This window comes from Streptomyces sp. NPDC059248, from assembly GCF_042753905.1.
Taxonomy (GTDB): Bacteria; Actinomycetota; Actinomycetes; order Streptomycetales; family Streptomycetaceae; genus Streptomyces.
This window is the reverse complement of record NZ_JBHYZV010000008.1, coordinates 1-49,388: the sequence shown is the minus strand read 5'-3', so window position 1 is coordinate 49,388 and position 49,388 is coordinate 1. Positions and strand designations below refer to the sequence as shown.

At 73.6% G+C, this 49,388-nt stretch carries 41 protein-coding genes; 24 read left to right on the top strand and 17 right to left on the bottom strand.

Translation table 11 applies throughout. The features are described from left to right. From ACFXG1_RS05450 to ACFXG1_RS05435, 4 genes are all read left to right on the top strand, one after another. Positions 1 to 1,881: asparagine synthase-related protein (locus ACFXG1_RS05450; protein WP_384741202.1), on the top strand; the 1,881-nt coding region annotated here is incomplete at its 5' end. A gap of 49 nt (positions 1,882 to 1,930) precedes the next feature. Continuing rightward, positions 1,931 to 2,191, top strand: a complete 261-nt coding sequence (locus ACFXG1_RS05445; RefSeq protein ID WP_384714398.1) for a lasso peptide biosynthesis PqqD family chaperone — start codon at positions 1,931 to 1,933, stop codon at positions 2,189 to 2,191. 8 nt (positions 2,192 to 2,199) lie between these two features. Next, positions 2,200 to 2,628: a lasso peptide biosynthesis B2 protein gene (locus ACFXG1_RS05440; RefSeq protein ID WP_384741199.1), complete on the top strand. Its 429-nt coding sequence runs from the start codon at positions 2,200 to 2,202 to the stop codon at positions 2,626 to 2,628. Continuing rightward, the gene (locus ACFXG1_RS05435) at positions 2,625 to 2,777 is read left to right on the top strand and encodes a hypothetical protein (protein ID WP_384714405.1); all 153 of its coding nucleotides are present in this window, start codon (positions 2,625 to 2,627) and stop codon (positions 2,775 to 2,777) included. Before ACFXG1_RS05440 ends, ACFXG1_RS05435 begins: the two co-directional genes overlap by 4 nt. Before the next feature lie 38 nt (positions 2,778 to 2,815). Here the strand turns inward: ACFXG1_RS05435 and ACFXG1_RS05430 are convergent, their stop codons facing one another. Next, complete coding sequence (locus tag ACFXG1_RS05430) at positions 2,816 to 3,700, bottom strand: LysR family transcriptional regulator (protein ID WP_384714408.1); 885 nt, start codon at positions 3,698 to 3,700, stop codon at positions 2,816 to 2,818. Positions 3,701 to 3,806: 106 nt separating this feature from the next. Here ACFXG1_RS05430 and ACFXG1_RS05425 point away from each other — a divergent pair, with 106 nt between their 5' ends. The 11 genes from ACFXG1_RS05425 (at position 3,807) to ACFXG1_RS05375 (ending at position 17,849) form a co-directional block, all read left to right on the top strand. Continuing rightward, positions 3,807 to 4,550: an IclR family transcriptional regulator gene (locus ACFXG1_RS05425; RefSeq protein ID WP_384741195.1), complete on the top strand. Its 744-nt coding sequence runs from the start codon at positions 3,807 to 3,809 to the stop codon at positions 4,548 to 4,550. A gap of 188 nt (positions 4,551 to 4,738) precedes the next feature. Beyond that, the gene (locus tag ACFXG1_RS05420; protein ID WP_384719067.1) at positions 4,739 to 5,914 is read left to right on the top strand and encodes an acyl-CoA dehydrogenase family protein; all 1,176 of its coding nucleotides are present in this window, start codon (positions 4,739 to 4,741) and stop codon (positions 5,912 to 5,914) included. 2 nt (positions 5,915 to 5,916) lie between these two features. Next, positions 5,917 to 7,197 carry a CaiB/BaiF CoA transferase family protein gene (locus ACFXG1_RS05415; RefSeq protein ID WP_384719065.1) on the top strand — a complete coding sequence of 427 codons (1,281 nt, stop codon included), beginning with the start codon at positions 5,917 to 5,919 and terminating at the stop codon, positions 7,195 to 7,197. Between the two features lie 11 nt (positions 7,198 to 7,208). After that, positions 7,209 to 8,108 (top strand): SDR family oxidoreductase, encoded by a 900-nt coding sequence (locus tag ACFXG1_RS05410; protein ID WP_384719063.1) that lies wholly within the window; start codon positions 7,209 to 7,211, stop codon positions 8,106 to 8,108. 28 nt (positions 8,109 to 8,136) lie between these two features. Beyond that, positions 8,137 to 8,910 (top strand): citryl-CoA lyase, encoded by a 774-nt coding sequence (locus ACFXG1_RS05405; protein ID WP_384719061.1) that lies wholly within the window; start codon positions 8,137 to 8,139, stop codon positions 8,908 to 8,910. A 12-nt stretch (positions 8,911 to 8,922) separates the two neighbouring features. Continuing rightward, complete coding sequence (locus tag ACFXG1_RS05400; protein ID WP_384741190.1) at positions 8,923 to 10,149, top strand: MmgE/PrpD family protein; 1,227 nt, start codon at positions 8,923 to 8,925, stop codon at positions 10,147 to 10,149. 175 nt (positions 10,150 to 10,324) lie between these two features. Beyond that, on the top strand, positions 10,325 to 12,028 hold the full coding sequence (locus ACFXG1_RS05395) for a class I adenylate-forming enzyme family protein (protein WP_384741187.1): 1,704 nt from the start codon (positions 10,325 to 10,327) through the stop codon (positions 12,026 to 12,028). 82 nt (positions 12,029 to 12,110) lie between these two features. Next, positions 12,111 to 13,250: an acyl-CoA dehydrogenase family protein gene (locus tag ACFXG1_RS05390; protein WP_384715695.1), complete on the top strand. Its 1,140-nt coding sequence runs from the start codon at positions 12,111 to 12,113 to the stop codon at positions 13,248 to 13,250. 85 nt (positions 13,251 to 13,335) lie between these two features. Continuing rightward, positions 13,336 to 15,201: an alkyl/aryl-sulfatase gene (locus tag ACFXG1_RS05385; protein WP_384715698.1), complete on the top strand. Its 1,866-nt coding sequence runs from the start codon at positions 13,336 to 13,338 to the stop codon at positions 15,199 to 15,201. Between the two features lie 82 nt (positions 15,202 to 15,283). Further along, the gene (locus tag ACFXG1_RS05380) at positions 15,284 to 16,744 is read left to right on the top strand and encodes an aldehyde dehydrogenase (protein ID WP_384715701.1); all 1,461 of its coding nucleotides are present in this window, start codon (positions 15,284 to 15,286) and stop codon (positions 16,742 to 16,744) included. Positions 16,745 to 16,772: 28 nt separating this feature from the next. Then, positions 16,773 to 17,849: an alcohol dehydrogenase catalytic domain-containing protein gene (locus ACFXG1_RS05375; protein WP_384741182.1), complete on the top strand. Its 1,077-nt coding sequence runs from the start codon at positions 16,773 to 16,775 to the stop codon at positions 17,847 to 17,849. An 83-nt stretch (positions 17,850 to 17,932) separates the two neighbouring features. On the opposite strand, the gene ACFXG1_RS05370 is transcribed toward ACFXG1_RS05375, so the two are convergent. Beyond that, the gene (locus tag ACFXG1_RS05370; RefSeq protein WP_384741179.1) at positions 17,933 to 19,123 is read right to left on the bottom strand and encodes an acyl-CoA dehydrogenase family protein; all 1,191 of its coding nucleotides are present in this window, start codon (positions 19,121 to 19,123) and stop codon (positions 17,933 to 17,935) included. A gap of 234 nt (positions 19,124 to 19,357) precedes the next feature. Between ACFXG1_RS05370 and ACFXG1_RS05365 the strand changes: the two genes are divergently transcribed. Then, a complete protein-coding gene (locus tag ACFXG1_RS05365; RefSeq protein ID WP_384741176.1) occupies positions 19,358 to 20,410 on the top strand; it encodes an enoyl-CoA hydratase/isomerase family protein in 1,053 nt (350 codons plus the stop codon). Between the two features lie 14 nt (positions 20,411 to 20,424). Here ACFXG1_RS05365 and ACFXG1_RS05360 read toward each other — a convergent pair whose 3' ends face one another. The 5 genes from ACFXG1_RS05360 to ACFXG1_RS05340 form a co-directional block, all read right to left on the bottom strand. Continuing rightward, positions 20,425 to 21,054, bottom strand: a complete 630-nt coding sequence (locus ACFXG1_RS05360; protein ID WP_384722431.1) for a hypothetical protein — start codon at positions 21,052 to 21,054, stop codon at positions 20,425 to 20,427. An 85-nt stretch (positions 21,055 to 21,139) separates the two neighbouring features. Beyond that, on the bottom strand, positions 21,140 to 22,099 hold the full coding sequence (gene htpX / locus ACFXG1_RS05355; protein ID WP_384722433.1) for a zinc metalloprotease HtpX: 960 nt from the start codon (positions 22,097 to 22,099) through the stop codon (positions 21,140 to 21,142). Positions 22,100 to 22,200: 101 nt separating this feature from the next. Next, complete coding sequence (locus ACFXG1_RS05350; RefSeq protein WP_384741301.1) at positions 22,201 to 24,273, bottom strand: SpoIIE family protein phosphatase; 2,073 nt, start codon at positions 24,271 to 24,273, stop codon at positions 22,201 to 22,203. 317 nt (positions 24,274 to 24,590) lie between these two features. Next, positions 24,591 to 28,250 (bottom strand): phosphodiester glycosidase family protein, encoded by a 3,660-nt coding sequence (locus ACFXG1_RS05345; protein ID WP_384741171.1) that lies wholly within the window; start codon positions 28,248 to 28,250, stop codon positions 24,591 to 24,593. Between the two features lie 565 nt (positions 28,251 to 28,815). Then, the gene (locus tag ACFXG1_RS05340; protein WP_384741168.1) at positions 28,816 to 29,067 is read right to left on the bottom strand and encodes a DUF6158 family protein; all 252 of its coding nucleotides are present in this window, start codon (positions 29,065 to 29,067) and stop codon (positions 28,816 to 28,818) included. A gap of 602 nt (positions 29,068 to 29,669) precedes the next feature. Here ACFXG1_RS05340 and ACFXG1_RS05335 point away from each other — a divergent pair. Further along, a complete protein-coding gene (locus ACFXG1_RS05335; protein ID WP_384722000.1) occupies positions 29,670 to 30,488 on the top strand; it encodes a VOC family protein in 819 nt (272 codons plus the stop codon). 178 nt (positions 30,489 to 30,666) lie between these two features. Here ACFXG1_RS05335 and ACFXG1_RS05330 read toward each other — a convergent pair whose 3' ends face one another. After that, positions 30,667 to 31,869 (bottom strand): aromatic acid exporter family protein, encoded by a 1,203-nt coding sequence (locus ACFXG1_RS05330; protein ID WP_384741165.1) that lies wholly within the window; start codon positions 31,867 to 31,869, stop codon positions 30,667 to 30,669. Positions 31,870 to 32,132: 263 nt separating this feature from the next. Here ACFXG1_RS05330 and ACFXG1_RS05325 point away from each other — a divergent pair, with 263 nt between their 5' ends. Beyond that, the gene (locus ACFXG1_RS05325) at positions 32,133 to 33,185 is read left to right on the top strand and encodes a PHP domain-containing protein (protein ID WP_384741299.1); all 1,053 of its coding nucleotides are present in this window, start codon (positions 32,133 to 32,135) and stop codon (positions 33,183 to 33,185) included. 70 nt (positions 33,186 to 33,255) lie between these two features. Here ACFXG1_RS05325 and ACFXG1_RS05320 read toward each other — a convergent pair whose 3' ends face one another. Together ACFXG1_RS05320 and ACFXG1_RS05315 are read right to left on the bottom strand one after the other, a co-directional pair. Then, on the bottom strand, positions 33,256 to 33,888 hold the full coding sequence (locus tag ACFXG1_RS05320; RefSeq protein ID WP_384741162.1) for a class E sortase: 633 nt from the start codon (positions 33,886 to 33,888) through the stop codon (positions 33,256 to 33,258). Between the two features lie 156 nt (positions 33,889 to 34,044). Then, entirely contained in the window at positions 34,045 to 34,995 is a 951-nt protein-coding gene (locus ACFXG1_RS05315; protein WP_384719583.1) for a universal stress protein, read from the bottom strand. 479 nt (positions 34,996 to 35,474) lie between these two features. Here ACFXG1_RS05315 and ACFXG1_RS05310 point away from each other — a divergent pair, with 479 nt between their 5' ends. Further along, positions 35,475 to 36,143, top strand: coding sequence for a pentapeptide repeat-containing protein (locus tag ACFXG1_RS05310; RefSeq protein ID WP_384719585.1), 669 nt, complete (start codon positions 35,475 to 35,477; stop codon positions 36,141 to 36,143). Positions 36,144 to 36,169: 26 nt separating this feature from the next. Next, positions 36,170 to 36,331 (top strand): hypothetical protein, encoded by a 162-nt coding sequence (locus ACFXG1_RS05305; RefSeq protein WP_384741158.1) that lies wholly within the window; start codon positions 36,170 to 36,172, stop codon positions 36,329 to 36,331. Positions 36,332 to 36,359: 28 nt separating this feature from the next. On the opposite strand, the gene ACFXG1_RS05300 is transcribed toward ACFXG1_RS05305, so the two are convergent. The 5 genes from ACFXG1_RS05300 to ACFXG1_RS05280 form a co-directional block, all read right to left on the bottom strand. After that, the gene (locus ACFXG1_RS05300) at positions 36,360 to 37,598 is read right to left on the bottom strand and encodes an epoxide hydrolase family protein (protein WP_384719589.1); all 1,239 of its coding nucleotides are present in this window, start codon (positions 37,596 to 37,598) and stop codon (positions 36,360 to 36,362) included. A 62-nt stretch (positions 37,599 to 37,660) separates the two neighbouring features. Further along, positions 37,661 to 38,986 (bottom strand): NAD(P)/FAD-dependent oxidoreductase, encoded by a 1,326-nt coding sequence (locus ACFXG1_RS05295; RefSeq protein WP_384741155.1) that lies wholly within the window; start codon positions 38,984 to 38,986, stop codon positions 37,661 to 37,663. A gap of 10 nt (positions 38,987 to 38,996) precedes the next feature. After that, a complete protein-coding gene (locus ACFXG1_RS05290; protein ID WP_384722955.1) occupies positions 38,997 to 40,472 on the bottom strand; it encodes an NAD(P)/FAD-dependent oxidoreductase in 1,476 nt (491 codons plus the stop codon). Between the two features lie 125 nt (positions 40,473 to 40,597). Next, positions 40,598 to 42,031 (bottom strand): FGGY family carbohydrate kinase, encoded by a 1,434-nt coding sequence (locus ACFXG1_RS05285; RefSeq protein ID WP_384741152.1) that lies wholly within the window; start codon positions 42,029 to 42,031, stop codon positions 40,598 to 40,600. A 277-nt stretch (positions 42,032 to 42,308) separates the two neighbouring features. Next, positions 42,309 to 43,082: a DeoR/GlpR family DNA-binding transcription regulator gene (locus ACFXG1_RS05280; protein ID WP_384717104.1), complete on the bottom strand. Its 774-nt coding sequence runs from the start codon at positions 43,080 to 43,082 to the stop codon at positions 42,309 to 42,311. 334 nt (positions 43,083 to 43,416) lie between these two features. On the opposite strand from ACFXG1_RS05280, the gene ACFXG1_RS05275 reads away from it, so the two are divergent. Then, on the top strand, positions 43,417 to 44,685 hold the full coding sequence (locus tag ACFXG1_RS05275) for a hypothetical protein (RefSeq protein ID WP_384717107.1): 1,269 nt from the start codon (positions 43,417 to 43,419) through the stop codon (positions 44,683 to 44,685). Positions 44,686 to 44,805: 120 nt separating this feature from the next. On the opposite strand, the gene ACFXG1_RS05270 is transcribed toward ACFXG1_RS05275, so the two are convergent. Next, entirely contained in the window at positions 44,806 to 47,253 is a 2,448-nt protein-coding gene (locus ACFXG1_RS05270; RefSeq protein ID WP_384741148.1) for a DUF4132 domain-containing protein, read from the bottom strand. A 5-nt stretch (positions 47,254 to 47,258) separates the two neighbouring features. Continuing rightward, positions 47,259 to 47,603, bottom strand: coding sequence for a hypothetical protein (locus ACFXG1_RS05265; RefSeq protein ID WP_384717116.1), 345 nt, complete (start codon positions 47,601 to 47,603; stop codon positions 47,259 to 47,261). A gap of 171 nt (positions 47,604 to 47,774) precedes the next feature. Between ACFXG1_RS05265 and ACFXG1_RS05260 the strand changes: the two genes are divergently transcribed. The 3 genes from ACFXG1_RS05260 (at position 47,775) to ACFXG1_RS05250 (ending at position 49,262) form a co-directional block, all read left to right on the top strand. After that, the gene (locus ACFXG1_RS05260) at positions 47,775 to 48,671 is read left to right on the top strand and encodes an N-acetyltransferase (protein WP_384741296.1); all 897 of its coding nucleotides are present in this window, start codon (positions 47,775 to 47,777) and stop codon (positions 48,669 to 48,671) included. 172 nt (positions 48,672 to 48,843) lie between these two features. Then, a complete protein-coding gene (locus ACFXG1_RS05255; RefSeq protein ID WP_384741144.1) occupies positions 48,844 to 48,999 on the top strand; it encodes a hypothetical protein in 156 nt (51 codons plus the stop codon). 98 nt (positions 49,000 to 49,097) lie between these two features. Then, the gene (locus ACFXG1_RS05250) at positions 49,098 to 49,262 is read left to right on the top strand and encodes a hypothetical protein (RefSeq protein ID WP_384741141.1); all 165 of its coding nucleotides are present in this window, start codon (positions 49,098 to 49,100) and stop codon (positions 49,260 to 49,262) included. Positions 49,263 to 49,388: the final 126 nt, after the last annotated feature.

Below are 49,388 nucleotides of genomic sequence, written 5' to 3'. Positions count from 1 at the left end.
GTGGCCCCGTCCGGCCACCGGCGACCGGCCGGGGTACCCCGCGTCAGCCCGCCGACCACCGAGACAGTTGGGAACCCCATGGAGTTCGTCGTCCTGCCGGACCATCCCGCCGCCGACGAGGTGAGTGCCCGGCTCCCCGATGAGTACCGGAAGAACACGCTGTACCACCGGTCGGGCCGCCCCTGGGTGGTCGGGAACTGGTCGGCGGACGAGGCGCTGCACGCCCGCGCGGGTACGTCGGCGGTCGTCCTCCTCGGCCCCGCGCACACCACCGAGCCCCATCTGCGGGCCCGGCTGGAGAGGCTCCACGACGTCCGGCAGCTCGACGCGGTCGCGGAGAGTGTCGCGGGCTGTTTCCATCTGATCGCCTCCTTCGACGGCTCCGTCCGCGCCCAGGGCACCCTGTCCGGCGCGCGGCAGTTGGTCACCACCGAGGTCTCCGGTGTCTCGGTCGCCGCGAGCCGGGTGACCGTACTGGCCGCGCTGCGGGAGCTGACCCTCTCGGACGAACAGCTCGCCCAGCATCTGCTCGGCTTCACACCGCCGTGGCCGCTGACCGAGCGGAGCGTCTGGCGGGAGGTCGACACGGTGCCCTTCGCACACTGTCTGTCCCTGCGCCCCGACGGTACGGCCGCGACCCGGCGGTGGTGGAGCGCGCCGGAGCCCGAGGTCCCGGCGGCGGCCGCCGTCCCGGAGTTCCGCCGGGCTCTGGTGTCGGCGGTCGCCGCCCGCTCGGGTACGGCGCCCGCCCTGGGCTGCGATCTGTCCGGTGGGATGGACTCCACGAGTCTGTGCTTTCTCGCCGACCGGGAGCCGGGCCGGCTCGTGACCATCCGCCGTCAGCTGATGGACCCGGCGAACTGCGACGACGCCGTCGCGGACCGGACCGCGGCGGATCTGCCGGATGCCGAGCACATCGTGCTCGGCCGGGACACGGCACCTCTGTACTACGACGCGTCGGACCGTACGGATCTCGCGATCGACGAGCCGCCGCCGTTCGTCGCCATGACCCGGCATATGGAGGAAGTGGCCCGGGTCATGGCCTCGTACGGCGTCACCCGGCATCTCCAGGGACACGGCAGCGACGAGCTGGCGGCGACGGGCACAGCGGCGTATGTGAACGCGGTGCTGCGCCGACGGCCGCTCGGGTCGCTGGCGATGCTCCGGTCGATGCGGGCCAAGCGGCGCTGGTCCCTCGGTACGACCCTGCGGGTCGTGCGCCCCTTCCCGGCCTACGCCACCTGGCTCGGCCGCTCGGCGGACACTCTCCTCGCACCACCCGACCCCGAGGCGGAAGTGGGCTGGGAGGCCATGCCGCACATGCCCTTCTGGGTCCGCCGGGACGTCTCCGCGCTGGCCGGGGCGGCCATCCGCCGGTCGGCCGCCACCCGGCCCGTCCCGATGGCGCCCGAACCGGTCCAGCACGATATCCTCCGTTGTATCCACCTCAACGGCCATATCGTCCGGTTCGCGAATACGCTCGGGGAGCGGTTCGGGGTGAGCTTCGAGGCACCGTTCATCGACGACCGGGTGGTCACGGCGGCGCTGTCCGTACGGTTCGAGGACCGGTACGTCCCCGGGCGGCACAAGCCCGTCCTGGCCGCCGCGCTGCGCGGCACGGTGCCCGACTACGTCCTCGACCGCACCACCAAGAGCCACTTCACCATGGACGTCTACGAGGGCCGCCGCCGCAATCTCGGCGCGATCCGGGCCATGTTCGAGGACTCCCGGCTGGTCGCCCGGGGCCTGGTGGACGGCGCGGCCGTCCGCCGGGTGCTCACGGACGTCATGCCGGATCCCCTGCTGACCGGCCCGTTCGAGAAGACGATCGCCCTGGAGGCATGGCTCCGTTCCGTGCCCGAGCGGGTCGGACCGCGGTGACACCCCGGTCCGTCCCGGCACCCCAGCATTCCACGCTTCAGGAGGTCCGATGCCGGACATAGCCCTCTCCCCCTTCGTCACCATGGTCGAGTCCGAGGACGGCATGGTGTTCCTCCATCAGAAGACCGGACGGTACTGGCAGCTCAACGGCACCGGTTCGGAGATCGTCCGGCTGCTGCTGGGCGGTGAGACCGTGGAGTCCGCGGCCGAGCGGATCCGGGAGATGTACCCGGACGCGGCCGGCCGGGCGGCGACGGACGTCGACGCCCTGGTGCGCCGGCTCCGGGACGCGAAGCTGCTGGCCCGATGAGTGTCTCCATGGTGAACGAGCGGGCCGAATCGGTACCGCCGCTGTGGTTGCGCCCTCCGGCGCGGATCGCGGTCCTGCTGGCGCGGGGGATCGCGAAGCTCACCCCGGAGCGCCAGTTCGCGCTGCTGCGGGCGGTCCGCGGGGGAGCCCGCCCGAGCCGGGCCGACGAGGCCCGTCGGGCCCGTAACGCCGTGCTCCACGTCAGTGTGATGTGTACGGGACCGTGGTGCCTCCAGCGGTCGATCGCGACGGCCTTGTTGTGCCGGGTCACCGGAGTGTGGCCGGAGTGGGTCGTCGGGGTGCGTACGGAACCGTTCACGGCGCACGCCTGGGTCCAGGTCGACGGGGTGCCCGTGGACGAGGACACCGCCCAGCTGGCCTCCTTCCGGCGGCTTGTCGTCATCCCGCCCCGGTCGCGCAAGGGAGTGCCGGGATGACCGTCGCCCGCGACGGGCGGCAGATACCGGACCGCGAGGTGACCGTGGACGGTGTCCCGCCCGGACTGCCCGGCGGCGGGGTGCTGGAACTGCTGAGCCCGGTGGAGGCGGACGCGATGGACGCGGGTCGGTCGGCGATCCGCGTCTGAACGGCGGGCGGTCCCGGCTTCCGGGGCCGCCCGCGCGGTCACCGGGCGGGGTCCTGCTCCTCCGCGAGATCGACGAACGCCCGTGCCGTCGGGGAGAGTTCACCGGTCCGGTGGTAGAGATACGCCTGGCGCGGAACGCTGAAGCCGGCCGGCCGGATCACCGCGCCGAGCCGCTCGGCGATGCACGCGGTGGGTTCGGGCAGCACCGTCGCCCCGGCGCCCGCGAGCACGAAGGGGATGACGGCGTCGCGATGGGCCGTGTCCACGGCGACCGTGAGGGCCGGGAGCCCCAGCGCGGCCAGCTCGACGACGACCCAGGTACCGACCGCGGATTCGGCGGCGGCGCCCATGACCACGTTGTGCCGGGCCAGTTCGGCGAGTCCGACCGGGCCCTCCGGCAGCTCGGTGCCGGGCGGGAAGACGACCATCAGCGCGCTGAGTGCGACGGGCACCGCGCGGTGTTTGGGGTAGGGGGCCGGATGGTCGTGGAGCAGGAGCTCCGCCTCGGCGTGTCTGAGCGCCGCGAACCCCTCCTTCCCGTTGGCCGCGTCGCGTACCCGGACCCGTACGCCGGGATAGCGCGCGCGGAACTCCGTGACGATCCGGACCGCCGGGTCCACCGCGAGGGCGGGGACGACGGCCAGATCGAGCCGTCCGGTCGCCAGCATGCCCACCCCCTCGACCGCCGCCCGGACGCCGTCGAAGGACCGTAACGTCCGGCGGGCGGGACCGAGCAGGGCCCGCCCCGCGGGGGTGAGGGTCAGCTTCCGCCCCCGGACGACGAGCGGGGTCCGCAGCTCGCGCTCCAGCTCCTGGATCGCCTGGGAGACCGAGGGCTGACTCAGATGCAGCCGTCGCGCGGCCTCGGAGATGCTGCCCGCCTCGACGGCCGCGACGAAGTAGCTGAGATGACGCCGTTCCATAGGTACTGCCTATCACATCCAAAGGAATCCCAAGGCTTTACCGGTACCGATGAGCGGCATAGCGTGCCGGTCAACGGCCCACCGGGTCGTCGAGGGAAGGAATCCCATGCAGGGCATCCAGCGAGGTCTGCGCATTCTCGAAGCGGTCGCCGCGCACCAGCCCGTCGGGGTCGGCGAGATCTCCAGGATCTGCGAGCTGCCGAAATCCTCGGTCCAGCGCGTGCTCCTGGCCCTGGCCGAGTCGGGCTGGATCCGCGCGGCCGGCGACGAGCACACCCGCTGGACGCTGACCACCCGGATGCTCACCCTCGCCGGTACGGCCCCCGCGGGGCGCGGCATCCGTGACGCCGCGCTCGGGCCCATGCGCGAACTGGGCGAGCTGACCGGTGAGACGGTCACGCTCCAGGTCCCGGACGGCCCGTTCCGTATGGTGCTGATCGAGCGGATCGACTGCCGCCATCCCGTACGGACCGTCAACCGGCTGGGCGCCACGTCCCCGGTCACCGCGACCTCCACCGGACTCGCCGTCCTCGCCCTGCTGCCGGACGAGGAGGTGGAACGGGTCCTCGCCCGGCCGGTGCCGCGACTGACGGCGAACACACTGACCGAGCCCCGCCTCATCAGGGCGCGGCTCGAAGAGGCCCGCGCCAAGGGGTTCGCCGTGAACCGCGGGCAGAACCGGGACGGGGTCTGTGCCGTGGGCGCCGCCGTGACGGGGCCGGGCGGCGCCCCGGTCGGCGGGATCGGGCTGTCGCTGCCCGACAGCCGTTTCGACGTCCGCCGGGTGCCGTGGTGGGCCCGGCAGATACGGAGCACCGCCGCGGCCGTGTCCGCGGCGCTCGCCGCCTGAGCCCCGGGGCCGGGCGGAGGCGCCCAGCCCGCACCCGCACCCGCACCCGCACCCGCACCCGCACCCGCACCCGCACCCGCACCGATCGGACCGGACCGCACCCGCACCGGTCGGGCGAAGACTTCGACGACCGCCCCGAACCCCGTGCGCCGATCCCCGGCGTACGACATCACGAGGGAGCCGCAGCCATGAGCACGCGCACCGAAGCCCCGACCGAGGTCTTCCTCACCGAGGACCGGCTGGCGATCCGAGCCCTGGCGCGCGAGTTCGTGGCCAAGGAGGTGCTGCCGGTGGCCGCCGAGCTGGACCCGGTCGCCGGACAGATCCCGATGGAGCTGCGCCGGAAAATGGCCGACCTGGGCTTCTTCGGCATCCTCATCCCCGAGGAGTACGGCGGCCTGGGGCTCGGCGTCAGCGAGTACGCGCTCGTCGTGGAGGAGCTGGCGCGCGGCTGGATGAGCGTGGCGAGCCTGATCGCCCGCGGCCAGCAGTTCGCGCACGGTTTCAGCGCCGGGCAGCGGGCCGCGTATCTGCCGCGGATGGCGCGGGGCGAGTTCCTCAGCGCGTTCGCCCTGTCGGAGGCGGACGCCGGGTCGGACGTGGCGAATCTGCGCTGTCGCGCCGAGCCCGAGGCGGACGGCGGCTGGCGGATCACCGGGCAGAAGATGTGGTGCACCTTCGCCGACGGCTCCGACTACCTCCAGGTGTTCGCCAGGACCGAGCCGGTCGACCCGGCCCGGCGGTCGCGCGGCATCACCTGCTTCCTCATGCCGAAGGAGCGCGGCACCCTCCCCGATGGGGTGACCGGTACACCGGTCCGGAAGATCGGGTACCACGGCTGGCGGACGTGGGAGCTGTCCTTCGACCGCGCCCGGGTCGAGCCCGGCATGATCGTCGGCGCGGAGGGGCACGGCTTCGGGGTCGCCATGGGCGATCTCGTCATCGCCCGGATCCATACGGCAGCCCGCGCCATCGGCCTGGCACGCGGAGCGCTGGAGGACTCGATCGCCTATGCGAAGGAGCGGGTGCAGTTCGGTCGGCCGATCGCGGAGAAGCAGGCCATCCGGTTCAAGATCGCCGACATGGCGACGCGGATCGAGGCGTCGCGGGCGCTGCTGCACCGGATCTGCGCCGACTACGACGCCGGACGGCCGTCCAACCTCCAGGCGTCGATGGTGAAGCTGCACGCGACGGAGATGGCCGAGCGGGTCACCAGTGAAGGCGTCCAGATCCACGGCGGCGCCGGATACACCACCGACTTCGCGGTCGAACGGCACTGGCGGGACGCCCGCCTGACCAAGATCTTCGAGGGCACGTCGGAGATCCAGATGAAGATCATCTCCGACACGCTGCTGGGGCGCTGACCATGACCGCCGTCCCGCCTCCGGAGTCCGGTCCCCTGCACGGGCTGACGGTGCTCGACCTGAGCCGGATGCTCGCCGGGCCGTTCTGCACGATGGTCCTCGCCGACCTCGGGGCCACCGTCCTCAAGGTCGAGCCGCCGTTCGGCGACATGACCCGCGCCCAGGGCCCGTACGCCGAGGGCGACGCACTCAAGGCGTACGGCGGCTACTTCCAGTCCGTCAACCGCAACAAGCAGGGGCTGGTCGTCGATCTGACGAAGCCCGAGGGCGCCGAGGTGATCCGCCGGCTCGCCGCCACGGCCGATGTGCTGGTGGAGAACTACCGGCCGGGTGTGATGGAGCGGCACGGCGTCGGCTACGAGCGGCTCGCCGCGATCAATCCGCGCCTCGTCTACACGGCGGTACGCGGGTTCGGTGATCCCCGTACCGGTGTCAGCCCCATCCAGGACTGGCCGAGCTACGACATCGTGGCCCAGGCGATGGGCGGACTGCTCGGGATCACCGGACCGGCCGGCGGACCGCCCGTCAAGGCGGGTCCGGGCCTCGGCGACACCCTGCCCGCCCTGTTCGCCGCCGTCGGCACCCTCGCCGCCCTGCGGGAGCGGGAGATCACGGGGCGCGGCCGGTTCGTGGACGTCGGGATGTACGACGCGGTCGTCGCCGCCTGCGAGCGGATCGTCTACCAGTACTCGTACCAGGGCGTCGTGCCCGGACCCGAGGGCAACGCGCACCCGCTGCTCTGCCCCTTCGGGCTCTTCCCGGCCGTCGACGGATTCGTCGCGCTGGCCGCCGCGCCCGCCGACCACCACTGGGTGCTGCTGTGCGAGGTGATGGGACGCCCGGAGCTGGGCACGGACCCCCGGTACGCGCGCAACACCGACCGGGTGGCCCGCCAAGCCGAGGTCCTCGGCCTCGTCGGCGAGTGGACCGGGCGCCGTACCCGCGCCGAACTCGCCGCGCTCCTGGGCGGAAAGGTCCCCTTCGGCCCGGTCAACACCGCCGACTCGCTCTTCGACGATCCGCATCTGCGGGCGCGCTCCATGCTCCAGCAGGTCGAGCATCCCGGTCTGGACCGCCCGGTCACCGTCGCCGCATCGCCCATCCGCCTCGCGGGCGGGCCGGCGCCCGGCGTCCGGCGCGCGCCGCTGCTCGGCGAGCACACCGACGCCGTCCTGCGCGGGTGCGGCTACACCGACGAGGAGATCGCGGGGCTGCGCGCGGCCCGCGCGGTCGGCGGCGTGACCGGCACCGGTTCGACGACTTCGTCCCCACCCACACCCTGAAGGGATCCACCATGGGAAGCCTCACCGGTCGCGTGGCGATCGTCACCGGCGCGGGCCGCGGTCTCGGCCGCGAGCACGCGCTGCTCCTCGCCGCCGAGGGCGCCCGGGTCGTCGTCAACGATCCGGGCGTGGCCGGCGACGGCAGCGGCACGGACGAGGGTCCGGCCCAGCGGGTGGTCGCGGAGATCCGGGCGGCCGGCGGCGACGCGGTGGCCGACACCGGCCGGGCCGACGACTTCGCCGCCGCGGGGGCGCTGGTCGAGCGGGCCGTCACGGCCTTCGGCGAGCTGCACATCCTGGTCAACAACGCGGGCATCACCCGTGACGCGACCGTGGCGAGGATGACCGAACAGGAGTGGGACGCGGTGATCTCGGTCCATCTCAAGGGCCATTACGCCACCCTGCACCACGCCGCCGCCCACTGGCGTCGGCGGGCCAGGGCCGGGCGGCCGGTCAAGGCGTCCGTCGTCAACACCTCGTCCGGCTCGGGCCTGCGCGGCAACCCCGGGCAGCTGAACTACGCCGCGGCCAAGGCCGGTATCGCCGCGATGACCATCGTCGCCGCGCGCGAACTGGAGCGCTACGGCGTCCGGGTCAACGCGATCGCTCCCGTGGCCCGGACCCGGATGACGCTCGACACTCCCGGTCTGGCCGGGAAACTGGCCGCCCACGAGGGCGAGTTCGACACCTGGGACCCGGCGAACGTCTCGCCCCTCGTCGCCTGGCTGGCCGCCGAGGACTGCCGTGCCAACGGCCAGATGCTCATGATCCGCGGGGGCCGGATCGACGTCTACGAGGGCTGGACGGTCCGGGAGACCCATCGGCACGAGGGCCGCTGGACCCCGGCGGGGCTGGACGCCGCCCTCGGCGGCCTGCCCTCCGCCCCTCCCCCGCTGGTCCCCTCCGTCTGAACACGATCCCGTCATCCGAAAGGCAGCCGTGTACACCACCCGAATCGGCACCTCGACGCCGGACTCCATCAATATCTACGGATACGACCTGTGTTCGGAGGTCATCGGCCACGCCAATCTGGCCGATATCGTCTTCCTCGGCGCACAGGGCCGGCTGCCCACCGGCGACGAGTCGAGGATGCTCAACGCGCTCATGGTGGGCATCGCGGAGCACGGCTTCACGCCCAGCTCCCTGGCCGCCCGCCTGACCTGGCTCGGGGCCCCCGAGGCGACGCAGGCCGCCGTGGCGGCGGGGCTGCTCGGCGCCGGCAGCGTCTATCTGGGCGCCATGGAGCTGACCGCCCGCACACTCCAGGAAGCCCTGGCGGACGCCCCGGACGGCGAGAGCGCCGAGCGGACGGCGGCCGGGATCCTGGACCGCTTCGAGGAGTCGGACGAGAAGGTGCCCGGCTTCGGGCATCCGACCCACCGGCCGCGTGATCCGAGGACCGCCCGCTTCTTCGAACTCGCCGAGGAGTGCGGCTTCCTCGGGCCGCACAGCCTGCTGCTGCAAGCGGTCCACTCCGAGCTGGAGCGGCGCCGCGCCAAGCTGATCACCCTGAACGGCGCGGGCACCTTCGGCGCGGTCATATCGGATCTGGGCTTCGACTGGCGGCAGGTCCGTACCGTCGTGGTGGCGGCCCGCGCCGTGGGACTGGTCGGCCATATCGCCGAGGAGGCGGCGCGCGGCACCGCCGACAGCACCGCCCAGGCGCTCTTCCGGCACGTCGAGCACCACACCGACTACCGGCCGCGGCACTGAGAGGGCGGCACGGTGCGCACGACGACTGCCGAGAACCTGGCCCGATGGGCCTGGTCGTACGAGCCGGACGGAGACGATCTCGCGCTGGCGGAACGGTCCCTGCGGGACACGCTGGCCGTGACGCTCGCGGCCCGGGGGCACGAAGTGGCGGCGCTCGCCGCGCCGCTGCCCGACGCCGCCCGGTGGGCCGCGGTCGGCCATGTACTGGACTTCGACGACGTCCATGTGGAGTCGACGAGCCATGTCAGCGTCGTCACGCTCGCCGCGGCGCTGGCCGCGGGCGGCGACGCCCGCGCCTATCTCGCCGGAGCCGGAGTCATGACCAGGCTCGGTACGCTGCTCGGCTGGCCGCACTACGCGGCGGGCTGGCACGCCACCTGTACCCAGGGGGCACCGGCGGCGGCCGTCGCCGCGGGCGTCGCGCTGGGGCTGCCGCCCGACGGGCTGGCGACCGCGATGGCGCTCGCCCTCCCCGCCGCCGGTGGCGTCCAGGCCGCGTTCGGCACCCACGGCAAGGCCCTCCAGGTCGGCTTCGCCGCCGAAGCGGGGGTACGGGCGGCGCGGCTCGCCCGCGCCGGGGCGACCGCCGACCCGCGGGCCCTGGACGCGTGGCTGGGGCTGGTCGGCGGTACCGGCGCCGGTGTCTTTCCCGACGGGCGGCCGGCAGTGGCCGACGGGCTCGCCGTCAAGCTCCATCCCTGCTGCTACGCGATGCAGCGCCCGATCGCCGCCGTACGCGAGCTGCGGGCACGGCACGGCCGGATCGCCCCGGCGGACGTCGTCGGCGTCCTGGTCACCACGCCCGATGCGAGCATGCGGCCGTTGATCCACGACCGGCCGCGCACCGGTCTCGAGGCCAAGTTCAGCATGCCGTACGCCGTCGCGGCCGCCCTCCTCGACGACTTCCCCGACTTCACGTCCTTCACCGACGCCGCGGTCGGCAGGACCGAGGCGCGGCGTCTGATGGCCGCCACCGAGGTCGTGCGCACACCGGGTGGCGACGGCCTCCTCTCCGGTCTGGTGGACATCCGGCTGGAGCTGGCCGACGGCGGTGCGCTGCGGACGAGCCTCGCGCTGCCGCCGGGCTCGCCGTCGCGTCCGCCGGCCCCGGAGGACCTGGCGGGCAAGTTCGCGGCCTGCGGCGCCGATGTACCGGGGCTTCTCGACGGGGTCACCTGGTCCTCGGCGCCCGGGCTCCTCGCCTCCGCGCTCCGGAACCCGGACCCGTTAACCCGTTGACCCGTGCCGTGTGGCGCGACGCCGACCCGGTGGCCGCACCGTCCCGTACCGCCGCGTCCGGAACTCCCGCGACCGTGTCCGCGACCACCGCCGCCACCGCCGCGCCGTCGCCGTCCCCCCGACACCACCCCGTAGTCCTCGTCGCCCGTTCGTCCCGAAGCCGCCAGGAGCCCTCGTGTCCCGTATCTGGCCGAAGAACATGCCACCGTCCCTCGACATCCCGGCCGTGGGCACGGACGCCCTGCTCGCGGGCGCCGCCCGCGCCTACCCGGACCGGGTCGCCCTTCTCGACGGCGAGGAGTCCCTGACCTTCGCCGAGTTGCACACGGCGGCGCTCCGGGTGGCCGGCGGGCTGCGCGCGCGGGGCCTGCAACCGGGTGGCGTCGTCGCGCTGCACATGCCCAATACGTATTGGTACGTGGTGGTCTACTACGGCGCCCTGTGCGCCGGGCTCGCGGTCGCCCCGCTCAATCCCGCGCAGCCCGCCGGAGCGCTCCGCGCCCAGCTCGCCGACTGCGGCGCCGACGCGGTCTTCACCCACCCGGCCAACGGCGCCGTACTCGCCGAGGCCGACTCGGAGACGAATCGTTTCTGCTTCCATGTCCCCGGTACGGCCGCCGGGCCGGCTCCCGCGAACGCGGTCCTTCCCCCGGGCTCCGTCCCGCTGGCCGAGCTGCTGGCGTCGGCGCCGCTGGAGGGTTACACCGTCGATCCCGGGCTGGTCGCGCATCTCCAGCTGACCGGTGGCACCACCGGCCGTTCCAAGGCGGTACGGGTGCTGCACCGCAACCTCGTCGCCAATGTGCTCCAGACCTGCTGCTGGCGCTCCGCGTCCCTGCCGGGCCTGGACGAGTGGGGCGGTGTCCGGGTCACCCGGATCGACGACCCGGCGCCCCGGACGGTCGTGCCCGGCGAGGGTTGCAATATCGCCATCGCGCCGTTCTTCCACGGGCTCGGACTCGTCGGCCACAACGCCAACACCCTGCTCGGCGCCACCGCCGTCATCACCGGCGGCCGGTTCGACGCGGACCAGTTCATCCGCGATATCGAGCGCCACGGCGTCACCCATATGTCCGGGTCACCCGCCATGTACTACGGGATGCTGCGCAGCCCCGAACTGGCCCGGCGGGACCTGTCGTCCGTCCGCATGATCACCTCGGGCGCCGCGCCGATCGACACCACCGCCCTGCGCGGACTGCGCGCCGCCTTCCCCGGCGCCAGTGTCACCGAGGGGTACGGGCTGAGTGAGGCGACCATGGGTCTGACCATGTCGCCTCCCGGGGCGGAGGTCGAGACCCCGGTCGGCAGTGTGGGCGTCCCGATCAGCGACACCGAGGTCGAGGTCAGGGCGGAGGACGGTGTCACCGTACGGCGGCGGGGCGGGACCGGCGAGATCTGGGCGCGCGGTCCGCAGATCACCGACGGCTACCAGGACGATCCGGAGCTGACGGCGGGGCAGTTCGTCGACGGCTGGCTGCGCACCGGCGATATGGGCTACTTCGACGAGAACGGCTTTCTGTTCCTGGTGGGCCGGGCGAAGGACATGCTCATCTACAAGGGCTACAACGTCTATCCGCAGCCGCTGGAGGAGCTGTTGTGCTCGCACCCCGCGATCGCCCAGGCCTCCGTCGTCGGACGCCCGCATCCGGAGTCCGGTGAGATCCCGGTCGGCTTCGTGGTCCTGCGCCCGGCCTCCGCCGCGGCGGAGGCCGGGCGGGGCAGGGAGTTCCTCGACGAGGTGATGGCGCATGTCGCCGAGCGGGTCGCCCCGTACCAGAAGGTCCGTGAGCTGCATGTGGTGGACGCGCTGCCGCTGACGCCGACCGGAAAGATCCTGAAGACGCGGCTCAGGCAGCTTCTTCGCGACGATCCCCGCTGATCACCACTGATCGCCACTGATCACCACTGATCACCGGCTGAATCCCCCCCCCCGGTCCATCCGATACGAGACGAGGAAATTCGTGGACAGCGCCGCGTTCGATGAAGTACTGGAAGCGGTCCGCCGCTTCATACGCGAGGACGTCGTGCCGCGCGAGCGCGAGATCGAGCTCACCGACGAGGTCCCCGCCGAGATCCGGCGCAAAGCCGTCGACATGGGCCTCTTCGGCTACACGCTCCCCGAGGAGTACGGCGGTATGGGCGCCTCCGTGGAGGAGGACGCCCGGCTGTGCTTCGAGTTCGGCCGGACCAGTCTCGCGTTCCGTTCGATGTTCGGTACCAATATCGGGATCGCCGGTCAGGTCCTGGTGAACTACGGCTCCCCGGAACAGCGGGAGACCTGGCTGCCGCGACTGGCCGAAGGCGCGGTGGCCTCCTTCGCGCTGACCGAGGCCGAGGCCGGTTCCGACCCGTCCGGGATGACGACCCGCGCGGTGGACACCGGTGACGGCTGGTACGAGATCAGCGGTGCCAAGCGGTTCATCACCAACGCCGCGGTCGCCGATGTCCTCATGGTCTTCGCCCGCACCGGCGAGGGCGGGAGCGTTACCGACGACATCTCCTGCTTCCTGGTGGAGAAGGGCGCGCCCGGTCTGGTCGTCGGTCCCAAGGACGCCAAGACCGGCCAGGCCGGGGCCTGGACCTCCGAGGTCTTCTTCGACCGGGTCAGGGTCCCGCACACCGCACTCGTCGGCGGCGCGGCCGGCCGGGGCTTCAACGCCGCCATGCGGTCCCTCGCCAAGGGCCGGGTCCATGTGGCCGCGCTCTGTGTCGGCCAGGCCGACCGGGCGCTGGAGGAGTCGGTCGCGTACGCCCGTGACAACAAGCAGGGCGGGGCGCCCATCGGGCGCTTCCAGCTGGTGCAGGCGCTGCTCGCCGAGAGCCGGGCCGAGCTGGACGCCGCCCGCGCCCTGGTCCTCGACGTCGCTCGCCGGTACGACTCCGGCGAGGACACCAAGATCGGCCCGTCGACGGCGAAGCTGTTCGCCAGTGAGATGGCCGGCCGGGTAGCGGACCGTGCCGTACAGATCCACGGCGGTATGGGCTATATGCGCGAGACCACCGTCGAGCGGATCTCCCGCGACGTCCGGGTGATGCGCATCTACGAAGGCACGAGCGAGATCCAGAAGCTCATCATCGGCCGCGCTCTGCTCCGCGGCTGACACCGACGCCGCCCTCCCCACCCTCCTAGCTCTCCGAGCCTCCGGGACTCCGAGCCCTCCCAGCCCTCCGAAAGACAGGACAGCCATGACCACCGCACCGGAAACCGACTGGGACGACAGCACCGACCGGGACAACGCGACCCGCGGCCTGATCGACAGGCTGGAGCCCTGTGTCATCCGCGACGCCACGGGCCGGGTCGTCTGGGACAACGACCGCTGGGACTTCCTCACCGAGGAGGAGTGCCCGCGGACCGTGCACCCCGGTCTGTGGCGGCAGGCGGGCCACAACACCGCGCAGGGAGTCTTCGAGGTCGCGCCCGGCTTCTACCAGGTGCGCGGACTCGACGTCTCCAATATGACCATCGTCGAGGGCGATACCGGTGTGGTGGTCGTCGACCCGCTGGTCTCCAAGGAGTGCGCGGCCGCCGGTCTTGAGCTGTACCGCCGCAACCGCGGCGACCGCCCGGTCCGGGCCGTGGTCTACACGCACAGCCACGGCGACCACTTCGGCGGCGCGCTCGGGGTGACCACGGCCGAGGACGTCGCCGCCGGGCGGGTGGAGGTCGTGGCCCCCGAGGGGTTTATGGAGCACGCGGTCAGTGAGAACGTCTTCGCCGGTCCCGCGATGCGCCGCCGCGCCGTCTATATGTACGGCAAGTCGCTGAAGCCCGGCGGCGAGGGCATGGTCGGCTTCGGTATCGCCCAGGGGCTGTCCACCGGCACCATCGGCCTGCTCCCGCCGACCCGGACCATCACCCGCACCGGTGAGGAGGCGATCCTCGACGGGGTGCGGTTCGTCTTCCAGCTCGCGCCCGACGCCGAGGCGCCGTCGGAGATGAACTTCTACTTCCCGGACCACAAGGTCCTGCTCATCGCGGAGATGGTCAACCACACCCTGCACAACGTCCTCACGCTGCGTGGCGCGCTCGTCCGGGACGCCCGTGCCTGGGCCACGTACATCACCGAATGCATCGGGATCTTCGGCGACGCCGACGTGCTCATGGGCTCGCACAACTGGCCGACCTGGGGCCATGGCGAGGTGCGCCGCATCCTGACGGAGCAGCGCGACGCGTACGCGTATCTGCACGACCAGACGGTGCGGCTGATGAACCGGGGGATGACGGGACCGGAGATCGCCGAGGAGATCACCGCGTTCCCCGGCGAGCTGGGCGCCGCCTGGCACATCCGCGGCTACTACGGCTCCCTCAGCCATAACGTCAAGGCCGTCTACCAGCGCTATATGGGCTGGTTCGACGGCAACCCGGCGCATCTGTGGCAGCACCCGCCGGTAGAGCAGGCCAAACGGTACCTGGACTTCATGGGCGGCGCCGACACCGTCGTCGGCCGGGCCCGTACATCGTTCGACGAGGGTGATCTGCGCTGGGTCGCCGAAGTCCTGAACCATGTGCTCTTCGCCGAACCGGACCACGCGGAGGCGCGGGAACTCCAGGCGCGGACCTTCGAGAAACTGGGATACGCCCAGGAGAACGGCGTCTGGCGCAACTTCTATCTCACCGGCGCCCAGGAGCTGCGATCCGGCTCCGACGGGCCCGCGGGCAGCGAGCCGCACCATCAGAGCCCCGACATGCTCGCCGGTCTGACGACGGAGCAGATCTTCCAGTCCCTGGCCGTCCGGCTGGACGGACCGCGCGCGGCGGCCCACCGGCTGCTGCTGCGCTGGGAGTTCGAGGACATCGACGAGGTGTGGACGCTCCTGGTCGGCAACGGCGTCCTGACCCCGATACGGGGAGACGCGCCCGGCGGGGAGGCCCCGCAGCTCACCCTCCGGCTGGACCGGGCGCTGTTCGACCGGATCCTCGCCCGGCGGACGACGTTCACCGACGCGATCGCCTCCGGCGCGGTGGCCGTCCAGGGGGACGCCGGCGTGCTCACCACCTTCTACGGGCTACTGGAGGAACCCCCGCTGCACTTCCCCGTCGCCCTGCCGTGATCATGCATTCCATCCGCAGCATCCGCACTGTCTGCATCATCCACATCATTCGCACCATCGCAACGAAGCGAGGCTGAAGCCCATGACGGACATCGTCGAGTACCACCGGCTCTTCATCGGGGGTACCTGGGTCGAGCCCGCGGGCTCCGACACCATCGACGTCGTATCCCCGGTCACCGAACAGGTGGTGGGACGCGTGCCCCACGCCACGCCCGCCGATGTGGACAAGGCCGTCGCCGCCGCCCGTGCGGCGTTCGACGACGGCCCGTGGCCCCGGACGACGCTCGCCGAGCGGATCGAGGTCGTGACCCGGATCAAGGACGCGCTCGCGGCCCGCCACCAGGAGCTGGCCGAACTGGTCACCCTCCAGAACGGCTCCCCCATGCTCTTCTCCGTCCGGGGGCAGGCGCTCTCGGCGGTCGGCGCGTTCGGGGTGGCCCTCGCCGCCGCCGCGGGGTTCACCGAGGAGGACGAGCGTCAGGGCACCGGCGGACCGGTACTCGTCCGCCGGGAACCGGTCGGTGTGGTCGCCGCCGTCACTCCCTGGAACGTGCCGCAGCTGACCATCGCGGGAAAGCTGGCTCCGGCGCTGCTCGCCGGCTGCACGGTCATCATCAAGCCGTCCCCCGAGACACCGCTCGACGCCCTGTGGCTGGCCCAGCTGTGCGCGGACGCCGGACTCCCCGAAGGCGTGCTCAGTGTCCTGCCCGCCGGCCGTGAGACCGGCGCGCATCTGGTCTCCCACCCCGGTATCGACAAGATCGCCTTCACCGGCTCCGTCGAGGCGGGCAAGGCCATCATGGCCGCCGCGGCGGTGAATCTGACCCGGGTCTCCCTGGAGCTGGGCGGCAAGTCCGCCGCCGTCCTCCTCGACGACGCGGATCTCGCCGTCGCCGTCCCCGCGATCGTCGGCGGGACCTGCGCCGCCAACAGCGGCCAGGCGTGTGTGGCCCTGACCCGGGTCCTGGTGCCCGCCTCCCGCTACGACGAGGTCGCCGCCGCGCTGACCGCCGCGTTCGCCCGGCTGAAGGTCGGCGACCCCGCCGACCCCGCCACCGTGGTCGGCCCAATGGTGACGGAGAAGCAGCGGGAGCGGAATCTCGCGTACATCCGCATCGGACAGGAGGAGGGCGCCGAGCTCCTGACCGGCGGCGGGGTCCCCGAGGGCCTGACCACCGGCTGGTACGTCGAGCCGACTCTGTTCGGCGATGTCACCAACGATATGCGGATCGCCCGTGAGGAGATCTTCGGCCCCGTCGTCTGCCTCATCCGCTACGAGGACGAGGACGAGGCCGTGGCGATCGCCAACGACTCCGACTTCGGACTCTCCGGGGCCGTCTTCGGCGCCGACGGCGAACGCGCCACCGCGGTCGCCCGCCGGATACGGACCGGGACGATCACCGTCAACGGCTTCCGGCTCGACCTGGCCGCCCCCTTCGGCGGCTACAAGAACTCCGGTATCGGCCGGGAGTTCGGCCCCGAGGGCCTGGCCGCCTACTTCGAGTACAAGTCCGTCAACCTTCCCGCGCCGACGCGGGCCTGATCCCCGACCGAATCAAGGAGTTCCCACCATGCGCGCAGCGATACTGCACCAGACCGGCGACGAGACGCTGGACGTCACGGATGTCGAGTCCGTCTCGTTCGGACCCGGCCGGGTCCGGGTGAAGATGCACAAGGCCGGACTGTGCCACTCCGATCTGTCGGCCATGAACGGGGTACTGGCGCACCCCGCGCCCTTCGTCCCCGGCCACGAGGGTGCCGGGGAGGTGGTCGAGGTCGGCGAAGGCGTCACCCATGTCGCCCCCGGTGACCGGGTCATCGTCTGCTGGATGCCGCCGTGCGACACCTGCCGCTCCTGCCGGGCGGGCGACGGCCATCTGTGCCGCAGCGGCTACCGCAATATCGCCAACCCGAACTTCCGGAGCGGCGAGACCGTGCTGCCCGGCATGCTGGGCGCCGGTACGTTCGCCGAGGAGACGGTCATCGCGGCGTACGCGGCGATCCCGATCCCCGACGACGTTCCGTACGAGATCGCCGCCCTGGTCGGCTGCGGTATCACCACCGGTATCGGCGCGGCCCTCAACACCGCCCGGGTGGAGCCCGGTTCGTCGGTCGTCGTGATCGGCCTCGGCGGTGTGGGCGTCAGCATCCTGCAGGGCGCCAGGGTCGCCGGCGCCGCCCGGATCATCGCGGTGGACCCCACGGCGAACCGCCGGGAGCTGGCGCTGAGGTTCGGCGCCTCCGAGGCGATCGCGCCCGAGGAGTTGGCCGAGGCGACCGAGCGGGTGACCGGCGGTTTCGGCTTCGACTACGCCTTCGAGGCCGTCGGCAAGGCCGTTACCCTGCGCGCCGCGTACGACGCGACCCGCCTCGGCGGCACGGTCTGCCTCGTCGGCGCGGGCTCGCGTACCGATATGACCGACCTCAGCATGGCGGAGCTGGTCCTCAACGAGAAGAAGGTCCTGCCCTCCTTCTACGGCGGCGACGACATCCGCCGCACCTACGCGAAGATCTTCGACCTGTGGCGCGCGGGCCGTATCGACCTGGAGTCGATGATCACGCACCATGTGCCGCTGACGGACGTCAACGAGGCGATCCGCCAGATGCACACCGGTGAGGCCCTGCGCACCGTCATCGACATCGTCTGACCCGGGCCGCGCACCCGCCCGTCCCCCCGCCCCCAGGATCGCCGGGCGGGCGGACGGGCGCGGACCGTTCACGGCCACGGCGGTCAGCGGCGGACGCGGGGCATGCCCAGGCCGATCCACGAGATGATCTCGCGCTGGATCTCGTTGTTCCCGCCGCCGAAGGTGAAGACGACGGCGGAGCGGTAGCCGCGCTCCAGTTCGCCGTGGAGGACGGCGCCGGCGGAGCCCTCCTTCAGCGGTCCGGCGGCGGCGACGATCTCCATCAGCCAGGCGTAGGCGTCGCGGCGGGCCTCGGAGCCGTAGACCTTGACCGCCGACGCGTCCTGAGGGGTGAGGCCGCCGTCCTCGACGGCGGCCACCATCCGCCAGTTGAGGAGCCGCATCGCGTCCAGCCGGGCATGGGTACGGGCCAGCCGGCCGCGGACCCAGCCCAGGTCGGCGACCCGGCGGCCGTCGGCGAGCTTGGTGGTGGCGGCCCAGCGCCGTACGTCGTGGAGGGCGCGGACGGCCATCGTGCCGTGGGCGGCGAGGGTGACGCGTTCATGGTTGAGCTGATTGGTGATCAGCCGCCAGCCCCCGTTCTCGGGGCCCACGCGACGGGCGGCCGGAACGCGTACGTCGTCGTAGAAACTGGCGGTGGTGTCGTGGGACGCCATGGTGGTGATGCGGGTACAGGAGTAGCCGGGGTCCGTGGTGGGGACCAGGAGCAGGCTGATGCCCCGGTGCGGCGGCGCCCCGGGGTCGGTGCGGACGGCGAGCCACACCCAGTCGGCGGTGTCGCCGTTGGTGGTCCAGATCTTCCGCCCGTTGACGACGTACGTCCCGGTCTCCTCGTCGCCCTCGCGGACGGCCCGGGTCTTCAGGGCGGCCAGATCGGTCCCGGCGTCCGGCTCGCTGTAGCCGATGGCGAAGTCGATCTCGCCGGAGAGGATCCGGGGGAGGAAGTGGGCCTTCTGTTCGTCGGTGCCGTACCGCATCAGGGTCGGTCCGACGGTGTTGAGGGCCATCAGCGGCAGGGGGACGCCCGCCTGCGCGGCCTCGTCGAAGAAGACGAACCGCTCTCCGGCGGTCAGTCCCCGGCCGCCGTACTCGGCGGGCCAGCCGACCCCGAGCCAGCCGTCCCTGCCGAGTCTGCGGATCGTCTCGCGATAAAAGCGCTTCTGTTCGGCCGGGTCGGTGTGGCGGGCCCGCGCCGCGGGCGGTGTCAGGGTGCCGAAGTAGGCGCGCAGTTCGGTGCGCAACCGCTGCTGCTCGGGCGTGTGGTCCAGATGCACGGCCCCTCCTCCAGTGGCTCTCGCGGTCGGCGGATCGGTACCGGCGCGGCGCACACCGTAGAACGTGTTGCAGTAATGCGGAAGGGGCGGGACGCCCGGGGCCGCACGGGCGGGTATTGACGTAACGGCGGGTCGGGGGGTGAGGATGGCGGACAAGATCCGTTCGCGAGGGCCCGGGGGCCTGAGGGAGAGTTCGCGGGCGCCCGTGGGAATTCGAGGAGAGGAGACCGCCGGATGGCCGACGACGACACCGGCTCCGCCGCCGTGCTGACCCGGGTGGCGGGCCGCGCCGGGTACATCACCCTGAACCGGCCCGGGGCGCTCAACGCGCTGACCCGTCCGATGGTCCGGGAGTTCGCCGCCGCGCTCGACCGCTTCGATGCCGATCCGTCGGTGGCGGTCGTGGTGCTCACGGGCGCCGGTGAGCGGGGGCTGTGCGCGGGCGGCGACATCCGGGCGATCCGGACGGACGCGCTCGCGGGCGGACGGGAGTCCTTCGCCTTCTGGCGCGACGAGTACCGGCTCAACGCCCGGATCGCCCGCTTCCGCAAGCCGTTCGCGGCGGTGATGGACGGCATCGTGATGGGCGGCGGGGTGGGAGTGTCCGCACATGGTTCCGTGCGGATCGTCACCGAGCGGTCGAGGGTGGCGATGCCGGAGACGGGCATCGGCTTCGTCCCGGACGTCGGCGGTACGTATCTGCTGGCCCGGGCGCCCGGCGGGACGGGGACGCATCTCGCGCTCACCGGCCTCCCGGTCGGCGCGGCCGACGCCCTGCTGTGCGGCCTCGCCGACCACTTCGTACCGTCGGACCGGTTGTCCGCGCTCATGGCGGCGCTGGCCGGGGGCGACGTCGCGGAGACCGTGGCCCGGTTCGCCGCCGACGCCCCGGCGGGCGGCCTCGCGGACCACCGGGCGTGGATCGACTCCTGCTACGCCGCCGACACGGTGGAGGAGATCGTCGACCGGCTGCTGGCGCACGGCGACCCGGCCGCGAAGGAGGCGGCGGAGACGATCCTCACCCGGTCGCCGACCTCGTTGAAGGTGACGCTGGCCGCGCTGCGGCGGGCCCGGCCGCTCGGCGCCCTGGAACCGGTGCTGGAGCAGGAGTACCGGGTGTCGTGCGCCGTGTTCTCCACGCCCGATCTGGTGGAGGGGATCCGGGCGCAGGTCGTCGACAAGGACCGTGCTCCGCGCTGGTCGCCCGCGCGGCTGGCGGAGGTCACGGCCGCGGATGTCGAGCGGTTCTTCACCGAGGCGCCGGACGGCGGTCTCGGCCTGGTGTGAGCGTCCGGGGCGCGTCAGCCGGTGAGACCGGGCGCGCCCCACACCGGGAACCAGCGGTTCAGTTCGGGTTCGGTCCGCAGATCGTCCGCGAGCAGCGCCCGTACCTCGATCTCCAGGGCGTTGTCGCGGCGCTCCCCCGCGCCCGGCAGGGGGGCGAAGGGGTAGAAGGTGCCGCGTTTGTAGAGGTAGACGAGGGCGAGGGCGCGTCCGCCGGCGAGGGCGCGTCCGCCGGCGGGGTCGGGTCCGGGATCGGGGCCCGGGTCGTGGAAGGCGACGAGGGAGCAGAGGAGATGCGGTCCGAAACCGGCCTCTTCGAGAAGGGTGTTGACCGCGTGGAGATCGTTCACGAGGGAGACGGTGTCGTCGGCGGGGCGGCGCAGCAGGAGCCACGTATAGCCGTATGTGTCACGGCTGTAGGTGACGGCTCCGGTGTCCGTCCCGGCGTCGATCAGATCTCGTACGTCTTCCTGGACGCGGCGGAACGCGCCGCCCTCGACCCCGGCGAAGCAGACCGAGCCGGTGCCGGTGGGGACCAGTCCGGTGGCGGCCGTCAGGGTGATCGCGGCGGACGGGACGGCGAAGAGCTGGTCGAGGTCGGGCGGTACGGGCCTGCTGCGGCCGAGGATGGCGTCGAGGAGTCCCACGGGGGTACCTCCGTCGGATCGGGTGGGGGCGCCGGCCGTCCGGAGGGGGCGGGCACGGGCCCTCCGGAGGGGGCGGGTGCGAGTGTCACGGGCGGGCCAGCCGGGCGCTGATCGCGGCGAGCTGCTCCAGCCGCTGTTCGAGCGTCGGGTGCGAGGAGAGCAGCCGTCCCAGGCTCTCCCGGGAGGAGAAGGCGGGGGCGAACCAGAAGGCGTTGTAGGGCTCCGCCTTGCGGAGGTCCTCGGTGGGGATCCGGGCCATCTCGCCGGTGACCTTGGTGAGGGCGGAGGCGAGTGCGGAGGGGCGGCCGGTGAGCAGGGCGGCGGCCCGGTCGGCGGACAGCTCCCGGTAGCGGGAGAGCAGCCGGGTCAGCAGAAAGCTGATCGCGTACACGGCCGCGCTGACCAGCGGGATCAGCGCCATCACCACGGCCGCGTTGCTGTTGCTCTGACCGGAGCGGCCCAGTCCGCCGTAGAGCCCGATCCGGGTCATCAGACCGGCGAGTACGCCCAGGAACGAGGCGATCGTCATCACGGCGACGTCCCGGTGGGCGACGTGCGACAGCTCGTGCGCGAGGACGCCCTCCAGTTCCTCGGGCTCCAGCCGCCTCAGAAGACCGGTGGTGACGCAGACCAGGGCCGTCTTCTCGTTGCGTCCGGTGGCGAAGGCGTTGGGTACGTCGCTCCTGGCGATCGCGACCCGTGGTTTCGGCATGTCCGCGAGGGCGCAGACCCGGTCGACGGCGCCGTGCAGGACGGGCTGCTCCTCCGGGGTGACCTCCCGGGCGCCCATGCCGTAGGCCGTGATCCGGTCGCTGAACCAGAACTGGGCGACGAACAGGGCACCGGCGACCACGAGGATCACCGGCCACGCGCCGCGCAGCAGGGTGAGCAGGACGCCCACGAAGACCACGTACAACAGTCCGATCAGGAACATCGTGGTCACCATGCGGGTGGTGAGTCCCTGGTCCGGCGCGTAACGGGATCGCGGTGCGCGGGAGCGTGATGTGCCGGACCGTGATGTGCGGGACCGTGGTGTTCTGGCCATGATCGCCTCCGGGCGGCGGGTGCCGCCGCTGGTCTCCTGGTCTCCTCTTCTTCCCCTTCTTCCTCGATTGTGCTCCTTTCGCCGCCCCGGCGGGCGGGCGGTCACTCCTGCGGGCAGAGCAGCAGCAGGGCGGTGTCGTCGCCCCGCTGGTCGCGGCCCACCATCTCCATCAGCGTGTCGGCGACCTCCTCCGGCGGGGCTTCCCCGGCGGAGGAGAGCCGCCGGGCCAGCTCCGCGAGCCCTTCGTCGAGGTCGGCGCCGGGACGTTCGACGAGGCCGTCGGTGTAGAGGACGAGGAGGGACCCGGGGGCGAGCGGTACCTCGGTGACGGGGTAGACCGCCCGCGCGTCGACGCCGAGCAGCGGGCCGCCGGGCACCTCCAGGGCCCGGACCCGGCCGTCGGGCTCCCGCAGCAGCGGCGGCGGGTGCCCCGCCCGGGCCAGCAGGGCGCGGCGGCCGGGGAGGTCGAGATGGAGGTAGGCACAGCTGGCCAGCAGTTCGGCGTCGAGGTCGATGAGGAGCCGGTTGGTGCTCTCCAGGATCCCGCCAGGCGGCCGGCCGACCGCCGTAAAGGCCCGGACGGCGGTCCTGACCTGGCCCATCAGTCCGGCGGCGGTGGCGTTGTGACCCTGGACGTCGCCGATCACGGCGGCGGCGGCGCGGGGGGCGACCGGCCCGCCGAGGGGGATGAGGTCGTAGAAGTCGCCGCCGATGTCCATGCCGTGGGTCCCGGGCAGATAGCGGGCGGCGGTCCGCAGGCCGTCGAGTACGGGAAGGGAGTGCGGCATCAGGGCGGACTGGAGTCCCTGGGCGAGCCGGTGTTTGACGTCGTACAGTCTGGCGCGCTCCAGCGCCTGGGCGACGAGTCCGCCGAGGCTGGTGAGGACGGCGCGCTCGTGCTGCGAGAACCGGTGCTCGCGGGCGTAGCCGAGGACGCAGGTGCCGATGGGCCGCCCGGAGGCGATCAGCGGCAGATACGCCCAGGCGGCCATGCCGTCCGGGGTGGCGAAGCGCGCCGGGTAGACCCGTTCCAGCTCGGCCCGGGACTCGAAGAACGACGGGACGCCGGTGGCGAGGATCTGGGAGCTGGGGATCTGCGCGGTGAGCGGGGTGCCGTCCCAGCGCTCCACGACGGAGGGGTCGGGGTAGCCGCGCTGTCCGAGGACGCGCAGCCGGTTGTTCTCGGCCGCGAGCATGACCAGCGCGTCGCTGCCGAGGGTCGGCATGATCTCGTCGGCGACGGTCTCGACGACGTCGTCGACGCCGACGGCCTTGGTGAGGGCCCCGGCGAGGCTGAGGATATGGGAGATGGAGACCAGGCTGCCGCGCCGTTCCGGGGGTCTCTCGGGCGCCCGGGCCGTGTCATCGGCGGCGGGGACCTCGGCGGAGCCGATCGGGGCGATCTGGACGCTGACGCCGCGGCGGCCCGGGTGGAGCCGGAACTGCAGCCACTCCTTGGGCGGCTTGAGCACGGTGAACGAGGTGGGCTGCTGGCTGAGCATCGCCGCCCGGTAGCGGTCCTCGTACACCGGGTCGCCGAGCCAGGGCAGGGCGTTCCACAGGCGGTGTCCGGTCAGCCGGGCGACGGGGGCGCCGAGCAGGCGCGCGGTGGCGGGGTTCGCGTAGACGACCCGGCCCTCGACGTCGAGGGAGCAGAGCCCTTCGGGGATCCGGGCGGCCATCCGTACGGCTTCGGCCCCGGTGCCCCGGTCCGCGGGAGAGGCCGGGGCGGCCAGGTGGGGCTCCGCCCCCGCGGCGACGACGGCGCCGGTGGCGACCGCCTGCCGCAGCCGCCGGGCGAGCCCTTCACCGGCGGTGACGAGGGCGGTACGTTCCCGGGCGGAGAGGGTCGCGGGATGGGAGCCGGGCCAGGTGAGGTAGACGGCCCCGTAGGTGGTGTCCCCGTCGGCGACGGGCAGGGCGGCCAGACAGTAGGAGTACGGCAGGACGACGGCGATCCGCGGATAGCGGCGGGCCATCTCCTCCTCCCCGGAGACCCAGACCACGACGCCCTCGCGGACGGCGTCGGCGAGGGGCATCTGCGCGGTGAGCGGGACGCGCTCCCAGGGTGCGGAGAACGACCGGGGCAGTCCGGCCTTGACCGCCATCTCCAGGACCGTGCCGTCGGAGGAGAGGAGGTGGACGGCGCCGGAGTGGGCGCGGACGCTCTCCATCAGATCGGCGAGCGCGCGGGAGAGCAGGGCTTCAACGGTGCCGTCGGCTCCGACACCCTCCACCGCCACGTCGGCACCGTCCCTGTCCCCGTCTCCGGTTCCGCCTGCGGCGACGGTCCTCGGCGTGCGCGGACCGCCCACGCCGCACCACCTCCTCCGTGCCCTGCGCCCCGGCTGCGCCCCGGCGCACTCGCCCGCTCATGACCCACCCTGCCCGCAGTCGCGTCCCCCCGCATCGCGAGGGTGACCGGGCCCGGTCCCGGCCCGTGGGCGGTCCGGTCAGGCCCCGCTCCCCCGCCGGGCCCGGCGGGGGAGTTTCAGGACGGGGCGCCCCGGGGGCGGGGCGCGGTGATCTCGATCGTGGCGCGGCGGGTCTGCCCCGACACCGTCACGGCGATCGTGATCGTGCCGGGCCGCAGGGCCGTGAGGCGGCCCGTCGCGGGGCTGAGGACGGCCACCGGGCGGCCGTGGTCCCGGCCGGATCCGTCGTGGGCGTCGACGCGGACGTTGCGGGAGGCGGTCCAGTCCGTGCTCACCGGATACCCGGCGGGGACACCCCGAGTGCCCTGGGTGACCTCGGCGGCGACCGTCGCCGACGTACCGGCCGGGAGCGCCGCCGGGGCGGTGAGGGCGAGGCCGTCCGTATGGGCCGTGGTCCGTACCGTCAGCCAGTCGCGGCCTTCCGGGTCCGGGCCGCCCCGGTACGTACCGGATCCGGCCTTCGTCGCACCGAGGCCGTCGGGTTCGTTCGCGGGTTCGTCGACGCCGACGAGGGACCAGCCGGTGAAGCCGCCGTCCGCCGCCGGGCCCGCGGGTGACTTTCCGGAGTTGCCGTTGATCAGATACGGCACGCCGTCGACGCGGTCGGCGTGGAAGACACCGACATGGGCGCCGATGAAGGCCGCGCCCTTCCCGGTGGTGCGGCGGAACTCCGCGAGCCAGGTCTCCAGCAGCGCCGCCTCCTTGCGGTCCCCGAGTTGGCTGCCGCGCTGCGGGGTCGGATCGCGCGGTGGTACATGGGCCATGACCAGGACCGAGCCGACGGCGGGGTCCCGGGCCGCGTCGTCGAGGGCGGCGCGCGCCCCGGCGATCTGGGCGAAGCCGCCGCCGCGCAGCGACAGGACGGAGGTGTCGAGGGTGACGAGCCGGGTGCCGCGGTGGTCGAAGACCCGGCTCGCCGCGCCGAACTCGGCGGTGAAGTGGTCGATCCGGCCGCCCATCACCTCGTGGTTCCCCGGTACGTAGTACCAGGGGACGGCGGTGCCCAGCTCCTCCGTCAGCACACGCCGGGCGAAGGCGAGGTCCTCGGGTGCCCCCTCGTCGACGAGGTCGCCGTTGATCACGAGGAAGTCGGGCCGCTCGGCCCTGATCTCCCGCAGGGTCCTGCGGGCCTGCCGGACGATGGCGCTGTCGGGGTCGCGGGCGACGAACTGGGCGTCGGACATCACCGCGAACCGCCAGTCCCGGCCCGCGGCGCGGGCCGCGGTGCCGATGAGCGGATCCGCGCGGCGCGGCGGTGGTGGCAGATCGACGGACGGCGGTACGAGGGCCGTCAGCGAGTCGACGGCGATCCGGCCGGTGTACTGGCGGTTCGCGGCGGTCTCGGCGAGATAGAAGCGGTGTACGGACAGGGGTGTCGCCGCGCCGGGGGGTACGGCGAAGGTGATCCGGCGCCAGCCGGTCCAGGTGATGTACGGGCCCCGCAGCAGCTGGTCGCTGCCCGCCGCGTCCTTGAGGTGGAGGGTGGGCCAGGCGCCCCGGCCGTCGCCGTCGATCCAGAGGGTGAGGGAGTGCGGCCTGCCGGGTACGGGAATGGCGCGGGGCGGGTTGGCGTAGACGGCGCGGGTGGCGGTGGAGCGGGTGAAGTCGTAGCTCAGCTCCAGGCCGGTACCGGTATGTCCGGCGGGGATGGCGGCGACGGCGCCCCCGGCGCGGGCGTGGCCGAACCTCCACGCGTCGGCGTCGTCGAAGGTCGCCGTGTCCTGTTCGGTGAGTCCGACGCCGACACCGAGCACGGTGGTGGCCCCGGCGACGGTCGCGGTGATACGTCCCGCGGCGCCCTCGGCACCGTGGAGCGCGGCGACGGTGAAGGAGCCGTGACCGTCGTCGGTGACGGTGAACCGCTCGCGGTCGTAGTCGAGCCGGACATCGGCGGGTTCGACGGGCGCGGTGGTGCCGTCGGCGTCCCGGCCGACGAGCCCGAAGGTGCCGGTGGCCGTCGCGCCGGGGAGGGAGACGCGGTGGGTGGTGGGTTCGACGGAGGTGAGCGGTCCCAGCACGGTGAGCGTGACGCCGCCGCGGGCCCGGCCGTGCTCGGCGCGTACGGCGACGGTGCCGGGGCGCGTCGCGCGGAACACGCCCCGGTGGTCGACGCGACCGACGGCGGGCGCGGTGGAGCGCCAGTGGGGGGTGCCGGCGGCGGGGCCGTAGGTCTCGTCGTATCCGGCGGCGGTGAGGCGGCGGGTGAGTCCGGGGAAGACCCGGTCGGGGCGGCCGCCGCGGACGGGCGACGCGGTGGGCGCGTCGTACGGGGTGGTGCGGGTGGTGACCCGGAAGCCGCGGAGGAGGCCGCTGCCGTCGGGCGCGGTGAGGGCCAGGCCGTTGGGTACGGGCCGCTCGGAGCCGTCGGACGGGCTGTTCGCGATTTTCAGAGCGTCGTCGCCGGGTTCGCGGACGGCGAGGGTGGAGGAGCCGCCACCGTCGAGGTTGAGGGCGTTGTGCGCTCCGGCGGCGCGCAGCGTCCGGCCGAACTCCGTGAGGGTGACACCGCCGCTGTCGGCCTGTCGTCCGTCGACGGTGACGATCAGCATGGTGCGGCCGTCGCGGGAGAAGCCGACGGCGGTCCGGGGCGCGGGGGCGTTGTTGGGCCGGCCCTCGTGGTCGACGGGGGCGCCGTCGACCACGAGGAGTTCGCGCCCGCCGACGGCGGTGCGGGGTACGGGGCCGTCGTCGGTACGGGGCCGGTAGGCGAGGGCGACGGGGTCGCCGGGGCGCAGGGCCAGCAGCCGTTCGGCGCCGGCCTCGCGGCCCACGAGGACGGTGGCGCCCTCCGGTACCGGGCCGCCGCCGGGCCGGTCGGTGACGGCGACGACGCGGCCGTCGCGGACGAGCGCCTCGGCCGTGGGGTCCGCGGAGTCGACGGTCAGGGCGCGGTCGGCGCCGCCCCAGGCCGGGGTGTAGGCGCCGACGCCGCCGGGTGGTACGTCGGCCGCGTTGTACGCGGTCAGGGGGGTGGGGCCGGACGGCAGGGTGAGGGTGCCGTCGAAGTACAGCCGGAGGACGCGGCCCGCGCCGCCGGGGCCGATCCCGACGGCCCGGTGGGCGCCGGGGGCGGGCGAGTGGGTGGGCGCGCCGTCGCGGATGCCGGGCCCGAGCGGGGCGCCGGTCCCGTTGAGGTCGAAGAAATCGGCGTTGACCGCGGCGACGGTACGCCGTCCGGGCCCGGGGTCGTGGGCGGCGGCGAGCCGGGTGAGGGTGTCGCGGCCGGTGACGGTGGTGCCGGAGAGGTAGTCGGCGTCGACGCCCCGGCCGTCGAGGTCGACGGAGAGGGCGTCGACGCGGAGCCACTTGTCGGCTTCGAGCCGGTCGTACGAGGTGAGGGTGGCGCCGGGGGCGACGGGCCGGGTGGCGCGGGCGGTCTCGATCCCCTCGGCGGTCGCCGCCGTGATCGCGGCCGGGTCGGGGCCCGTACCGCCCACCGGGTTGCCTGCCGGGTTGCTCGCCGGTGGCGGGGCGACGGGGCGCAGGGCGTCGGCGGGGTTCGCGGGCCGGACGTCGGCGGCGGTGTCGGGGACGGGCGGAGGTGCGAGTGCGGGTGCGGGAACGGAAGTCCCGGGCCCGGGAGCGGGGGTGACGGGGAGGAGGACGCGGGGGTGGGTGACGGTGTCGGCGGCGGCGACCGGGGAGTGGGTCCCCGCCGTCAGGGCGGACAGGGTCACGATCAGGACGAGTGTCCGTTTTGCTCTGCCTCGGTCCACAACGTCTCCTGGATGACGGCGGATTGAGCACATCGGGGCACGGCGGGCGCGGACCGCGATTCGCCCGGGTACGCGCCGCGGCGACTGTACCGGCAGGGGCGTGGCGGTTCGCAGAGGCGCGGAGGAGCGTCCGGCGCGGGCGGGGCGGCGCCCACCCTGCCGATTCGCGCTGACGGAAAGACGGCGGCGCAGGTCGGCAGCAGTATGTGAGGGCCCGGCAGCTCGCCGCGTACCTCGGTGGACAAGTCCTGGGCGAGGCTCGGCTGGTGACGGCTCACCACGCGACGGACCCTCAGGGGTGGTCTCGGGGGTCGCTCAGGGGTGTGACGGATGCCGCGGGGTGTGCCGTACGGGAAGACTGGGGCAGTAAAGGGCCGTTCCGCGCGGTTCCGTGCCGCCGGCGGTCCCCGTATCGAGACGAGGTGTCGCGTACGGCTCCCCCGCCGACCGGCCCGGCCTACTGGGACCGGGAGCTGCACGCGTCGCTGCCCATGCTCCTCACGGCTCTCCGCACCTGAAGGGACACGGACCCGGACGCGGGCCGGTGACCGCCCGGCCGGCCGGGTCAGTCGCGGTGCTCGCGGGCCCGGGCCCCCGCGCGGGTACGGCCCGAGGCGACGGGACGGTCCGGGTGGCGGCGCAGATACTCCTCCTCCAGCTCGGCCATCCGGGTGGTGTGCGCGGCGAGCGCCGGGGCCGACCCGTGGAGGAGGGTGTCGTGGCGGCTGCGGTGGATGGTCTCCAGTTCACGGATCAGCTCGTGCTCCGTGAGCCGGGCGGCGTCGATGCCGCGGTGCTGCTCGTCGGCGTGTGTCATACGGCCGCGCTCCTTTCCGTGCGCCGGGCCGATACGTACCACCGGCGCGCGACCTGTCGGCAGGCGCGTGGCCCACCGGCCGGTGCGCCCCCGTCGGCGGTACCTGCCCGTCGGCGGTACCTGCCCGTCGGCGGTACGTGCCCGTCGGCGCGGGCAACCGGTCCGCCGGGGCTGTCTCCCGGCCGGGCGGGTACCCCGGCGGGCCCGGAGGACACTCGTACGGACCACTGCCCCTGGAACCACGGTAGGCCCCGGGCCCCCGGGCCGTCTGCGGCGCCCGTACGGACGGCCGCCCCGGTGTGACACCGGGTGTCCGGCCGGGCACCCCCGGCGCACGCGACTCGCGTTCCGGTCGGCCGGAGGGGAGGATGAGGGGGTGGCCGGGGATCCCGGTCACCCGTTCCGCCCTGCCCGCGGCCCCCCTCCGACGGTCGGCACACCCCGTCGTCGACGCCGTACGGAAGCCGACGCACCGGCGTCGCCACCCGGGGACCGCGGCGACCCCGCACGAGCCCGCGGATCCGCCGGACCGCCCGCCGGATACGCGGTGGGGCCGCGCCCGCCGCAGGGCACCGGCCCGGCGATGTCAGGACACGAGCGTCATGGGCAACACCGAGAACACCGCACGACCGGCGCAGGCGCCGGGGACGACCACCAGTGACCGGATGATCGGCGCACCGTGCTGGGTGAGCCTGATGGCCCGGGACCTGGACGCGTCCCACGCCTTCTACGGTGCCGTACTGGGCTGGGAGTTCCACGGCGGACGGCTGGGCGACGAGTTCAGCGTCGCGGTCCACGACGGCGGGCCGGTCGCCGGAATAGGGGCGCTGGCACCCCGGCTCAAGGTCGCGGTGGCGTGGACGCCGTACTTCGCGACCCCCGACGTCGATGTGGCGGCGGCCCGGATCCGGGAGCGCAGCGGAACGGTCGCCGTCGGGCCGCTCGCCTTCTCGCTGGGGCGGGGCGCGCTCGCCGCCGACCGCGACGGGGCGGTGTTCGGGATCTGGGAGGGCGCGCTGCTCCCCGACTGGCAGTCCGGGCACAAGGACGCGCCCGCGTGGCTGCTGCTGCGGACCCGTAACGCCTTCGACGCGGCGATCTTCTACGGCGAGGTGCTCGAATGGGCGTCCGAGCGGCCGGGATGCTGCGAGGTGGCCTACGAGAACGACGAGGTCGTCCTGCTCAGCCAGGGGCATGTCCTGGCCCGGCTGAGTTCCGGCGCGGCGGACGAGACACCCGATCCGCTGCGCAGGCCGCGCTGGGAAGTGCATTTCCAGGTCGACGACGTCCCGGGGACGGCGCGGGCGGCCGAGCGGCACGGCGGCACGGTGCTGGAGCGGGGGACGACGCGCGAGGGCGCCGACGAGGCGTCGATCCGGGATCCGGACGGCGCGCTGTTCACCATCACGGGCAGCGTCTGACCCCACCCGCCCGCACGACCGCCGGTACGGCCCGTACACCCACGGATCTCGTACGGTGCCGGGCCCGGCGCCCTACCGGTACGTACGGCGCCGGGCCCGGATACCGGGTCCTGCGGGGCCGGTCCCGCAGCGGTACCGGACGTACGGGGCCGATCCCGGCCGTCTCGCGGGCCACTCCTCAACGCGTGCCGGAGCGGGCCCTGCGGCGGTCCGCCAGCCAGCGCCGGGCGGCCTCGGGCGCCGGCAGCTTCCCGTAGTCCTCGTGCGCGGTCCGGTCCAGCTCCTCCATCAGCCGCCGGGAACGGTGCTCGGGGTCCAGCTCGGCGAGGATGCGGTCGATCTCGGTGAGCAGCGCGCCGTGGAGCTGCCAGTGCCGCGGACGGGCGCGGACCCCTTCCAGCAGCAGGGCCGCCACCCGCTCGCGGGCCGCGGCGGCGGCTTCGAGCCCGGTCGCGAGACGGCTCTCGGCCGCCTCCGCGTTCTCGCTCACCTGCGCGGTCACCAGATCGGCGAAGCCGACGAGGGCGTCGGCGATCTCGGTGAGCAGCTCCTCCACCGCCCGGCCGGTCTCGGTGGGGAAGAGCGCCTCGTCGTCCCGCTCCCTCGCCAGATCGGTCATGGTCCTGGCCAGGACCCGCAGGACGACGGCACAGATCTCCAGGGTGTCGAGGCCGGTACGGAGCACGACCCGGTTGAGGAGCCCCTCCCGCACCCTCGGGTTGAACCTGAGACTGTCCTCGGCCTGGCGCAGCGCCGCGTCCACGTCGGCGACGTCGTTGTCGAGCCTGCGGGCCTCGGCGAGCCGGGCCTCCGCGGTCGCCACGGGTGTCGGGGTGGTCAGTTCGGCGCCGATGGCGAGCAGCAGGCGCCGCATCCGGCGCGACAGGTCGCCGATGGACTCCCCCGCGGTGCTCACCCAGACGGGCGGGACGAAAACCACGTTGAAGAGGAGCCCCACGACCGCGCCGATGAGGGTTTCGAGGACCCGGTCCCAGGCGGTGTCGGCCACCCGGGTGACGCCGAGGACCAGCATGGCGCTGATGGCGACCTCGGGGACGAACTCGCTCACCCGGACCATGTGCCCGACGATCAGGGACGCCAGGATGATCATCGCCAGGCTCCACCAGCTCAACCCGACGAGCAGGCTGAACCCGCTGGCGATCAGGACCCCCGCGATGACGGCGTTCACCCGCCGGATCCCGGTGGTGAGGGTGGAGTAGAGGGTGACCTGGACGACGAGCAGGGCGGTCAGGGGCGCGGTGAGCGGCGCGGGCTCACCGCTGAGCCAGAGCGCGACGACGTAGGCGATGGTGGCGGCGGCGGTGGAGCGCACGGCCTGGACCACCACGGGGTCGCGGGAGAGCACGCGGACGGCGGACATCAGGGCCGCCACCGGCCGCCGGGCCGGTCGGCGCGCCTCAGTCACTGACCGGGCCGGCGGATCGGAAGCGACGCATGTATCCGGATTTCCCGCTCGGCCCCCGACCGCACGGGGCTTTCAGTAGTTTTCAGATGATTTATCGATATTTCATAGGAAGCTACAAACGCTCCGGCGCGCCCGCTCCCGGCCGCCGGGGGAGAGTGGGACGAGCCGGGCCGGTGGAACGGCCGCCCACCGGGCGGCACGGCGACGAGGAGCCGCTGATGGATCCCGTGGAGGCGCTGGACCGGGTGGCGTTCCTGCTGGAGCGGGCCCGCGCCGAGACGTATCGCGTACGGGCGTTCCGTACCGCCGCGGCCGTCGTCGCCGGGATGTCCTCCGACGAGCTGGCCGCGCGCACCCGCTCACGGCGGGCACTGGAGGAGGTCAAGGGCATCGGCCCGAAGAGCGCGGCGGTGGTCCTGGAGGCGCTCGCGGGAACCGTCCCCGCCTATCTGGCCCGGCTGGAGGCGGAGGCGGCGGCGAATCCGCAGGCGGAGGGCGGCGAGACGCTCCGCGCCGCGCTGCGCGGCGACTGCCATCTGCACTCCGACTGGTCGGACGGCGGCAGCCCGATCGCGGACATGGGCCGGACCGCGATCGCCCTCGGCCACGAGTGGGCGGTCCTCACCGACCACTCCCCCCGGCTGACCGTGGCCCGGGGGCTCACCGCGGAGCGGCTGCGGGAGCAGCTGGCCGTGATCGCCGATCTCAATGAGCGGTGGGCGCCGTTCCGGCTGCTGACGGGGATCGAGTGCGACATCCTCCCCGACGGCACGCTCGACCAGGAGCCGGAGTTGCTCGGCGAGCTGGACCTGGTGGTCGCGTCCGTCCATTCCGAGCTGCGGATGGACCGGGGTCCGATGACCCGTCGCATGGTGCGGGCCGTGGAGAACCCGCTGGTGGATGTGTTGGGCCACTGTACGGGCAGGCTGCTGATCGGCCGTGAGCATCTGCGCGGGGGCCGCCGGTCGACCGGCGGTACCCGGCCGGAGTCGGTGTTCGACGCGGCCGAGGTGTTCGCGGCGTGCGCCGCGTCGGGGACCGCCGTCGAGATCAACAGCCGCCCCGAACGGCTCGATCCCCCGATGCGGCTGCTGGCCGAAGCGGTCGCCGCCGGGGTGTTCTTCGCGATCGACACCGACGCCCACGCGCCGGGCCAGCTCGACTGGCAGATCATCGGCTGCGCCCGGGCGGAGCGCGCGGGCGTCCCGGCCGGCCGGGTGGTCAACACCTGGGGCGCGGAGGAGCTGCTGGCCTGGGCGGGACGGGAGTAGCCCGGCCCGGAGGGACACTCCCGGGGCCCCGGCCGGGGTCGGAGGGCGGACGTCGGACATCGGGCCGGGGTCAGCGGGTGGACGTCAGTACGCCGATTTTGTCGATCCGGTGCTCCGGGTTGCCGAGCGCGTCCCGCCAGTGGTTGCCCGCCGCGTCGTCCTCCGGGGTGGCACAGGTCGAGAGGGTGATCATCGCCCGGGTGGGCGGTTCACCGGGCCTCCCGGGCACGGGGGCGCGCTGTTCGGCGAGGGACGCGGCCGAACGGAACGACGTCGACCGGGTCCCGGTGATCTCGTAGGTGTACTCCCGGCCCGCGTGGGCGACCCGCACCTCGTCGCCCTCCCGCAGCGACGGCAGTTCGTACAGGGCGCCGCCCGCCGACAGCCGGTGGGCGGTCACCAGGTAGTTGCCCCGCTCCCCAGGACCGGCCCCGCCGTGCTCGCCATAGGGGCTCGCGGCGTCGCCACGGTCCTGGATACGGGTACCCGCCGCGTCGTCGGTGGTGCCCTCGTACGGCACCACGCGCAGGTCCTCCACCCCGATCGCCGGGACGGTCAGCACGGCGGCCTCGGTCCGCGCGGGGTCCGGAGCGGCGGCCGCGGCACGGGCGCCGGTCGCGGGCGCGGCGACGAACAGACAGACGGCGGCGAGGAACGCGAGCGGACGGGACACCGCACGGGCCGCGCCGGGGTGCAGATGCATGGCGGTTCCGAATCGTCGTCCGGGCGCGGACCGCCACGCCCGGAGGGGCGGGCCCGGGCCGGGTCGGCACGGGGCCGTTCGTCCCAGAATACGGCGGTACGCGCCCCTTCTCACCCGAACGGTCGGGTGAGAAGAAGCGCGTACGCGGTCACGGGCCTACTTGTGGGGGACGACGGCGACCGGGACCGCCGCGTGGTGCAGCACGGCATGGGCGACGGAGCCGATCCGGCCGCCGAACGGGGCCCGCCGCACCCGGCGGCCGACCACCAGCAGCGCCGCGCCCCGGGCGGCATCGACGAGGATGTCGGACGTCTTGCCGACGGTCGGGGCCTCCTCGACCCCGACGCCCGGGAACTCGGCCCGCCAGGGCGCCAGGACCTCGGTGAGCGCCGCGGCTTCCTGCTTGCCCAGTTCGACGTCGAGCTCCGGGTCCGGCGGCAGTCCGTAGGCGAAGTAGGGCGGGAGGTTCCAGCCGTGGACCACACGCAGGACGGCGCCCCGGCGGGCCGCGTCCTCGAACGCGTACCGGATGAGCACGTCGTCGGGTTCATGGGCGTCGATCCCGAGGACGACGGGGCCGCCTTCGCCGGCCTCCACCGCCCGCACAGCCTCCGCGGCTTCCGCGCCTGCGGTGCCGCCCTCCGTGCCTTCGGTGTCGTCCGTGCCCTGAGCGGGTTCCGGGACGCGGACGAAGACGACGGGGCTCTTGGTCTCGGCCAGGACGGCCTGGCCCACGGAGCCGACGAGGAAGCCGCCGAAGCCGCTCAGTCCGCGGGAGCCGAGGACGAGCAGCGCCGACTCCTCGGCGAGCTGGGCCAGTACCTCACCGGGTTCGCCGGTGAGCTGGTCGGCGGTGACGTCGAGTCCGGGGTGGCGGTCCCGGATCCCGGACGCGGCCTCCACGGGGATCCGGCCCGACCAGTGCTGACGGCTCTCGTCGCCGAGGAAGGCCGCACGGGCGGCCAGGGGAACGGGTTCGTAGACGCTGACCAGTTTCAGCGGCAGTCCGCGCGACCCGGCCTCGCGGGCCGCCCACTCGGCCGCCGCCAGACTCTCCCGGGACCCGTCGAGACCGACGGTGACGGGGCCTGTGCTCGTGCTGGTCATGGATGCACACCTCCTGGTACGGGCGGGATCGGCGATGATCCCCTGCCCAGCATGGGTGGTGGCATGCGGGCGTGCGAGGGCCGCAGGTCCCGCGCGGACGGCCCGGAGGTCCCTGGGCGTGCCGACCGGCCCCGCCGACCGGCCCGCGCGCCGGCCCCGGCCCGGCGGGTCGGAGCCGGAACGGCCCGCCGCCGATCGGGTGATGACATCCCCGTCGGCGGAAAGCCCTGAGCGCCCCGCTCGCCGCCGTTCCCGACCCCCGCGGCACCCCCCTGCCGACGGTTCGCGAAAAGGCGCCCGGCACCCCCTTCAAAGGCCGTCCCGCACCCCTGACAAAGAAACCCAGGATCGACTTTTTCAAGTCTCTGACCTGCGATAACGTGAGGCGTGCCGAGCCGGCCCCCGGATCGCGGCCGGGACGTCGCGCCCGTACGCGCCCGCCGCCGCGCCCCCTCCCGTACGTCGATAAGGACACCGCCATGCCCGCGTCGCCGCCCTCGCCCCGCGCCCTCGCCGATCTGCCGTACGCCCGGCATCTGACGCCCTTCGGCGGGGAACTCCGCGACGAGGACGACCTCGACTGCGCCCTGCTGGACGGCGGCCGGTACGAGGACCTCCACGCCCCGGCGCTCCGGATCACCGAATCCGCCCTCACCTCGGTCTCCTTCACCGGGGGACGGCTGCGGCGGGCCCGCTTCAACGAGGTCTGGATGCACACCGTCCGGTTCGTCGCCACCGATCTGGTGGAGACGCACTGGACGGACACCGAGGTCGTCGGCGGCTCCCTCGCCGGACTGGAGCTGTTCGGGGCGGAGTTGCACCGGGTGGTGTTCCACCAGTGCAAGCTGGACTCGGTGAACCTGCGGGGGACGACCCTGCGGGACGTCGTCTTCGCGGACTGCCTCCTGCGGGACGTCGACTTCGCGGGGGCGCGGCTCACCGGCGTGTCCTTCCCGGGCTCCACCCTCGACGGCGCCCGCTTCTCCGGCGCCCGGCTGACGGACGTGGATCTGCGGGCGGCGGCACGGCTGGAGATCGCCGACGGCGTCGAGTCCCTGCGCGGCGCCACCATCGGCACCCCGCAACTCTTCGACCTGGCACCCCTGTTCGCCCGGACGCTCGGTATCACCGTCCGGGACGACGACTGACCCCGCGGCCCGGGCGGGCCCGCCCGGTGAGCGCCTTGACGATCGCGCCGTCGACCAGCACGACCAGGCATCCGCACCCGCCGGAGCAGTACTCGACCTCCCCCTGGGAGGTGCGGTGCCGCTGCGCCGACAACGACGCCGTGGCCCGCCATCGCGGGCTGCGCCGCGACCGTACGCCGGGTCCCTGAGCCGCCCGTCGTCGGACGGGCCCGGCGCTCAGGGCCTGCGGTCGCGGAAGGTGCGGCGGAGATCGCCCACCCAGGCGTCGGGGTTCTCCCAGGGGATGAAGTGGCCGCCGCGCTCATGGGCGTTGATGTTGACGTGGTGGAAGTAGCCGGCCAGCGGGCCCGTCTCGAACGCCCGGACGCGCTCGGCCGCGGTGTGGACACCGGGCGGGTTCTCGTAGGTGACGAAGGTGAGACCGACCGGGGCCTCCACGACCGGGGTGCGGTCGTGGGCGGGAGTCCAGGGGTAGCGGTTGGCGTTGGCGTAGTAACGCATCGAGGTGGCGACGGAGTTGTTCACCCAGTAGATCGTGGCGTGGGTGAGCAGGTCGTCCTTGGTGAACACGGACTCCACGTCGCCGCCGTGGTCGCTCCAGGCGTGCCAGCGCCTCAGCAGCCAGGCGAGCAGTCCGGCGGGTGAGTCGCTCAGCCCGTGGGCCAGGGTGGCACCGTCGAGCATGTGCGCGGCGAGGTGGGACGCCCAGCGGCGGTCCAGTTCGACGATACGGGCGCGGACATCGGCGGGCTGGTCGTCGGTGAGGGGCCGGTTCCGGGCGAAGTCCCAGGCGCGGGGACCGCTGAAGAAGTCGAGCGGCAGCCCGGAGCCGATATGGATGCCGTACAGCTGGTCGGCGTACTTGTGGCCGAGCTGGCTGGAGACGATCCCGCCGATGTCGCAGCCCCCGGCGGCGTACCTCTCGTATCCCAGGGTCTCGGTCATCAGGGTGTGCCAGAGGTCGGCGACCTTCCAGAAGTTGACGTCGGGGAAGCCGGTGAGCGGGCCGGGGAAGCCGAAGCCGGGCAGGGACGGCACGATGACGTCGAACGCGTCGGCGGGGTCGCCGCCGAAGGCGGCCGGGTCGGCGAGCGGGTCGATCACCTTCGACCAGTGCCAGAACGTCCACGGCCAGCCATGGGTGAGGATCAACGGGATCGGGCGGGGCCCGCGGCCGGGTTTGCGAAGGAAGTGCACCGGGACACCGGCGACGTCCACCCGGTAGTGCTGGTAGGCGTTGATCGCGGTCTCGGCCGCGCGCCAGTCGTAGCCGTCCCGCCAGTGGGCGACCAGTTCCTGCAGATAGCTCGCCGGGACACCGTACGACCAGTCCTCGTTCCCCTCGTCCAGCGGCGGACGGGTCCGGGCCAGCCGGACACGCAGGTCGTCGAGGACCTCGTCGGACACCCGGATCGGGGTGGGCTCCAGGGGGAAGGCGTGCGGGGTGGTGGTCATGATGTGGTCCTTACGGGTGGGGCAGGGGGAACGGATTGGCCTGAGGACTGGGGTTGGACGGCTCAGCCCAGGCCGATGGTGACCGGGCCGCGAGCCGGGTCCGCGGTCCGGATCGCGGACTGCGGGACGACGGACCAGGGGACGCTCAGTACCCGGCCGGGGCGGACGGCGCGCGGCAGCCGGTGCTCGGCGACGATCCGCCCGTCGTGCCGGACGACGAGCCGGGCGGCCGTACGGAATTCATCGCTCCACAGCAGCAGCCGGCCGCGCGGCGGGGCGGGGTCGCCGGGGCGCAGCAGCCCGGGTGCCACCCAGCGGAAGGGCGGGGCGGCGATCAGGCGGGCGCCCCCGGCGGGCTCGGCGGGGCGGGGGTCGGCGAGCCGGGCGGCGACCCGGTCGGCGACATGGCGGCCGTCGAGGGCGGCGACATCGGCGGTGTCGGCGGGGTGCAGGAGGTTCCCGGCGGCGAAGATCCCGGGGCGGCTGGTGCGCAGGGCGGTGTCGACGAGCGGGCCGAGGGTGCCGGGGTCGAGTTCGATGCCCGCGGCGCGGGCGAGTTCGTGGTCGGGGATCCAGTCGCCGGTGAAGACGACGGTGTCGCAGGGGACCGTACGGCGGGCGCCGGTGTCGAGGTGCTCGATCTCGACGGCTTCGACCCGGCGGCGGCCGATGACGCGGACGACCCGGGCGCGGTGGGCGACGGGGGTACCGAGGAGGGCGGTGGCTCCGACGGCCAGGGCGGCGGGTGCCTCGGTGCGGGCGTGTCGGCTCACCATCAGGGCGACCCGGCAGCCGGCCCGGCGCAGGGTGAGGGCGGCGGACCAGCTCACGGGTTCGGCGCCGACGACGACCGCGCGGCCGCCGACGGGCCGGTGGTGGAGATGGACGGCGCGCTGGAGTTCGCCCGTGGTGTGGACTCCGGCGGGCCGGTCGCCGGCGACGAGCCGGGCCGCGCGGGGGCGTTCCCGGGCGCCGGTGGCGAGGACGATCGCCCGGGGCTCGATCCGGAACCGGCCGTCCGGGCCGGTGGCGTGGAGGGCGTACGGGATCTCCCGGCCGCCGCCGTCGGCGGGCGCTTCGGCCCAGTCGGTGACCGTCGTACGGGTTCTGACGTCCGCTCCGGCGGTCCTGGCGGCGGCGGTCAGCCGCCGTGCGTACGCCGGTCCCGTCAGCAGCCGCCGCAGATCCCGCAGGCCGTAACCGGTGTGGTCGCTGTGGCGGGGCATGCCGCCCGCCTCGGGTTCGCGTTCGAGGACGAGGACCCGGCCGGGGACGCGGGGCGCGAGGGCGGCGGCGGCGCTCAGCCCGGCGGGGCCGCCGCCGACGACGAGGACATCGGGAGTGAGGACGGGGAGGACGGGCAGGTCGGAGCTTTCGGCGGGGCTCATGGACGGGTCGTCACCTCGGGTTGCCTCGGAGTGCCTCGGAACGGGGGTCGCCGGAGGGCTCGGCGCCGGACGGCGGGTCGTGGCGCGGGCGGGCGCACGCGGACGTACAGCCGGACCCGGTGGTGTGGCCGGTGAGCAGCGCCGCCACGGCGGGGCCGCAGGAGAATCCCTGGCAGCGGCCGTTGACGGCGCGGGTTCTGCGGCTCAGTCCGCCGGTGGTGCGGGCGGGCAGCGGGGCGTGGCAGGCGTCGCGGATCTCCCCGGCGGTGACCCGCTCGCAGTAGCAGACGATCTCGCCGTAGGCCGGGTCGGCGGCGATCCGGGCCGCGTCGCGGTAGGGCCGGACACCGGTCTCGCCGAGGTACGGCATCGCGGGCGGCGCCGGGAGGCCGGTCCGTTCCGCCGGGGCGAGGCCGTGCGCGGCGAGGATCTCGCGGACGTGTTCGGCGATGGCCATGCTGGCGGACAGTCCGGTGGAGCGGATACCGCCGACGAGGACGTAGCGCCGTTCGGGGTCGGCCTCGATCAGATAGTCGGGGTGGTCGGTGACGGCGGCGCGCAGTCCGGCGTAGGCGGCGGTGATCTCCTCGTCGAGGAGCCGGGGCATCAGCGCGGCTCCCTTGTCGCGGAGGAGGGCGAGGCCGTCCTCGGTGGTGCCGGTGGCGGCGCGGTCGGTGATGTCGTCGGCGGTGGGGCCGAGCAGGACGTTGCCGTGGACGGTGGGGGCGAGCAGGACGCCCTTGCCGCGGGCGGTGGGCACGGGGAGCACGATCCGGTCGACGAGGGGGCGGGCGGCCTTGTCGAGGACGAGGAGTTCGCCGCGGCGGGGTGTGACGGTGAACCGCCGGTGGCCGAAGAGTCCGTCGACGACGTCGGCGGCGAGTCCGGCGGCGTTCACGGTCCAGCGGGTGAGGACCGGGCCCGCCGGGGTGCGCAGAACGGTGGTGCCCCCGTCGTCGCCGATGCGGGTGGCCTCGGTGACGGGACGGTCGAGGAGGATCGTGGCACCGCGGGCGAGCGCGTCGGTGGCGAGGGCGAGATTGGTGGTCCAGGGGCAGACGACGGCCTCGCCGGGGACGACGAGTCCGCCGCGTACCCCGGGGGCGAGGGCGGGCAGATCGGCGTAGACGGCGTCGGGTCCGACGAGTTCCGTGTCGTGGCAGCCGTTGGCCGCGGCCTTCTCGCGGAGGGCGGGCAGGGCCGCGTACTCCTCGTCGGTCCACGCGACCAGGACGGCCCCGGTGGGTTCCACGGGGATCCCGGTGGCGCGGGCGTAGCCGGAGAGCAGCCGGTGGCCGCGGGCGACGAGCCGGGACTCCAGGGTGCCGGGGGTGGCGTCGAACCCGGTGTGGAGGACGGCGGTATTGGCCTTGCTGGTGCCGTCGCCGATGTCGGAGCGGGCTTCGACGAGGGCGACGGAGAGGGTGAGTCCTGCGAGTTCGCGGGCGATCGCGGCACCGACGACACCACCGCCCACGACCACCACGTCGTAGCGGTGGCCCGGGTCGTGGCCGGGGGCGGAGTCATAGCCAGGGGCCGAGTCGGGGCCGGGGACGGCGGCGGGACCGGGGACGGCGGCCGAGTCGGGACCGGCGGCGGGCCGTGGGGCGCTCAACCGAGGTCCCCGGTACCGAGGCCGGCTTCCGCGACGGCTGTCCAGACACCGCGGAAGTGCGCCGCCCGGTCGTCGGACCACTCGGGTTCGTGAACGGCGGACGGCTTCCACTCGCCGACCGCCTCCCGTAGCCCGAGGCCCGGGTCGAGGGCGAGCCGGGCCAGGGCGGCGGCGCCGAGCGGGGTGGCGTGCGCGGAGGGGTAGACCTCCACGGGGATCCGGGCGATATCGGCCTGGGCCTGCATCAGGCTGCGGCTGCGGGTGAGGCCGCCGTCGGCCCGCAGCCGGGTCAGCGGGGTGCCGAGGTCGGCCGCGACCAGGTCGCACAGGACGGCGACCTGGGCGGCGACGCCCTCGATCACGGCGCGCACCAGATGACCGGGCCGGGTGGACAGGGTCATTCCGGTGAGGGTGGCGGTGGCGTCGGGCCGCCACCAGGGGGCGGCGAGTCCGGCGAGGGCGGGTACGCACAGGGTGCCGTCGGACTCGGCGGCGGCGACGGCGTCGAGGTCTCCGGCGGAGCGGACGAACCCGAGGTCGCTCAGCCAGCGGATCGCGGAGCCGGCCGTGTAGACCTGTCCGTCGACGCAGTACGGGGTACGGCCCCGGGCCCTCCAGGCGACGGAGGTGGTGAGGCCGGAGGTGGAGCGGACCGCCGTGGTGCCGGTGTTGGCGAGGAGGAAGGCCCCGGTGCCGTAGGTGCACTTCGCCTCCCCGGTGTCCAGACAGCCCTCGGCGAGCAGCGCGGCCTGCTGGTCGACGACGATTCCGGCGACGGGGGTCTCCGGGCCGAAGGCGCGGGTGGTGCCGATGATCTCGTCGCAGGCCGCTATCCGGGGCAGGGGTTCGGCGCCGAGGCCGAACAGGTCGATCAGTTCGGGGTCCCAGTCGGCGCGGTCGACGTCCAGCAGCAGGGAGCGGCTCGCGGTGGCGGCGTCGGTGACGAACGCGCCGGTGAGATGGTGCAGCAGCCAGGTGTCGACGGTGGTGACGACGCCTTCGGCCGTCAGGTTCCGGCGCAGCCAGGCCATTTTGGGGGCGGAGAAGTACGGGTCGAGGACGAGGCCGGTCCTGGCGGCGATCAGCTCGGCGTGGTCGGCGAGCCGTTCGCATTCAACGGCGGCGCGCCGGTCCTGCCAGACGATCGCCGGGGTCAGCGGGGCGCCGGTGGTCCGGTCCCAGGCGAGGACGGTCTCGCCCTGGTTGGCGAGGGCGACGACGTCGACGGGCCGGCCCGCGGCGGCGACGGCGCGGCGTCCGGTGTCGAGGACGGAGTCGAGGAGGGCGGCCGGGTCCTGTTCGACCACTCCCCCGTCGCCGTAGCGCGGACGCAGTTCGGCCTCGGCGAGGGCGAGGGGGGCGCCGTCGTCGTCCACGACGATCGCCTTGGTACCGGAGGTGCCCTGGTCGACGGCGAGGACGACGGTCATCGGCGGCCGTCCGCGCGACCGGCCTTCGGGGCGGGGCGGGTGGCGGTGTGCGACCGCCGGCCGGGTCCTGGGCCGGTCCCGCTCCCTGCCGGGGTGGCGGCTTCGGCGGGTCGTAACGCTCGGGGGTCCACGGATGCGGGTCCTTTCACGATCGCCCGGGCGCGGGCGGGGGGGGTTCATGGACAACGGACGGGCACGACGGGCGGGACGCGGGGGCCCGAGGGGCATGGCGGGCACGGGGGGCGCGAGGGGGCGTGAGGGGCGTCCGCGGCGGGCTTCAGGCCACCAGCACCTCGCAGCCGGTCTCCGCGACGGCGGCGACGAGATACGCCGCCGCCGAGTCGTCGGTGATCACCCCGTCGCATGCGCCGGGCGCGCAGACCTGGTACCCGGCGACCCGCCCCCACTTGCCGCCGTCCGCGACGACGTACGTCCGGGCGCTGTTGGCGAGGATCATCCGCTTGGTGGCGATTTCCTCGTAGTGGTAGTCGGTCACCCCGGCCGCCGCGTCGATCCCGCCGGAGCCGAGGAACGCCAGATCCGGGTGGATTCCGGCGAAGAACCGTACGGTGTCGGGTCCCGAGCAGACGAGATCGCCGCCGCGCAGCCGGCCGCCGGGCAGCAGCACCCCGGCGTGCGGCAGCCCGGACACTACCTGGGCCACCCGCAGGGACGGGGTGACGACGGTGCCCCGGAAGTCGCCGGGCAGGGCGTGGGCGATCTCGACGGCGGTGGTGCCGACGTCGATGACGACCAGCTCCCCCGGGCGGACCAGCGCGGCGGCGGCCCGGCCGATCGCGGCCTTGGCGAGGGTGTGCGAGGCGGTACGGTCGGCGAACGACGCCTCCTCGCCACCGACCCGGCCGATCACCGTGAGGGACGCCGCGCCGCCGCGGACCCGCCGCAGCACCCCGCGCCGCTCCATACGTCCCAGATCGCGGCGGACGGTCTCCGCCGAGACGTTCAACTGGTCGGCGAGGTCCTCGGTGCTGATGGTGCCGACCCGGTCGACCACGGCGGTTATCCGGCGATGGCGCTCGGCGGGAAGCATCACGGCTCCTGACTGTCACCGCCCGTTTCTGACCGGGCACGACGGGAAGTGTGGATTGCTGCCCGATTCCCGTCAAGGGGGCGGACGGGCGTCGCACCGCTCGGCCACCCGGCCCCCCGCGGGGTGTTCCCACCCGTCCACCGGTGGTTCCGCGCCGGATCCGGCCACCCCGCCGGTCATGCCATCGGCCGCCGGTTATTCCATGAGCGCTTTCTCATGCATTCATTGTCCGGGAATTCATTGACAGTCGACCGGCCACTCCCTAACGTCCCGTGAAAAGCAGACACGGAACTTCGACCGCACCGGTAATGACCAGCGCACGGGAGAAGGGGAAATGGAGAGTCAGCCGTCCGCGGACATCGTCGAGCAGATCCGGGATATTCCTTTCTATCGCACCGCCGTCAGCCGTGGCTGGTTTCCCGTCCTGGCGAAGTCGGATATCTCCCGGGACTTTCCGGACGGCTGGATGACGCCCCGGCTGAAGGCGGCCCTGGAGTCGGGCGAGGCGGAGTTCGCGTACGGCGGCGGGGCGGATCACGGCCGGACCAGGATCGTACGGCCCGCGTCGTTCCCGCTGCGGTCGTCGTACCGGCTGTGGAGCGCGCACCCGGATATCGCGCCGACCTGGCATCAGGGCTGCCGCCGGGTGTTTCTGACGTCCGTTCCTTCGACCGAGCCCGGTGTACGGGCCGCCGGGCCGGCCGGTGGACGGACGGGCCCCCGGGGTGGTGGCGCCCGGCGGCGGGCCGAGCCGCCCCGGGGGCCGGGTACCGGGCGGCCGGACCGGCGTACGGTCCGTTTCGGTCTCCGGCTCGACCCGGAGCGCTGGGGGCGCGGCGATGTGGAGCACATGCTGGCCGCGATCCGTTCGGAGCAGCACGCTCACCCCCGCGGCTGGTACCACCTCGAATGCTCGGGTGTCCGGCTGGCGCAGCTGGTGCGCAAAACACTCGCCTGGGGCCTGTGGGACCGCTTTCCCCGTCCGGCGAGCGTCGTCATGGCGTACGAGTACACCCCGGTCAATGTCCGTCGCTATCTGGAGCGGCAGTTGGGCTGTCCGGTGGTCGAGCTGGTCGGCGGTACGGATCTCGGCTGTCTCTATTACAGCGACAGCGGCGGGCGGTATCACCCGTTCCTGGACCGGATGAGTCTTGAACTGGTGCCGCTGGCGCCGGGCAGCGCACTGCACGGTCTTGTCGTCACCAGTGTGCGCAATCCGTATATGCCGTTGATCCGCTATCGGTCGGGGGTGTGTGTACGGACGCTCGGCACCGGTCCCGATCCGGCCCGGGTGGTGCGGTTCTGCGGCCGGGAGTCGGAGCTGCTGCCCACGGCGGCGGGACCGGTGTCGCAGGGCGATCTCGACGACCGGCTCGCGGCCGTCTCGCCGCGGGTGTTTCTCAGTCAGCTGCGGACGACGGGCCCGCGGGAGGTGCGGCTGAGCTACACCACCTTCGACGGCGAACCGCTCGGCCCCGCGAAGGACGACGCGCTCGCCGCGTCCGTCGGCGAACTGACTGGATCCCGGTGCGCGGTCACCCACCGGGCCGGGATCCCGATCGGCGCCTGCGGTTCGTACACCTGGCTCGTCCGGGAGCGCTGACCCGGAGGGCGTATCGGACCGGCAGCGGCGTGGCACCCGGGTCCGCCGTCTGCCCGCCGTCCGGCCCCCGGCACCCCCTGCCCGAAAGGCCCCGCCCGGTCGCGACCGCTCGCGGGCCGTTCAGCCGAGCTGGCTCACGATCGTGGGGTCGGTGATCGCGGTGTCGTCGGCGAGCAGGACCGCCTTGGAGAGGATCACCGCCAGCATGCGGTCGCCCTCGAACGGCAGATAGCCCGGGTCGGGGCCGGAGCCGCCCGGTACGACGCAGAGATACCGGTCGCCGGGGCTTATCAGCACATTGCCGGAGCCGAGATGGATGCGGTACGTCCGCAGCCGGCCCCGGACCCGGAGGAAGCGGTCCTCGAACGAGCAGCGGTCGGCGATGGCCAGCCGGGGCACGATCCGCTCCAGCAGCGCCTTGCGGGTGGTGGCGGTCCCGGTCAGTTCGGCGAAGCCGTAGCTCGTCCAGTAGGCGCGGCACCGGCCGTCCGGTCCGCCGTCGGACCACTCCGGGTCGTTGCCGACACTGCTGACGCCGACGAAGAGGTCGATGTCCCGGAGGATCTCGCTCAGCACCAGCTCCGGTATCTCCGTCAGCGGCAGCGGGGGCACGGGGGCGCGGCCGTCGCGCGGCCGCATCCCGTACGGACCGCCGGAGGCGTGCGCCGTGTTCCCCGGGGCGTCCAGCGGATAGAAGCGGACCTGATCGGTCCGGAGACGGGCGTAGGTCCCCGCTCCGGGGAGGATGTCGCCGTCCCGGAGGGTCGGCGCCGTGTCGGGGCCGATCCAGAACTCGGCGCGCAGCCCCCACCGGGGCAGTTCCCGTACGGCGGGCGGGCAGATGTCGTCCACGGCGAGCCGCAGGACGTTCCGCCAGCCGCGGATCGCGGCCAGGGCGTGGAACTGGTGCTGGCGGAGGACATGGGCGGCGAACCGGTTGGAGTAGGTACCGGTGGTCTCCTCGGCGGCGGTGAGCGGATACACCTCCCGGTGGGCCTGTTTGAAGGGCTGGGTGATCCGCAGCTCCTCGATCCGGTCCCGCCAGGCGGCGGTCTCGGCGGGCGGTCGTCCGGCCGGATGCCAGAGCCGGACCTCGGTGTCCGCGACGGGGGTGAAGGACCGTCCGTCGACATCGGCGAGGCCGGTTCCGTCCCAGACGACGGTGTCGTCCCCCACGGTCCAGATCAGCCGGCGGGCGAGGGTCCCCACCAGCGGGTGGTCGAGGAGCCGTTCGCGCCAGCGGTCGTAGGCCCATACCCGGCGGGCGAGGAACTGCCGGTCCAGCCGCTCCGACTGGGCGACGAGCATCCGGTCGACGTCCTTGGCCCGGGCCCTGAACTCCTTCACGGCGCCCGCGTGGTCGCGGCGGACCGCGGCGGGCACACCGCGCAGCCGCTTCCCGGCCGCGTCGTGCCATAGCTGAGCGGAGCGGGTGCCGTGGATCTCCAGCCGGACGGTGGCGTCGCCCACCGCGTACTCGCCCTCGCCGACGGCGGTCAGGCCGTAGCCGGGGACGGCCATCTCCTCGATCTCGTCCCGGCCGACCCCGAGGGCCTCGGCCAGGCGGTCGAGGGCCGTGCCGATCATCTTCGCGGTGGTCTTGTACGTCGTACGCGCGGCAAGCCCGGCCAGTTCGGCGAGGGCGTCCTCACCCTCGGTCCGGGCGAGGGCGACCACCGCCGCGTTGGCCGCCTTCGGGCAGCCGGGCCCGCCGCCGGGGACCTTCTTCAGCGTGACGTCGACGAGGGCGCCGAGCGCGCGGGGGATGTCGGGGTGCGCGGGCAGCAGGGACAGCAGCCAGGCGAGGCCGCGCAACGCGTCGGAGTTGTAGGGGTCGACGGCGGGGCCGCCCGGTGGTTCGGCGCCTTCGAGGGGGATGGTGCGCGGTCGGCCGACGAGGGCGAGCCAGCCGACGACCGCCGTACGGACGGCGTCGGCGCCGCCGGCCTCGTCCACGGCGGCGCGGGCGGCCCGGTCCCACTTCGCGGTCGGCTTCCCGGCGGTGGCGGTGAGGGCGTGGAGCACGACGGGCCGCAGGACGGTGTCGGCCGAGGCGCGCTCGGCCCACTCCTCGCCGACGTTCAGCGGGGGTACACCCCCGGTCCGGTCCGCCAGGAAGGCCAGCTCCGCGATGTCCGGATCGGCGTAGCTCGCCAGGGCGCTGCGGCGGATCGTCGCCCAGACGGCCGGGGGAACGGTCCGGCCCTCGGCGATCTCGGCGGTGACGAGTTCCGGGTCGTACAGCCCGCGCCACCAGACGTGCTCGCGCCGGCCGAGTCCGGCGACGGCGGTGGCCCGTTCGGCGGCGAGCGGCGGCTCGGCGATGCCGCGGGCGAGCCGGACCATCCGGCCCAGCAGCAGAAAGCGTTCCTGCGGATCGCCGTCGGCGTCCGCCGTATAGCGCGCGGCGAGATGCCGGGCCAGGGGGGCGCGGTCCTCGGCGGGCAGCCGGTGGAGATGCTCCCGGGCGGCCCGGACGTCGATGCCGTTGAAGAGTTGCGGCTGGTCGAGGGCGTCCACGACGCCCACCAGGTCGCCGTCGGCGATCATCTGCTCCAGTTTGCGCATCCCGGTCACCCCCCGACCAGCGGTACGAGCCGGAGGAAGGTGACCTCGGTGCCGGGACGCAGGTCGATCTCCTCGTCGAGGCCGGTGAGCTGACGCTCCCCCACCAGGACGAGGAACCCGTTCCGTTCGAAGGCGCGCAGCGCGGACTCGGTCTCCGCGTCGGGGTCGGGCCCCGGCCCGGTCCCCGGGCCCGGCCGGACCGGGGTGCCCGCGCGCGCCTCCGCGATCTCCCGGTGGACGCGCCGCCGGATCAGCTCGCGCAGCGCAAGCCGTTCCTCCGCGATCTCCACACCCCAGCCGTCGCTCCGGTCCCCGGAGGTCGTCTCGTCGACGAAAGTCACCAGTGCCATGACCCGGACGGTAGACGCCGCCACTGACAATTCCGGGAAGTCACAGGTCACGGGGGTGCTATGGTGGCCGCGTACCGCACCTCATGGCGGCCTCCCCATCGAATTCCGATCTTCGGAGGCCCTGTCGTGTCTTCATCCGACTTCCGTGAGCACCATTCCTTCTCACCCGTGGTGCGACCCTTCCACCGCGAGGACCGCGATCAGCTGACCGTGCTGGTCAATCTGCACGCCGCCGCCGTCGTGCCGGGCGCGGGCGTCTCGGTCAACACCGTGCTGAGCAGTCTGGAGCGCTGCCCCGAGGAGTACGTCACCGACCCCTGGGTGGCGGAGCGGGTCACCCTCGTCGCCGAGGAGCGGCGGCGGATCGTCGCCGCCGCCCATCTGCTCCGCTACCGCAACGACCCGGACGTCGGCGACGACTACCGCGACACCGGGCACATCGAGTGGTTCGTCCATGTGCCCTCGGAAGGCGACGGGGCGGCGGCGCTGCTGATGTCGGCCGCCCTGGCCCAGCTCGACCGCTGGCACGTCCGGGCCCGGTACGCCGACGGGCACCTTCCGGTGCCGGGGGTGTACGGCGTCCCGGACGCCTGGCCGCATGTGCGCTCGGTCTTCGAGACCGCCGGTTTCGTCCACGCGGGCGGGATCGAGACCCTGCTGCTGGCGCCTGTCGGCGCCCTGCCCGCGCCGGGGTCCGCCCCGCTGCCGGGGCTGTCGGCGCACCGGTCCGTCGGCCCGCTCGGTACCCGGATCACCGCCCGGGCCGGCGACGCGGAGCTCGCGTACATCGAACTCGACACCCAGCTGGACCGGCCCGAGCGGCACGCCCGGCCGAGCGGGACGGCGGACGTCTCCGACCTGGTCCTGCCGGACGAGCCCGTTCCGGGGCTGGCGGCCTGGCTGCTGGGCGAGGCGCGCGGCTGGCTCGAACTGTGCGGTGTCGAGCGGCTGCTGACCTACGCGGACCCGGACGACGCCGACGACGTCGAGGAGGTCGCCCTGCTGACCGGTCTCGGCTTCACGGAGCTGGGCCGGACGGCCCGCGGCTGGACACACGAGGCTGCCTGACCCGCGGGGCATGACCCGCGGCGCATGACCTGCGGGGGCCCGGGGGCGTCATACGCTCCCGGGCCCCCTCGGCCCGACTTGCGCACGGAACCACAAGCCATTGCGCACGCATCCACAGAGCGGGCCGATGGATCCGCAGCACTATGGAGGCTCCGAAGACCACCCTCGATCAATGAGGCAAGCCACCATGCTGAAGAGGCTGTTCACCATCGCGGCGACAGGCATCGTCGGGTGCGCCCCGGCCACCGGTTCCGCCGTCGCCACCGTACCCACTCTGCGCGGGTATCCGGAGATGAGCGGCCACTCCACGCCGACGGTCGCGGGCTGACGTCTCGGCCGTCGTTCCCGTCGCCGGGGCGATTGCGGCCTTCGCCGACCTCACGCCTGAAGCGTGTCGTCCGACAGTGGGATGGGGACGAGGCACCCATGACGAAGACGTTTCGCACGGTCCTGGTGCTCGCGTTCGTGAGCTGGAGCGTGTTTGCGTACCAATGGACCGAGGTGGGGTGCAGCATCCCACGGGCCTACATCGCGGTGCTCGAATACGGGATACCGGAAGGTATCGAGTTCCTGCCGGCCTGCCACGGGTAGGTCGTCTCTTGAGGCGGGCTCCCCTCGGCCGGTACCCGCGTCGGCCCATGGACGCGCGGGCGCCCCGGGACCGGTCCCCCGGCCCCCCCGCGCCCGGAACGGGCCCCCGGCACGGCCCCTGCCCAA

Coding starts and splice junctions, on each gene's coding strand:
- ACFXG1_RS05445 (WP_384714398.1), top strand. CDS start 1,931: ATGCCGGACATAGCCCTCTCCCCCTTCGTCACCATGGTCGAGTCCGAG.
- ACFXG1_RS05440 (WP_384741199.1), top strand. CDS start 2,200: ATGGTGAACGAGCGGGCCGAATCGGTACCGCCGCTGTGGTTGCGCCCT.
- ACFXG1_RS05435 (WP_384714405.1), top strand. CDS start 2,625: ATGACCGTCGCCCGCGACGGGCGGCAGATACCGGACCGCGAGGTGACC.
- ACFXG1_RS05430 (WP_384714408.1), bottom strand. CDS start 3,700: ATGGAACGGCGTCATCTCAGCTACTTCGTCGCGGCCGTCGAGGCGGGC.
- ACFXG1_RS05425 (WP_384741195.1), top strand. CDS start 3,807: ATGCAGGGCATCCAGCGAGGTCTGCGCATTCTCGAAGCGGTCGCCGCG.
- ACFXG1_RS05420 (WP_384719067.1), top strand. CDS start 4,739: ATGAGCACGCGCACCGAAGCCCCGACCGAGGTCTTCCTCACCGAGGAC.
- ACFXG1_RS05415 (WP_384719065.1), top strand. CDS start 5,917: ATGACCGCCGTCCCGCCTCCGGAGTCCGGTCCCCTGCACGGGCTGACG.
- ACFXG1_RS05410 (WP_384719063.1), top strand. CDS start 7,209: ATGGGAAGCCTCACCGGTCGCGTGGCGATCGTCACCGGCGCGGGCCGC.
- ACFXG1_RS05385 (WP_384715698.1), top strand. CDS start 13,336: ATGACCACCGCACCGGAAACCGACTGGGACGACAGCACCGACCGGGAC.
- ACFXG1_RS05380 (WP_384715701.1), top strand. CDS start 15,284: ATGACGGACATCGTCGAGTACCACCGGCTCTTCATCGGGGGTACCTGG.
- ACFXG1_RS05375 (WP_384741182.1), top strand. CDS start 16,773: ATGCGCGCAGCGATACTGCACCAGACCGGCGACGAGACGCTGGACGTC.
- ACFXG1_RS05365 (WP_384741176.1), top strand. CDS start 19,358: ATGGCCGACGACGACACCGGCTCCGCCGCCGTGCTGACCCGGGTGGCG.
- htpX (WP_384722433.1), bottom strand. CDS start 22,099: ATGGCCAGAACACCACGGTCCCGCACATCACGGTCCGGCACATCACGC.
- ACFXG1_RS05350 (WP_384741301.1), bottom strand. CDS start 24,273: ATGGAGAGCGTCCGCGCCCACTCCGGCGCCGTCCACCTCCTCTCCTCC.
- ACFXG1_RS05340 (WP_384741168.1), bottom strand. CDS start 29,067: ATGACACACGCCGACGAGCAGCACCGCGGCATCGACGCCGCCCGGCTC.
- ACFXG1_RS05335 (WP_384722000.1), top strand. CDS start 29,670: ATGGGCAACACCGAGAACACCGCACGACCGGCGCAGGCGCCGGGGACG.
- ACFXG1_RS05330 (WP_384741165.1), bottom strand. CDS start 31,869: ATGTCCGCCGTCCGCGTGCTCTCCCGCGACCCCGTGGTGGTCCAGGCC.
- ACFXG1_RS05325 (WP_384741299.1), top strand. CDS start 32,133: ATGGATCCCGTGGAGGCGCTGGACCGGGTGGCGTTCCTGCTGGAGCGG.
- ACFXG1_RS05320 (WP_384741162.1), bottom strand. CDS start 33,888: ATGCATCTGCACCCCGGCGCGGCCCGTGCGGTGTCCCGTCCGCTCGCG.
- ACFXG1_RS05315 (WP_384719583.1), bottom strand. CDS start 34,995: ATGACCAGCACGAGCACAGGCCCCGTCACCGTCGGTCTCGACGGGTCC.
- ACFXG1_RS05310 (WP_384719585.1), top strand. CDS start 35,475: ATGCCCGCGTCGCCGCCCTCGCCCCGCGCCCTCGCCGATCTGCCGTAC.
- ACFXG1_RS05300 (WP_384719589.1), bottom strand. CDS start 37,598: ATGACCACCACCCCGCACGCCTTCCCCCTGGAGCCCACCCCGATCCGG.
- ACFXG1_RS05295 (WP_384741155.1), bottom strand. CDS start 38,986: ATGAGCCCCGCCGAAAGCTCCGACCTGCCCGTCCTCCCCGTCCTCACT.
- ACFXG1_RS05285 (WP_384741152.1), bottom strand. CDS start 42,031: ATGACCGTCGTCCTCGCCGTCGACCAGGGCACCTCCGGTACCAAGGCG.
- ACFXG1_RS05280 (WP_384717104.1), bottom strand. CDS start 43,082: ATGCTTCCCGCCGAGCGCCATCGCCGGATAACCGCCGTGGTCGACCGG.
- ACFXG1_RS05275 (WP_384717107.1), top strand. CDS start 43,417: ATGGAGAGTCAGCCGTCCGCGGACATCGTCGAGCAGATCCGGGATATT.
- ACFXG1_RS05270 (WP_384741148.1), bottom strand. CDS start 47,253: ATGCGCAAACTGGAGCAGATGATCGCCGACGGCGACCTGGTGGGCGTC.
- ACFXG1_RS05265 (WP_384717116.1), bottom strand. CDS start 47,603: ATGGCACTGGTGACTTTCGTCGACGAGACGACCTCCGGGGACCGGAGC.
- ACFXG1_RS05255 (WP_384741144.1), top strand. CDS start 48,844: ATGAGGCAAGCCACCATGCTGAAGAGGCTGTTCACCATCGCGGCGACA.
- ACFXG1_RS05250 (WP_384741141.1), top strand. CDS start 49,098: ATGACGAAGACGTTTCGCACGGTCCTGGTGCTCGCGTTCGTGAGCTGG.